The 56,020-nt window shown below is 71.3% G+C and carries 51 protein-coding genes and 3 pseudogenes; 14 read left to right on the forward strand and 40 right to left on the reverse strand.

Annotated features, from left to right (window positions below):
• Positions 1–140 precede the first annotated feature (140 nt).
• The 4 genes from AB0D27_RS24645 to AB0D27_RS24660 form a co-directional block, all read right to left on the reverse strand.
• Entirely contained in the window at positions 141–278 is a 138-nt protein-coding gene (locus AB0D27_RS24645; protein WP_362512568.1) for a hypothetical protein, read from the reverse strand.
• 148 nt (positions 279–426) lie between these two features.
• Positions 427–1,680 carry a cytochrome P450 gene (locus AB0D27_RS24650; RefSeq protein ID WP_362512571.1) on the reverse strand — a complete coding sequence of 418 codons (1,254 nt, stop codon included), beginning with the start codon at positions 1,678–1,680 and terminating at the stop codon, positions 427–429.
• Positions 1,681–2,004: 324 nt separating this feature from the next.
• Positions 2,005–2,670 (reverse strand): SDR family NAD(P)-dependent oxidoreductase, encoded by a 666-nt coding sequence (locus tag AB0D27_RS24655; protein ID WP_362512574.1) that lies wholly within the window; start codon positions 2,668–2,670, stop codon positions 2,005–2,007.
• Positions 2,671–2,768: 98 nt separating this feature from the next.
• A complete protein-coding gene (locus AB0D27_RS24660; protein ID WP_362512576.1) occupies positions 2,769–3,689 on the reverse strand; it encodes a zinc-binding dehydrogenase in 921 nt (306 codons plus the stop codon).
• 110 nt (positions 3,690–3,799) lie between these two features.
• Here AB0D27_RS24660 and AB0D27_RS24665 point away from each other — a divergent pair.
• The 3 genes and pseudogenes from AB0D27_RS24665 to AB0D27_RS24675 form a co-directional block, all read left to right on the forward strand.
• A pseudogene (locus AB0D27_RS24665) lies at positions 3,800–3,961 on the forward strand (SAM-dependent methyltransferase); the annotation flags it as partial.
• Between the two features lie 369 nt (positions 3,962–4,330).
• Positions 4,331–5,470 carry a transcription termination factor Rho gene (gene rho / locus AB0D27_RS24670; RefSeq protein WP_362512579.1) on the forward strand — a complete coding sequence of 380 codons (1,140 nt, stop codon included), beginning with the start codon at positions 4,331–4,333 and terminating at the stop codon, positions 5,468–5,470.
• A gap of 87 nt (positions 5,471–5,557) precedes the next feature.
• A pseudogene (locus AB0D27_RS24675) lies at positions 5,558–6,463 on the forward strand (D-alanyl-D-alanine carboxypeptidase); the annotation flags it as partial.
• Between the two features lie 11 nt (positions 6,464–6,474).
• On the opposite strand, the gene AB0D27_RS24680 reads toward AB0D27_RS24675, so the two are convergent.
• From AB0D27_RS24680 to AB0D27_RS24750, 15 genes are all read right to left on the reverse strand, one after another.
• Positions 6,475–7,854, reverse strand: a complete 1,380-nt coding sequence (locus AB0D27_RS24680) for a glycosyltransferase 87 family protein (protein ID WP_362512581.1) — start codon at positions 7,852–7,854, stop codon at positions 6,475–6,477.
• The gene (gene mptB / locus AB0D27_RS24685; protein WP_362512583.1) at positions 7,851–9,248 is read right to left on the reverse strand and encodes a polyprenol phosphomannose-dependent alpha 1,6 mannosyltransferase MptB; all 1,398 of its coding nucleotides are present in this window, start codon (positions 9,246–9,248) and stop codon (positions 7,851–7,853) included. Before mptB ends, AB0D27_RS24680 begins: the two co-directional genes overlap by 4 nt.
• 227 nt (positions 9,249–9,475) lie before the next feature.
• The gene (locus AB0D27_RS24690; RefSeq protein ID WP_362512586.1) at positions 9,476–10,408 is read right to left on the reverse strand and encodes a glutaminase; all 933 of its coding nucleotides are present in this window, start codon (positions 10,406–10,408) and stop codon (positions 9,476–9,478) included.
• A 34-nt stretch (positions 10,409–10,442) separates the two neighbouring features.
• Positions 10,443–11,858: an aspartate ammonia-lyase gene (gene aspA / locus AB0D27_RS24695; protein WP_362512589.1), complete on the reverse strand. Its 1,416-nt coding sequence runs from the start codon at positions 11,856–11,858 to the stop codon at positions 10,443–10,445.
• Positions 11,859–12,043: 185 nt separating this feature from the next.
• Positions 12,044–13,069, reverse strand: a complete 1,026-nt coding sequence (locus AB0D27_RS24700) for an asparaginase (RefSeq protein WP_362512592.1) — start codon at positions 13,067–13,069, stop codon at positions 12,044–12,046.
• Positions 13,066–14,517 carry an amino acid permease gene (locus AB0D27_RS24705; protein WP_362512595.1) on the reverse strand — a complete coding sequence of 484 codons (1,452 nt, stop codon included), beginning with the start codon at positions 14,515–14,517 and terminating at the stop codon, positions 13,066–13,068. The genes AB0D27_RS24700 and AB0D27_RS24705 overlap by 4 nt, the downstream gene beginning before the upstream one ends.
• On the reverse strand, positions 14,514–15,191 hold the full coding sequence (locus AB0D27_RS24710) for a FadR/GntR family transcriptional regulator (RefSeq protein ID WP_362512718.1): 678 nt from the start codon (positions 15,189–15,191) through the stop codon (positions 14,514–14,516). Before AB0D27_RS24710 ends, AB0D27_RS24705 begins: the two co-directional genes overlap by 4 nt.
• 171 nt (positions 15,192–15,362) lie before the next feature.
• The gene (locus tag AB0D27_RS24715; protein WP_362512597.1) at positions 15,363–16,199 is read right to left on the reverse strand and encodes an undecaprenyl-diphosphate phosphatase; all 837 of its coding nucleotides are present in this window, start codon (positions 16,197–16,199) and stop codon (positions 15,363–15,365) included.
• An 81-nt stretch (positions 16,200–16,280) separates the two neighbouring features.
• Complete coding sequence (gene crcB, locus AB0D27_RS24720; protein WP_362512599.1) at positions 16,281–16,655, reverse strand: fluoride efflux transporter CrcB; 375 nt, start codon at positions 16,653–16,655, stop codon at positions 16,281–16,283.
• Entirely contained in the window at positions 16,652–17,032 is a 381-nt protein-coding gene (locus AB0D27_RS24725; protein ID WP_362512602.1) for a DUF190 domain-containing protein, read from the reverse strand. The genes crcB (AB0D27_RS24720) and AB0D27_RS24725 overlap by 4 nt, the downstream gene beginning before the upstream one ends.
• A complete protein-coding gene (gene crcB, locus AB0D27_RS24730; RefSeq protein WP_362512721.1) occupies positions 17,029–17,454 on the reverse strand; it encodes a fluoride efflux transporter CrcB in 426 nt (141 codons plus the stop codon). Before crcB (AB0D27_RS24730) ends, AB0D27_RS24725 begins: the two co-directional genes overlap by 4 nt.
• A 392-nt stretch (positions 17,455–17,846) precedes the next feature.
• Entirely contained in the window at positions 17,847–18,827 is a 981-nt protein-coding gene (locus AB0D27_RS24735; RefSeq protein ID WP_362512605.1) for an SMP-30/gluconolactonase/LRE family protein, read from the reverse strand.
• Between the two features lie 42 nt (positions 18,828–18,869).
• Positions 18,870–19,157, reverse strand: a complete 288-nt coding sequence (locus AB0D27_RS24740; protein WP_362512724.1) for a helix-turn-helix domain-containing protein — start codon at positions 19,155–19,157, stop codon at positions 18,870–18,872.
• A 146-nt stretch (positions 19,158–19,303) separates the two neighbouring features.
• Positions 19,304–20,872 (reverse strand): arabinogalactan endo-1,4-beta-galactosidase, encoded by a 1,569-nt coding sequence (locus tag AB0D27_RS24745; RefSeq protein ID WP_362512608.1) that lies wholly within the window; start codon positions 20,870–20,872, stop codon positions 19,304–19,306.
• 372 nt (positions 20,873–21,244) lie between these two features.
• On the reverse strand, positions 21,245–23,266 hold the full coding sequence (locus AB0D27_RS24750) for a beta-galactosidase (protein ID WP_362512611.1): 2,022 nt from the start codon (positions 23,264–23,266) through the stop codon (positions 21,245–21,247).
• A gap of 184 nt (positions 23,267–23,450) precedes the next feature.
• On the opposite strand from AB0D27_RS24750, the gene AB0D27_RS24755 reads away from it, so the two are divergent.
• The 6 genes from AB0D27_RS24755 (at position 23,451) to AB0D27_RS24780 (ending at position 28,635) form a co-directional block, all read left to right on the forward strand.
• On the forward strand, positions 23,451–24,764 hold the full coding sequence (locus AB0D27_RS24755) for an extracellular solute-binding protein (RefSeq protein WP_362512614.1): 1,314 nt from the start codon (positions 23,451–23,453) through the stop codon (positions 24,762–24,764).
• Entirely contained in the window at positions 24,761–25,684 is a 924-nt protein-coding gene (locus tag AB0D27_RS24760; RefSeq protein WP_362512616.1) for a sugar ABC transporter permease, read from the forward strand. The genes AB0D27_RS24755 and AB0D27_RS24760 overlap by 4 nt, the downstream gene beginning before the upstream one ends.
• Positions 25,681–26,586 carry a carbohydrate ABC transporter permease gene (locus tag AB0D27_RS24765; protein ID WP_362512619.1) on the forward strand — a complete coding sequence of 302 codons (906 nt, stop codon included), beginning with the start codon at positions 25,681–25,683 and terminating at the stop codon, positions 26,584–26,586. Before AB0D27_RS24760 ends, AB0D27_RS24765 begins: the two co-directional genes overlap by 4 nt.
• Positions 26,583–27,614 (forward strand): LacI family DNA-binding transcriptional regulator, encoded by a 1,032-nt coding sequence (locus tag AB0D27_RS24770; protein ID WP_362512621.1) that lies wholly within the window; start codon positions 26,583–26,585, stop codon positions 27,612–27,614. The genes AB0D27_RS24765 and AB0D27_RS24770 overlap by 4 nt, the downstream gene beginning before the upstream one ends.
• 201 nt (positions 27,615–27,815) lie before the next feature.
• Complete coding sequence (locus AB0D27_RS24775) at positions 27,816–28,169, forward strand: VOC family protein (protein ID WP_362512624.1); 354 nt, start codon at positions 27,816–27,818, stop codon at positions 28,167–28,169.
• A 73-nt stretch (positions 28,170–28,242) separates the two neighbouring features.
• Entirely contained in the window at positions 28,243–28,635 is a 393-nt protein-coding gene (locus AB0D27_RS24780; protein WP_362512627.1) for a MarR family transcriptional regulator, read from the forward strand.
• Between the two features lie 8 nt (positions 28,636–28,643).
• Here the strand turns inward: AB0D27_RS24780 and pqqB are convergent.
• The 4 genes and pseudogenes from pqqB to AB0D27_RS24800 form a co-directional block, all read right to left on the reverse strand.
• A pseudogene (gene pqqB / locus AB0D27_RS24785) lies at positions 28,644–29,471 on the reverse strand (pyrroloquinoline quinone biosynthesis protein PqqB); the annotation flags it as partial.
• Positions 29,472–29,513: 42 nt separating this feature from the next.
• Positions 29,514–30,626 (reverse strand): hypothetical protein, encoded by a 1,113-nt coding sequence (locus tag AB0D27_RS24790; protein ID WP_362512630.1) that lies wholly within the window; start codon positions 30,624–30,626, stop codon positions 29,514–29,516.
• 487 nt (positions 30,627–31,113) lie between these two features.
• Entirely contained in the window at positions 31,114–31,527 is a 414-nt protein-coding gene (locus AB0D27_RS24795) for an SseB family protein (protein WP_362512633.1), read from the reverse strand.
• Positions 31,528–31,630: 103 nt separating this feature from the next.
• Positions 31,631–31,891, reverse strand: a complete 261-nt coding sequence (locus AB0D27_RS24800; RefSeq protein ID WP_362512636.1) for a hypothetical protein — start codon at positions 31,889–31,891, stop codon at positions 31,631–31,633.
• Between the two features lie 10 nt (positions 31,892–31,901).
• Here AB0D27_RS24800 and AB0D27_RS24805 point away from each other — a divergent pair, with 10 nt between their 5' ends.
• Genes AB0D27_RS24805 through AB0D27_RS24815 form a run of 3 tightly spaced genes read left to right on the forward strand, consistent with a single transcriptional unit; the run spans position 31,902 to position 35,321 of the window.
• Positions 31,902–33,122 (forward strand): family 2B encapsulin nanocompartment shell protein, encoded by a 1,221-nt coding sequence (locus AB0D27_RS24805; protein ID WP_362512639.1) that lies wholly within the window; start codon positions 31,902–31,904, stop codon positions 33,120–33,122.
• Positions 33,123–33,127: 5 nt separating this feature from the next.
• Entirely contained in the window at positions 33,128–34,411 is a 1,284-nt protein-coding gene (locus AB0D27_RS24810) for a family 2 encapsulin nanocompartment cargo protein terpene cyclase (protein ID WP_362512641.1), read from the forward strand.
• A gap of 37 nt (positions 34,412–34,448) precedes the next feature.
• A complete protein-coding gene (locus AB0D27_RS24815; protein WP_362512644.1) occupies positions 34,449–35,321 on the forward strand; it encodes a geranyl diphosphate 2-C-methyltransferase in 873 nt (290 codons plus the stop codon).
• 172 nt (positions 35,322–35,493) lie between these two features.
• On the opposite strand, the gene AB0D27_RS24820 is transcribed toward AB0D27_RS24815, so the two are convergent.
• The 5 genes from AB0D27_RS24820 to AB0D27_RS24840 are packed head-to-tail and all read right to left on the reverse strand — an operon-like array spanning position 35,494 to position 40,226.
• The gene (locus AB0D27_RS24820; RefSeq protein WP_362512647.1) at positions 35,494–36,423 is read right to left on the reverse strand and encodes a PfkB family carbohydrate kinase; all 930 of its coding nucleotides are present in this window, start codon (positions 36,421–36,423) and stop codon (positions 35,494–35,496) included.
• Between the two features lie 4 nt (positions 36,424–36,427).
• The gene (locus AB0D27_RS24825; protein ID WP_362512649.1) at positions 36,428–37,435 is read right to left on the reverse strand and encodes an ADP-ribosylglycohydrolase family protein; all 1,008 of its coding nucleotides are present in this window, start codon (positions 37,433–37,435) and stop codon (positions 36,428–36,430) included.
• A gap of 21 nt (positions 37,436–37,456) precedes the next feature.
• The gene (locus tag AB0D27_RS24830; RefSeq protein WP_362512652.1) at positions 37,457–38,164 is read right to left on the reverse strand and encodes a GntR family transcriptional regulator; all 708 of its coding nucleotides are present in this window, start codon (positions 38,162–38,164) and stop codon (positions 37,457–37,459) included.
• The gene (locus tag AB0D27_RS24835) at positions 38,161–38,724 is read right to left on the reverse strand and encodes a cysteine hydrolase (RefSeq protein WP_362512655.1); all 564 of its coding nucleotides are present in this window, start codon (positions 38,722–38,724) and stop codon (positions 38,161–38,163) included. Before AB0D27_RS24835 ends, AB0D27_RS24830 begins: the two co-directional genes overlap by 4 nt.
• The gene (locus tag AB0D27_RS24840) at positions 38,721–40,226 is read right to left on the reverse strand and encodes a cytosine permease (RefSeq protein ID WP_362512658.1); all 1,506 of its coding nucleotides are present in this window, start codon (positions 40,224–40,226) and stop codon (positions 38,721–38,723) included. Before AB0D27_RS24840 ends, AB0D27_RS24835 begins: the two co-directional genes overlap by 4 nt.
• Before the next feature lie 200 nt (positions 40,227–40,426).
• Here AB0D27_RS24840 and AB0D27_RS24845 point away from each other — a divergent pair, with 200 nt between their 5' ends.
• A complete protein-coding gene (locus AB0D27_RS24845) occupies positions 40,427–41,446 on the forward strand; it encodes a permease (RefSeq protein ID WP_362512661.1) in 1,020 nt (339 codons plus the stop codon).
• Positions 41,443–42,183, forward strand: a complete 741-nt coding sequence (locus AB0D27_RS24850; protein ID WP_362512664.1) for a TIGR03943 family protein — start codon at positions 41,443–41,445, stop codon at positions 42,181–42,183. Before AB0D27_RS24845 ends, AB0D27_RS24850 begins: the two co-directional genes overlap by 4 nt.
• Before the next feature lie 10 nt (positions 42,184–42,193).
• On the opposite strand, the gene AB0D27_RS24855 is transcribed toward AB0D27_RS24850, so the two are convergent.
• The 12 genes from AB0D27_RS24855 to AB0D27_RS24910 all read right to left on the reverse strand — a co-directional run bounded on the left by AB0D27_RS24855 (position 42,194) and on the right by AB0D27_RS24910 (position 55,902).
• Positions 42,194–43,126 carry an isocyanide synthase family protein gene (locus AB0D27_RS24855; protein ID WP_362512667.1) on the reverse strand — a complete coding sequence of 311 codons (933 nt, stop codon included), beginning with the start codon at positions 43,124–43,126 and terminating at the stop codon, positions 42,194–42,196.
• A 124-nt stretch (positions 43,127–43,250) separates the two neighbouring features.
• The gene (locus AB0D27_RS24860; protein WP_362512670.1) at positions 43,251–44,510 is read right to left on the reverse strand and encodes a cytochrome P450; all 1,260 of its coding nucleotides are present in this window, start codon (positions 44,508–44,510) and stop codon (positions 43,251–43,253) included.
• An 11-nt stretch (positions 44,511–44,521) separates the two neighbouring features.
• Positions 44,522–46,342: an asparagine synthase (glutamine-hydrolyzing) gene (gene asnB, locus AB0D27_RS24865; protein ID WP_362512673.1), complete on the reverse strand. Its 1,821-nt coding sequence runs from the start codon at positions 46,340–46,342 to the stop codon at positions 44,522–44,524.
• A gap of 19 nt (positions 46,343–46,361) precedes the next feature.
• Entirely contained in the window at positions 46,362–47,771 is a 1,410-nt protein-coding gene (locus AB0D27_RS24870) for an MFS transporter (protein ID WP_362512676.1), read from the reverse strand.
• A gap of 89 nt (positions 47,772–47,860) precedes the next feature.
• Positions 47,861–48,679 carry an ABC transporter ATP-binding protein gene (locus tag AB0D27_RS24875; protein WP_362512679.1) on the reverse strand — a complete coding sequence of 273 codons (819 nt, stop codon included), beginning with the start codon at positions 48,677–48,679 and terminating at the stop codon, positions 47,861–47,863.
• Positions 48,676–49,695, reverse strand: coding sequence for an iron ABC transporter permease (locus tag AB0D27_RS24880; protein ID WP_362512726.1), 1,020 nt, complete (start codon positions 49,693–49,695; stop codon positions 48,676–48,678). The genes AB0D27_RS24875 and AB0D27_RS24880 overlap by 4 nt, the downstream gene beginning before the upstream one ends.
• A 56-nt stretch (positions 49,696–49,751) precedes the next feature.
• Complete coding sequence (locus AB0D27_RS24885; protein ID WP_362512681.1) at positions 49,752–50,819, reverse strand: ABC transporter substrate-binding protein; 1,068 nt, start codon at positions 50,817–50,819, stop codon at positions 49,752–49,754.
• 223 nt (positions 50,820–51,042) lie between these two features.
• On the reverse strand, positions 51,043–51,717 hold the full coding sequence (locus AB0D27_RS24890; RefSeq protein ID WP_362512684.1) for a sigma-70 family RNA polymerase sigma factor: 675 nt from the start codon (positions 51,715–51,717) through the stop codon (positions 51,043–51,045).
• 131 nt (positions 51,718–51,848) lie between these two features.
• Positions 51,849–52,535 (reverse strand): hypothetical protein, encoded by a 687-nt coding sequence (locus tag AB0D27_RS24895; RefSeq protein ID WP_362512685.1) that lies wholly within the window; start codon positions 52,533–52,535, stop codon positions 51,849–51,851.
• Between the two features lie 351 nt (positions 52,536–52,886).
• Positions 52,887–53,405 (reverse strand): copper chaperone PCu(A)C, encoded by a 519-nt coding sequence (locus AB0D27_RS24900; RefSeq protein ID WP_362512688.1) that lies wholly within the window; start codon positions 53,403–53,405, stop codon positions 52,887–52,889.
• Positions 53,402–55,663 (reverse strand): heavy metal translocating P-type ATPase, encoded by a 2,262-nt coding sequence (locus AB0D27_RS24905; protein WP_362512690.1) that lies wholly within the window; start codon positions 55,661–55,663, stop codon positions 53,402–53,404. Before AB0D27_RS24905 ends, AB0D27_RS24900 begins: the two co-directional genes overlap by 4 nt.
• Positions 55,660–55,902, reverse strand: a complete 243-nt coding sequence (locus tag AB0D27_RS24910) for a hypothetical protein (protein ID WP_362512693.1) — start codon at positions 55,900–55,902, stop codon at positions 55,660–55,662. The genes AB0D27_RS24905 and AB0D27_RS24910 overlap by 4 nt, the downstream gene beginning before the upstream one ends.
• Positions 55,903–56,020: the final 118 nt, after the last annotated feature.

The following is a 56,020-nucleotide window of genomic DNA, read 5'->3' on the forward strand; positions in this document are numbered from 1 at the left end:
CCTATCCCCCGCCGGCTGTTTTTTGGGCCCCGGGGGGTGCCGGCGGGGGGGGGGGCGGCGCCCCCCCCCCCCCCCCCCTCGGTTGTCGTGCGTTTATGCGGACGCCGTCTGCACCGCCGATTCGCCGGTGGCCCCGACCGTCACGCGGACGCCGTCTGCACTGCCGATTCGCCGGTGGCCCCGACCGTCACGCGCGCGGTGTTCTTGCGCACCAGCAACAGGGTCACCGCCGCGCCGAGCAGGGAGGCACAGCCGCAGATCACCACGCCGAGGGCCATGCCGTGGCCGAGCGCGGTCTGCGCCGCCGCCCTGGCGCTCCCGTGCCGCCGGTGTGCGGTGGCGGAAGCGTAGGTACGGCGTTTGCCGAGAACAAGAAAAGGGTCGGCTCGGGGCCATCGCGGTGTCGTATGGCTGGTATGCGCGGGCTCAGCCGCGGTCGGCTCCCACACGCACCACAAGCGCCCGCACGCTGTTGCCCACGAAGCTGGAGTGACGAGAGAGTCCGGCTTCGGCCACGGCGAGGTCGAGGTCGGGGAAGCGGGTGAACAGTCGCTCCAGGGCGATGGTGGCCTCCAGGCGCGCCAGCGGGGCGCCGAGGCAGTAGTGGGCGCCGTGACCGAGGGAGAGGTGCCGGGCGGCGCCGGGCCTGCCGTGGCGGGTGATGTCGAAGCGGTCGGCGTCCTGTCCGTGCGCGGCCGGGTCGCGTCCCGCGGCGGAGTATCCGGCGAGCACCGGTGTCCCCTTGGGGATGACGGTGCCGTCGACGGTCAGGTCCCGTACCGGATACCGGAACGGGAAGTAGCTGACGGGCGCGTCCCAGCGCAGCGTCTCCTCGACGACGTCCGCCCAGCTCGCCTCGCCGTTGTGGACCGTCTCCAGCTGGTCCCGGTGTCCGCACAGGGCCCGGACGGCGTTGGTGATGAGGTTCAGCGTGGTCTCGTGCCCGGCGATGATCATCAGCACCAGGGTGCCGATGAGTTCCTCCTGGCTGAGCCGGTCGCCCTCCTCGTCCCGGGCGGCGATCAACGCGCTGGTGAGGTCGTCGCCGGGGCGCTCGGCGCGCGCCTGGGCCACCGCGCCGAGCATCCCCACCAGTTCCCGGTTCGCGGCGACGGCCTTCTCCGGTTCGATGTCCGTGGCGACGACCTGGTTCGACAGGTGGTGGAGCCGGTCGCGGTACCCGGTGTCGACGCCGAGCAGTTCACCGATGACCCCCATCGGCAGCGGCAGCGCGAAGTGCCGGCGCAGATCGGCGACTCCCCCACCGTCCACGGCGGCACCGTGCAGGTCGTCGAGCAGTCCGGCCGTCAACTCCTCGACACGTGGACGCAGTTCCTCCACCCGGCGCGCGGTGAACGCCTTGCTGACCAGTGACCGCAGCCGCCGGTGGTCTCCGCCGTCGGCGGTCGTCATACCCCGCACGGTGGCGAACGTCATCAGCGGCCAGCCCGTGGCTATCCGTCCCTCGCGCAGCGCCGTGAAGTGCCGGGCCCCTTTGGCGACATCGGGATGCGCGAGGAACTCCTTGAGCGCCTCGTGCCCGAGCACCGCCATACCCTCCACCTCACCGGGCAGCACCACCGGTGCGACGGCGCCACGCGCCAGGAGCCGCGCGTTGTCGGCGTGCGGACAGCCGCCCGCGGGGTTCATACGGTGCGGGGTACCGGGCGCGCTGTCCACGGGTTCTCCTTGCTACGAGGCCGAGTTGGCGGTCGTACGACGCTGCTGGGGCCGTATGCCGACCGATTCTGCCTGCTCACAGCACCGCGCGCAGCAGCTCCGCGAAGCCCTTCGGATGGGCCAGGTTGCCGTTGTGGCCGACGGGGAATGCGGGCGGACATCGCTGCGCCGCGCACATGCTGATCGTGATGCTCGACGTGCGCCCCCACCCCGATACGACCCTCGGCGAGGCAGCCTCCCGTGCCGGGCTGCCGCAGCGGCTGTCATCCAAGGTGCTGGGGCGCCCGCGCCAGGCGGGAATCAGTCCCCGTCACCAGGCGGGGATCAACTGTCGAGGTCGTCGGCGAAGTGCCGGAAGCCGTGCCGGGTCCGGTGGATGCTCCACAGGGCTTCCGCGAGCACGGCCGGGTCCTTCCTCGGGTGGCCGGGAAGGATCGCGCCGGGGATGACGAGCTGCCCGACGTGGATGCCGTCGCCGGCGAGCGTGTCGTGCAGCAGGTGGCCGTACGCACTCTCGGCGGCGAAGGCGATCGAGGTGCCGGCCCGGTCGGGGTGCGGCACCGCCGCGGTGCCGCCGTTGACGAGGAGGATGGTGCCCCGGCCGAGCGCACGCATCCCGGGCAGCACCTGCCGCACGGCGGTGACCGGCCCGTAGAGCGAGAACTCGATCGGGCCGACGAGGTCGGCGGGGTCGATCTCCAGGACGGGCCGCATGAAGTCCTTGTGCGGGACCGGGCTGTACTGCAGGACCTCGATCGGGCCCAGCGTCGCGGCCGCGGCGTCCAGAGCCGCTTCGAGGGCCTTCCGGTCGCGTACGTCGGCGGCGAACCCGCGCGCCGTGACGCCCGCGTCGGCGAGGTCGGCGGAGAGGCCGCCCACCCGCTCATGGTTGCGCGAGATGAGCGCGACGTCGAAGCCCTCGCGGCCGAAACGCCGGGCGACGGCGGCGCCGAGTCCGGGGCCCGCGCCGATGATGGCGATGGTGGTCATGGTCTTCACCTCGGGTGACGTGAGCGGTCGACTCAGGGTAGGCGCGCCGCGTTGCTTCCGGACGCCGGGACCCGCCGAACGTGGGGTGAGCGACCCGCTCACCCCACGTCGAGCACCGCCTTGCCCCGCAGCCTCCGGCTCGACAGCGCCTCCACCGCGTCCGCGACCTTGTCCCACGGGCCACGCCAGCCGACGGGCACGCGCAGCCTGCCCGCCACGACCAGGGTGAGCAGTCTGTCCAGCTGGGCCCGGCGGTCGATGAGACCGGTGCCGTTGTAGACGGAGACGAGGGTCTGGGGGATGGGGCTGCCGAGGGTGGAGCCGACGGGGAGGGAAGCCTCACGGCCGGAGGCCCAGCCGACGCTCTGGAGTGTGCCGCCCGGGGCCAACAGGGCGTAGGCATCGACCAGTTGGTCACCGCCGACCGTGTCGATCACGACGTCGACCGGTTCCGTCACTCCGGCGAGTCCGATCGCGACCTCGTGCGCGCCGAGCCCGATGAGCCCCTGGGCGCTCTCCTCGGTACCGGCGACGCCGATGACGTACGCGCCTCCGAGGGCCGCGAGCTGCACGGCGAAGGCGCCGACGCCGCCGGACGCGCCGGTCACCAGGACCCTGCGGCCGAGCAGCGGTCCCGCCTGCTCCAGCGCGCGCAGTGCCGTGCCGGCGGCCACCGGCAGGGTGGCCGCCTCGCCCAGGTCGACGCCGCCGGGCACCACGGCCACATCCGCGACATCCATGGCCCGCAGCGCGCCGAAGCCGCCACCGGCCGCGAAGCCCACCACCCGGCTGCCGACGGCGGGTCCCCCGCCGCCCGCCGCCGCGGTGACGACCACTCCGGCCGCGTCGAACCCGATGACCTCCCCGGGCTCGGCCCGCTGCGCGAAGAACAGCTCGGCCGCGTTGAGCGACGTGTGCCGGACCTCCACCAGAACCTGGGCGGGACCCGCAACAGGATCCGGTGCCTCACCCAGCCGCAGCCTTCCGGGTGCCGTGGGGTCGACGATCAGTGCGCGCATGAGAGGTACCTTCTCTCGTCGTGAGCGACTCGCCTCGCACCCCCAACCTCCGCCGATCCGGAGTTCTTCCCGCCGCTGTCCCGCCCGGCGCGATGGGACGGGCCCCTGCCGGCGTTGAACTGCTGCTGCGACACGACAACTTGGGCGGCGGTCGGGCCGCGCACCGGGACGCGACCTGCACGTACGCCGACGGGCTCGAGGACACCACGGACAGCTTCGGGTGGATGCGTGGAATGGATGAGGTCGTCAACGCGTTGACCGGAGCGGGACTGAGCACCCAGCCTCCGGTACGGCTTCCTGGCGGCCCACTCACCTCACCTCGCACCGCTGAGAACGCCACTGAGAGGCACATCACAGCCGAATCGCCGCTTGTCGTGGTACTCTCCGGTTAGCGCTCGTGCTTCGCCCTTCTCAGGGCGCCGGTGCCAGTTCCTCTCTCCCGCTGTAAGGCCCGTCGATCGACGACCGGCCCAGCAGCTTCTCCGCATCGCCTCTTGACCACGGCCACGGGCTGTTCCCGTCCGTCGTACCCGGGGTGATGTTCCCGCCGCACCGAGGCGCGCCCCTCGTGCCCTCCGCTTCGCGGCCCCTCCCCTTCTTTGCGCATGTCGCACGCACTTCCGTCCGTGAAAGGACCTCCTATGACCACCACACTCGAACGCCCCCCTGTAGAACAGCCGCCCCAGACCCAGACCGTCACCGGTGTCCTCGACATCGACGGCAATGAGAAGGGGCACCTGCGTGCCGAGAGCTGCCGGCCCTCGCCCGCCGACCTTCAGGTCTCCCCCACGCTGATCCGCCGCTACGGCCTGCGCAAGGGAGACACCATCGAAGGCGTCCGCGGCGGGCCCCGCGCGCTCGGCGAGATCGAGCGGATCAACGGCCGCAGCCCCGAAGAGCTGCGCCGACGCCCGCACTTCCGTGACCTCACCCCGCTGCACCCGCGCGATCGACTCCGCCTGGAACACCCGGCGAGCGGTCTGGCCGGGCGCCTCGTCGACCTGGTCTCGCCGGTCGGCAAGGGCCAGCGCGGTCTGATCGTCGCCCCTCCCAAGACCGGCAAGACGGTGCTGCTCCAGCAGATCGCCGCGGCCGTCGCCGGCAACCATCCCGAATGCCACCTGATGGTGGTACTGCTCGACGAGCGCCCGGAAGAAGTGACCGACATGCGGCGCTCGGTGCGAGGCGAGGTCTTCGCCTCGACCTTCGACAAGACGCCCAAGCAGCACATCGCGCTCGCCGAACTCGTCATCGAGCGGGCCAAGCGGCTCGTCGAGATGGGCGAGGACGTCGTGATCCTGCTGGACTCCCTCACCCGGCTGTGCCGGGCGCACAACAACGCGGCGGCCTCCGGTGGCCGCACCCTCAGCGGCGGCGTCGACGCCTCCGCGCTCCAGGGCCCCAAGCGGTTCTTCGGCGCCGCGCGCCTCGTCGAGGAGGGCGGCTCGCTCACCATCCTCGCCACCGCCCTGGTGGAGACCGGCTCCCGTGCCGACGACTTCTTCTTCGAGGAGCTCAAGAGCACCGGCAACATGGAGCTCCGCCTCGACCGTCCCCTGGCATCCCGCCGCGTCTTCCCGGCCGTCGACATCACCCCGTCCGGCACCCGCCGCGAGGAACTCCTTCTGCCCGCCGGTGAGTTGGCGGCCGTGCGCGGCCTGCGGCGCGCCCTGCAGACACGGGACGGCCAGGCCGGCCTGGAGACCCTTCTGGAGCGGATGCGCGCCACCCCGGACAACGCCACCTTCCTGCGCCAGGTCCAGCCGACGCTGCCCGCCTGACCTCTCAGGTGCGGCATCCGGGTGCTCGATGCCGCCGCTCGGGCCCGGCGCCCCGGCGTACGGCGACTCGGTTCCTACGTTTGCGGTATGACCATCGGATTCTCATCCCGTGCCGCCGTTTCTCGCGCCGCGGTCTCGCGCGCCGCCCTCTCCTGCTCCGCCGTCTGCGTCGTCGGCGCGCTGGCCCTCGCGCCGAGTGCGGCCGTCGCCCGGACCGGTACGGACCCGGGAGCGCCGAGGCCCACGGCATCCCAGCCGCCGCCCCTGTACCGGCCCGGGACGCAGGTGCGGCCGAGGGCCGGGGCGCCCGAGGTGCCGACGGACGTGTCCGCGCTGTCGTGGCTGGTGGCCGACTCCCGCACCGGCGCGGTGCTCGCCGCACACGACGCCCACCTCAAGCTGCCGCCCGCCAGCACCCTGAAGACCCTGTTCGCCCTGACGGTGCTCCCCACGCTGCCCGGCGGCATCCGGCACACCGTCAAGGACGCGGAACTGCAGGGCATCGGAGACGGCAGCAGCTTGGTGGGGGTCGCCGAGGGCCACACCTACCAGGTGGCCGACCTGTGGCGAGGTGTCTTCCTGAACTCCGGCAACGACGCCGTGCACGTGCTGGCCGCGATGAACGGAGGCTGGCAGACCACGGCCGCCCGGATGCAGGCCAAGGCCCGCTCCCTCGGCGCACTCGACACCCACGTCATCTCGCCCGACGGCTACGACTCACCCGGGCAGGTCTCATCGGCGTACGACCTGGCCGTCTTCGGGCGGGCCGGGCTGCGCAACCCGGAATTCGCGCGGTACTGCTCCACCGCCGAGGCCACGTTCCCCGGCGACGGCTACGCGTACCAGATCGAGAACACCAACCGGCTGCTGACCGGCGCCGACGGGGTGGCGCCGTACCCGGGCCTGATCGGCGTCAAGAACGGCTACACCTCCCACGCGGGCAACACACTCGTCGCCGCCGCCCGGCGGGGCGGGCGCACTCTCGTCGTCACGGTGATGAACCCTCAGGCAGGCGGCGGGTTCACGGTGTACGAGGAGGCGCGCTCGCTGCTCGACTGGGGCTTCGCCGCGGCCGGACACGTCAATCCCGTGGGGACGCTCCTCGACACGCGTGCCGTCCGGGCGGCTGGCCCCGCTGCCCCGTCCGTCCCGCTCGCCCCGGACGATGCGTCCGGCTGGCCGGAGGCGGCCGGGATCGCGGGCGCGGCCGGCCTGGGCGCCGGGGGCGTGGTCCTGGCCCTGCGGCTCAAGAGCGGGCGAGCGACGCGCGGCTGACCGGCCGGCAGCCACAGCAGCAGCCCGAGGGTGATCCACGTGTACGTGTTGCTGCCGAGGAACCCGTCGAGGCCCGAGGCGTCGTCGAACCACAGCCACACCACGCTGCTGCACAGCACCGCGTACAACGCTCCCGCCACGCGCGGCCAACCCCGGTGCAGCAGCACGGCGAAGGACGGCAGCAGCCAGACGAGATGGTGCACCCATGTGATCGGACTGACGAGGCAGGCGGCGAGCCCGGTCAGGGCGAACGCGGCCGTCCAGTCCTCGTCGGCCAGGGCGCGGGAAGTCCGCCACGCCCACACGCACAGGACCAGCAGACAGGCTGTCGCCCAGGCGGCGCGGTTCGGTTCGCCCGGCGCCGCGAGCCGGGCCAGGACGCCCTGCAACGACTGGTTGGAGACATAGTCGAGTCGGCCGACCCGGGCCGTGTCCCACAGCGCCTCGGTCCAGTAGAAGCGCGAGGCGTCCGGTGCCGCCCAGGCCGCCAGCGCGGTGGCCGCCGCCGCGACGGCCGTCGCGAGCGCGGCGGCACGTCGGCGTCCGGCGAGCAGCAGCAGGCCGATGAAGAGCGCGGGGGTGAGCTTGACCGCCGCGGCCAGACCGATACCGACGCCTGCCCACCGGCCCCGCCCGGTGGACAGCAGCCGGGCGTCGCACAGCACGAGGGCGAGGAGCAGCAGGTTCACCTGGCCGAAGCTGAAGGTGTCGCGGACCGGTTCGAGCAGGGCCAGCAGGCAGCCCGCCACGACGAAGCCGAACCAGCCGTACCGGCGCAGCGCGGGCCCGACCAGGATCCACACCACGGCGGCCAGCGCGGCGAGGTTGAGCAGCAGCCCGGCGACGATGGCGGTGCGCAACCCGACCAGCGCCATCGGCAGCATGCCGAGGGCCGCGAACGGCGGATAGGTGAAGCCGTACGTCGTTCCCGGCACCCGGTAGTCGTAGATCCGGCCTCCGTGGTGGACCCAGGTGTTGACCGTCCCGTAGTAGACGCGCAGGTCGAACCAGTCGCGCAGAAGCGGCACGGTGGCGGTGAACACACCGACGGCGACGGCGAGGCCGAGCACGAAGAGCAGCCGCCAGCGATCGGTGCTCAGTCCTCTCATGCCGCCCGCTCCAGCACCGGTGCCTGCGCCTGCGCCGCCTGGTGAGCCTGCCAGAGCACGACCAGGGCGAGCACACCGCCGGAGACGGCCAGAACCACCTGTTCGGCGTCGGGCGGTGCGCCGCTCGGCAGCACCGCGAGCGCGAGCACCGCGCTGGCGGCCGCGACCCGGCGGCGCACCGAACCGGTGGGCGCCGCAGCGGCGATGAGGAACAGGCCCCACAGCGCGTACCAGGGCCGGACGGCCGGGCCGAACACGGCCACCGCGGCCAGACTCAGACCCAGCGCGTAGATCGGCCCGGGCCGCAGGCGCAGCCAGATGAACAGCACCACGACCACGGTCACCACGAGTCCGGTCGCGTGCCACACGGGCAGCGCGAGCGGCGCGAGTCCACTGCCGAGTTTCTGCAGCAGGACACCGGTGACGCGGCCGAGGACGCTGGTGGGCGACCAGTTGTGCGGCGAGACGGGGGTCTTCAGGGCCGCGATCCAGCCGTATCCCGTACCGGCCACGGTGGTTGCCGCGACCGTCGTGGCGAGGGCGACCCCGGTGGTGGTGAGGGCGCATCTCACCGTCCCCGAGCCGCGTCCGCGCAGCGCGACGACCGCGGGCAGGCCCAGCAGGGCGGGCGCCTTGACCAGTGCGGCGAGGGTGATGAGGACGACGCCCAGGACGTGCCATCTGCCCCGCGCGGCCACCAGTCCGACGCCCAGCAGGCCGAGCATGATGGCGTCGTTGTGCGCACCGGCCACCAGGTGGAGCAGGACGAGGGGGTTGAGCGCGCCCAGCCACAGCGCGGCGGCCGGATCGGCGCCGCTGTGCCGGGCGAGCCGGGGCAGCGCCGCCGCCATCAGGGCGACGCCGAGCAGGGCGACCAGGCGCATGCCGAGTAGGCCAGCCGGTATCTGACCGCGCGTGAGCCCGGAAAGCGCGGAGGCGACCGCGAGGAAGACCGGGCCGTACGGCGTCGTGGTCTGCTGCCACACCGGCGCGACCTCGTCGGCGAGCGGGCCGCCGAGCTGCGCGGGGCCGTGCGCGTACACATCTATGTGCGCGTCCACCATGGCGCCCTGCGCGAGATAGCTGTACACGTCCCGGCTGAACAGCGGTGGCGCCAGCAACAGGGGCGCCGCCCAGACGGCCAGCACGAGCAGCAGAGCGCGTGGAGTCGGCGGTTCTGGTCCCCGTACGACGGTTCCGAGCAGTGCCCAGGCGGCGATCAGCAGGACGACGCCGAAGTAGACGCCGACCAGGCCGAGTACGGCACGCCCGGACTCGGGCGCGAGGAGGTCCCGGGCGGGCAGCGCTCCGGCCGTCTCACCGCCCAGCGCCAGAAATGCGGTACCGGCCAGACCGAGGGCCTGACAGCGGCGGAGATCGACGGGGAAAGCCATGGCCAACACTCGGGAAGCGTGTCAACGCCGGGTGGCCGGCGGGCTACCTCATGCCATCCGGGCGGGAGCCGTTGTGTGACCTCCACGTGGTCGCTCCGCTGGAATCAGCGGTGCTTTGCCGGCTGCGGCTCCGTCGTGGCTGGTCGCGCCCACGCGGCGGAGCCGCACGATGTCGCAGCCCCGCGCCCCTTACGGGGCGCCACCGCATCGGACGTCGGCACGTCACCTCAGAACACCGACAAGCCCGTCAGCGTCGTAAAGCGGTCCAGCGCCGCCACCCCCGCCACCGAGTTGCCCCGCTCGTCCAGGCCCGGGCTCCATACACACAGCGTGCAGCGGCCCGGCACGACCGCGATGATGCCGCCTCCAACGCCGCTCTTGCCGGGCAGGCCCACGCGGTAGGCGAAGTCGCCTGCCGCGTCGTACGTGCCGCAGGTGAGCATCACAGCGTTGACCTGCTTGGCCTGGCTGCGGGTGAGCAGCCGGGAGCCGTCGGCGCGGACGCCGTGCCGGGCGAGGAAGCCGGTGGCAAGGGCGAGGTCGGCGCAGGACGCCTCGATCGAGCACTGCCGGAAGTACTGCTCGAGCAGCACCGGGACGGGGTTGTCGATGTTGCCGTACGACGCCATGAAGTGGCCGAGCGCGGCGTTGCGGTCGCCGTGGGCGGCCTCGGAGGCGGCGACGTCCTTGTCGAAGGTCAGCGAGGGGTTGCCGCTCTCGGCGCGCAGGAAGTCCAGCAGCGTGGTGGCCGCGTCCCCCGTCTGGGTCTGCAGCCGGTCCGTGACGACGAGGGCGCCCGCGTTGATGAACGGGTTGCGTGGGATGCCGTTCTCGTACTCCAGCTGGACGAGGGAGTTGAAGGGGTTGCCGGAGGGCTCGCGGCCGACGTGCTCCCACAGTTCGTCGCCCTCGCGGGCCAGGTCGAGGGCGAGTGTGAAGACCTTGGTGATGGACTGCGTGGAGAAGGGCTGCCGCCAGTCCCCCACGCCGTACACCGTGCCGTCGAGCTCCGCGACGGCCATGCCGAAGCGGCGCGGGTCGCAGGCCGCCAGCGCCGGGATGTAGTCGGCGGGCCGGCCGCGCCCCGGCGTCTGCGCGACCTCGGTGGCGATGCGCTCCAGGACCGGCTGGAAGGTCAGGGAGGGAGACATGATCACCATTGTGCCGCCCGGCCGGTCCTGGTGCTCATCGGGTTCAGACCGCCTGCGGGGTGCCGCTGCCGGCGACCACCTCGGGGCGCAGCAGGGCCGCCAGCCGTTCGGCGGGCAACAGGCCCTTCTCCAGGACGAGTTCGGCGACTCCGCGCCCGGTGGCGAGGGCTTCCTTGGCGATGTCGGTGGCCGCCGTGTACCCGATGTACGGGTTCAGGGCGGTCACCAGGCCGATGGAGTTCTCCACCGCGGCGCGCAGCACCTCCGTGTTGGCGGTGATCCCGGCGACACACCGCTCGGCGAGGGTCAGGCAGGCCGCCCGCAGATGCGTGATGCTCTCGGACAGCGAGTGCAGGATGATCGGCTCGAAGGCGTTCAGCTGGAGCTGTCCGGCCTCCGCGGCCATGGTGATCGCGACGTCGTTGCCGATCACCTCGAAGGCGACCTGGTTGACGACCTCGGGTATCACCGGGTTGACCTTGCCAGGCATGATGCTCGAACCGGCCTGCACCGGCGGCAGGTTGATCTCGTTGAGGCCCGCGCGCGGCCCGGAGGACAGCAGCCGCAGGTCGTTGCAGCTCTTGGACAGCTTGACCGCGATCCGCTTGAGCACGCCCGACATCTGGACGAAGGCACCGCAGTCCTGGGTGGCCTCGACCAGGTTGGCGGCGGTGACCAGCGGCAGCCCGGTGATGTCCGCGAGGTGTCGGCGCACCGACTCGGCGTATCCGGCGGGGGCGTTGAGCCCGGTGCCGATGGCGGTGGCGCCGAGGTTGATCTCGTGGATCAGCTCGACGGCCTCGGCGAGTCGGCTGCGGTCCTCGTCGAGCATGACCGCGAACGTCGAGAACTCCTGCCCGAGGGTCATCGGCACCGCGTCCTGGAGCTGGGTGCGCCCCATCTTCAGTACGTCGCGGAACTCGACGGCCTTGGCGGCGAACGCGTCCTGGAGCACCGCCATCGCCTTGAGCAGCCCGCGCACCGCGAAGACGGTGGCGACCTTCACGGCGGTCGGGTAGACGTCGTTCGTCGACTGGCCGAGGTTGACGTCCTCGTTGGGGTGCAGGTGCGTGTACTCGCCCTTGGCGTGCCCGAGGAGCTCCAACGCCCGGTTGGCGACGACCTCGTTGGCGTTCATGTTCGTCGAGGTGCCGGCGCCGCCCTGGATGACGTCGACGACGAACTGGTCGTGCAGCTTGCCGTCCCGGATCTCCCGGCAGGCCGCCACGATGACCGCCGCCTTGCGGGGCTCGAGCAGACCGAGTTCCTCGTTGGCGCGGGCGGCGGCCTCCTTGACGGCGGCGAGGGCGTCGATCAGATGCGGGTAGGTGGAGATCGGGGTACCCGTGATGGGGAAGTTCTCCGTGGCACGCAGGGTGTGGATGCCCCAGTACACGTCGGCGGGGACGTCGCGGTCTCCGAGCAGGTCGTGTTCGCTGCGGTGGGCTGCGGCGGTCATGGCGGTGCGGGCCAACTTTCAGCAGGCAGTGGGTGATTCAGGCGTACGGGGGGGTGCGTGAGCGCCTGTGTATGAGCCCCGGTTGGCCCCCCGCTCGAACGTAGTTGAGAGTGGAGGAGGAGCTACTGGGGCCTTTCGGCAACGCGGCGCGCGTGCGTGCCGGGCGGCGGGCGCCCGGCCCGGGTTCAGACACAGGCTCCGAGGGGGTCAAGGGCTCGGGTCGGGCGGATGTGACCGACCACCGCGCCGCCGCCGAGGAGCGGCGCACCCGCGAACTCGGTGAGCGCGGCCAGGTCGACCCCGGCGCGGGCCAGGGCAGCGGCGGCCACGGGAATACGCGCCCGGTCGGCCCCGTCGGCGATCTTGACGGCGACAGCCCGGCCGTCCGGCAGCGCCGCGACCTGGACGCCTTCGAAGCCGTCCTTGGTGAGCAGGCCCGGTACGGCCCGCATCAGCGCGGCGACGTCGCGCCCGGATCCCGAGGCCATCTCGGCGTGTTCGCGCATCGCGTCGGCCACCCGCGCCTCGGGGGTGCCGGCGGCGGCGGTGGTGATGCGGGCCGCGGCGCGGGCGAGGCCGTGCAGCGACACGGAGAACAGGGGCGCGCCGCAGCCGTCGACGGTCACCCGGGCGATGGCCTGTCCGGTGAGGTCCTCGACGATCTCGGCGACGGCCTGCTGGAGCGGGTGCGCCGGGTCGAGGTAGTCGTCGAGCGACCAGCCGTTGAGGTGAGCGGTGTACAGCATCGCCGCGTGCTTGCCCGAGCAGTTCTGGGCGAGCCGCGAGGGCAGCCGTCCCTCGCGTACCCAGGCTTCCCGTACGACCGGGTCGAAGGGCAGGTCGGGGACGTTGCGCAGCCGGTCTTCCGGCAGTCCGGCCAGCTCCAGGATCCGCCGGGTCCCGGCGAGGTGCCGCTCTTCGCCGGAGTGGCTTGCCGCGGCGAGCGAGAGCAGTTCGCCGTCCAGCGGGAGACCGGCGCGCAGCATGGCCACGGCCTGGACGGGCTTGAGCGCCGAACGGGGGTAGAAGGCGGCCTCGATGTCGCCGATCTGCAGCTCCACAGTGCCGTCGGGGGCAAGCACGACCACCGAGCCGTAGTGGATGCCTTCGATGACACCGCCGCGTACGAGATGGGCGACGGGGGCGTGCAGCGGTTCACGGATCACCGGGGCCGCGGCGAGCGAACCGCCGTACGTCAGGGACTCGTTCACGCGTCGACCCCGTCGCGTATCCCGGCGACGCGGCGCCGCACTCCGTACCAGCCCACGACCAGCACGGCCACGATCAGCGGCAGACACAGCACGGTCGTGCGGCCCGCGCCCCCGTCGGCGTACATCAGCACGAGCACGGAGGCGAGGAAGACGATGGTCACGATCTCGGTCCACGGCGAGCCGGGCAGGCGGTAACTCGGCCTGGACAGCTCGCCGTTCTGGGTCTTCCGCCAGAACAGCAGGTGACAGAGCATGATCATGCCCCAGGTGGAGAGGATGCCGATCGCCGCGAAGTTCAGCACGATCTCGAACGCGTCGGCGGGCACGACGAAGTTGAGGCCGACGCCGAGGACGCAGATACCGCTGGTCAGCAGGATGCCGCCGTACGGGACCTGGCTGCGGCTCATCACGCCGGTGAACCTCGGGGCCGAGCCGGACATCGCCATGGAGCGCAGGATGCGGCCGGTGGAGTACAGGCCGGAGTTGAGGGACGACATGGCGGCGGTGAGGACGACGAGGTTCATGACGCCGCCCGCGGCCGGGATGCCGATGTTGGACAGCACGGTGACGAAGGGGCTCTGGTCCGCGCTGTACTTGCTCCACGGCAGCAGCATCGACAGCAGGACGACCGAGCCGACGTAGAAGAGCCCGACACGCCACATGATCGAGTTGATCGCCTTCGGCATGATCTTCTCGGGGTTCTCGGTCTCGCCCGCCGCGACACCGACCAGCTCGACGGAGGCGTAGGCGAAGACGACGCCCTGGATGATGAGCAGCATCGGGAGCAGGCCGCTCGGGAAGATGCCCCCGTTGTCGGTGATCAGGGACGGGCCGGGGTTGTGGCCGTCGACCGGGTGCTGGGTGACCAGCAGGAAGATGCCGATGAGCATGAAGACGACGAGCGCGCTGACCTTGATGATCGCGAACCAGAACTCCAGTTCACCAAACAGGCGTACGGATATCAGGTTCACGGTGAGGACGACGGCGAGCGCGATGAGCGCGATCACCCACTGCGGGATGTCGGAGAACATGCCCCAGTAGCGGGTGTACACGGCCACGGCGGTGATGTCGGCGATGCCGGTGGTGGCCCAGTTGAGGAAGTACATCCAGCCCGCGACATACGCGCCCTTCTCGCCCAGGAACTCACGGGCGTACGACACGAAGGCGCCGGACGAGGGCCGGTACAGGACGAGTTCGCCGAGCGCCCGCACGACCAGGAAGGCGAAGAGGCCGCAGACCGCGTAGGCGACGAAGAGGGAGGGCCCGGCGTCGGCGAGGCGGCCGCCGGCGCCGAGGAAGAGACCGGTGCCGATGGCTCCGCCGATGGCGATCATGTTGACGTGCCGGGACTTCAGCGACTTGCTGTAGCCCGCGTCTCCGGCGTCGACATGTCCGGTGGGCCGCACCTCGGTCCGTGTGGTGTCTTTTTGCAGGGATCGCTCGCTCACGCCTGGGGTCCGCCTTCCGCGGGTGAGTCCGTGCGCTCGGGGCGCACGATGGAGGTGAGGGTGGTTTCGACGCGGTCGAGGTGATGCGACATGGCCTCCACCGCGTCGTGCTCGCAGCCGTCGATCAGCGCCTCGACGATGGCGCGGTGCTCGCGGTTGGACTGCTCGCGGCGCCCGCCCAGTTCGTTCAGGAAGGCCGACTGACGGGCCAGCGCGTCCCGGATCTCCTCGATGACCCGGCGGAAGACCGGATTCTGGGAGGCCTCGGCGACGGCGATGTGGAAGATCGTGTCCATCGCGACCCACGCGGTGGTGTCGGTCTCCCGCTCCATCCGGTCCAGGAGATGGGCCAGGTGGTCGAGGTTCTCCGGGGTGCGGCGCAGGGCCGCGTACCCGGCGACCGGGATCTCGACATGGCGGCGCACCTCGAGCAGATCGCTCGCCGCGTAGTCGCCGAAGGTGGGGTCCTGGACCGTGTTGGCGACCACGAAGGTGCCCTTGCCGGTGCGGGACACGGTCAGACCCATGACCTGCAGGGCCCGCAGCGCCTCGCGGAGCACGGGCCGGCTGACTTCGAGGCGGCGGCACAGCTCCGCCTCGGAGGGGAGTTTGTCGCCGATGGCGTACTCGCCGCGCTCGATGGCGCCGCGAAGGTGGGTGAGCACCGCTTCCATGGCGCTGACACGCCGCGGTACCGCTCCACCTGTCTGGCTGTCTGACAGGTTCACGGGGCTGATCCTGCGGGTGGCGAGAGGGCGCTGTCAAGGGGAGCGAATGGAAAAATTCAGGGGGCGTGAAGCCTGTAAATCGGCTTCACGCCCCCAGTGATCAGGTTGTTCGCGTGCTCAGCTGTCGAGGACACCCGTGGTCAGCAGCCCGAACAGCGCGACGCCGATGATGATCCGGTAGATCACGAAGGCGTTGAAGGAGTGCTTGGCGACGAACTTCAGCAGCCAGGCGATGGAGCCGTACGCCACCACGAAGGAGACGACGGTACCCACGGCCAGCGGGGCGGCGCCCACGCCCGTGCCCAGGGCGTCCTTCAGCTCGTACAGACCGGCGCCCGTGAGGGCCGGGATGCCGAGGAAGAAGGAGAGCCGGGTGGCGGCGACACGGTCCAGGTCGAGGATGAGCGCCGTGGACATGGTGGCGCCGGAGCGCGAGAAGCCAGGGAAGAGCAGGGCGAGGATCTGGGAGCTGCCGACCAGCATCGCGTCCTTGAACGAGGTGTCGTCCTCGCCACGCTTGTGCCGGCCCATCTGGTCCGCCGCCCACATCACAGCGCTGCCCACGATCAGTGAGCCGGCCACCACCCACAGCGAGGCGAGCGGCCCCTCGATGAGCGGCTTGGCGGCGAGGCCGACAACCACGATCGGGATGGTCGCGTAGATGACCCACCAGGCGAACTTGTAGTCGTGGTGGTAGCGCTCCTCACGGTTGCGCAGCCCGCGTCCCCAGGCGGAGACGATCCGCACGATGTCCTTGAAGAAGTACACGAGCACGGCGGCGATCGCGCCGACCTGGATGACCGCGGAGAACCCGACAACGGCGTTGTCGTCGACGGGGATGCCCATCAGCCCTTCGGTGATCTTGAGATGGCCGGTCGAGGAGACGGGGAGGAATTCGGTCACCCCCTCGACGGCTCCGAGGACGACGGCCTGACCGACGTTGATGACGCTCATGGGATCCAGTTCTGAGTTGGTCGACAGTGCTGTAGACGGTGCTGGGGGACAGTCTTACCTATGCGCGCAAACTCCCGGCACCTACGTCCACAAAGCTTGCGCGAACGAGACACCGGCGAACGCCGCGCCGAGTCCGGCCGTCACGCTCACGATCGCGTTGGCCGCAGCGTAGAGCCCCGCGCCGGTCTCGGTCAGCCGCAGTGTCTCGTACGAGAACGTCGAGTATGTCGTCAGGGCCCCGCACAGACCGGTGCCGATCAGTAGTTGCAGGTGCCCCGAGGCGTGGCCGGCGGAGGCGGCGCCGGTCAGCAGGCCCAGCACCAGACAGCCCGTGACGTTGACCACCAGGGTGCCCCAGGGGAAGACCGTGTCGTGCCTCAGCTGCACCGCGCGGTCGGTCAGATAGCGCAGGGGCGCGCCGACCGAGGCGCCGATGACCACGAGCAGCCAGTTCACAACGACTTCTCACCCTTCCCGCCCCTGTCCACCGAGGTGTCCCGTCGGCCGACGTACCGGATGACCTCGCATCCGTCGAGGATCACCAGCCCTTCGGTGACCAGTTCGTCGAGCTGCGGGAGAAAGCCGCGTACGCGCTCCTCGGTGTCCACGATCACGACGGCCACCGGAAGGTCCTCGCTGAGCGAGAGCAGCCGGGAGGTGTGGATCATCGAGGAGGCTCCGAAGCCCTCGATGCCCCGGAAGACGCTGGCGCCCGCGAGACCGGCCGCGTGGGCGCGGTGCACGATCTCCGTGTAGAGCGGCTTGTGGTGCCAGATGTCGTTCTCGCCGATGAAGATCGTCACCCGCAGGGCGCTGCCCGTCAGCCTCGTCATCGTTGCCTCCATGCCAGGGCGCGGCGTGCCGCCGTCACCGCGAGCCATACCGCCGCGAGCGCCGCGCACAGGGTCGCGGCGAGGTAGCCGAAGCCGGTGCCGGGATGGCCCGCGTCGACCAGTTTCTGGATGTCGACGGCGTACGTCGAGAAGGTGGTGAACCCGCCCAGCACTCCGGTGCCGAAGAAGGGCCGCACCAGCCGGTGGGCGGCCCACACATCGGTGATGAGGACCATGAACACGCCGATCACGGCGCAGCCGAGGACATTGACCCAGAATGTGGTCCAGGGGAATGAGCCCGTCTGCGCGGGCCACAGTTGCGCGGCTCCGTAGCGGGCGGTGGCGCCGATGGCGCCGCCGAGCGCGACCATCGCGACGACCGGACCCTGGCCGCGCCAGGAGGACGCCTGCCGCCCTGGCATGCGTACAGGCGCGTCGGGGTCGTCGACTCGCTCGGGGTGCGGGACTGTCATGTGCGTACTGCTCCTACTCGCCGGGCCCGGGCAGCACCGGGCGCACGTCATCGCAAGTAGGGACCGTTGGCGGCACGGGTGCCGCGGTTCGGGTACGGCGGGCCCCACCGCCGCGCCGCGACGCAAGATCGCGGCCGGTGAACAGGGTAACGCCGGGGGCACCGGCCGCGCACACGCGGCTCGGTCCGTGGCTACTGGGCAGCTGCTCAGTCCGGTCAGTCCGGCTAGCCCGTTCAGTCCGGCGAGCCCGGCCAGCCCGCTCACTCCGGCGAGCCCGGCCAGTCCGCTCACTCCGGTCAGTCCGGCGGTCCGGCCAGTCCGGTCAGTCCGGCCAATCCCGCTCAGTCCGGGGAAGCGGGCAGCTCGCACACCGCGAGGCCCCTTTCCCACAGGCTGCCCAGGATCAGGCGGCCGTCGGCCTCACAGGCGCTGGTGACCATGCGGAAGCGTGCGCGGCGGCCTTGGAGGTGGTGCAGGATGCGGCCCTCGTCGTCGACCGCGACGACGCCCGTGGTGCCCGGAGGACGGAACGGCGTGCGCACTGCCAGGCGGGCCGCGCCGCGCCGCACGGCGGGACCGCGGCGGTGCAGGAGTTCCAGGGCGGCGACGCGGGGTCCGGCGAGCGCCACCCAGATCGGGCCGCCGGGGGCACGCCAGAGGTTGTCCGGCTGACCCGGCAGATCGTCCACGAAGGTCTCGGCGCGGCCCTGCTTCGGCCCGGCGAGCCAGTACCGGGTCAGGCGCCGCACGCCGGTCTGCGCGACGACGAGGAAGGACTCGTCCGCCGAGGGGGCCAGCCCGTTGGCGAACTGCAGTCCCTCCAGGAGCACTTCGGGTTCCTTCTCCCCCGGTGCCAGGCGCAGCAGGCGGCCGGTTCCGGTGTGCTCGACCAGATCGCCGATCCAGTGCTCCAGGGGGTAACTCCGGCTGGAGACGGTGAAGTAGACGGTGCCGTCCAAGAGCGCGACCACGTTGCTGGCGAAGCGCAGGGGTTCACCGGCCACCGTGTCGGCGAGGACGCCTGCGGTGCCGTCCTCGAGCGCGATGCGCAGCAGTCCGCGACGGGCGTCGCAGACCAGCAGGGCTTCGTCCGGGAGGAGTTCGAGCCCCAGAGGCCTGCCGCCCGTCTCCGCGATGACCTGCACTCGGGTGCGGGCGGGATCGGCGATGCCGTCGACGCGTACGATGCGGCCGTCCTCCAGGCCGGTCAGCACCCGGCCCCGGGCGTCCGCCACCACGTCCTCCGGTCCTCGGCCGCCGAGCGCCACGAAGCGCCGGGGTACGAGGGCGGTGCGGCGGCCGGTGTCTCGCGGGTGAGCCATATGTGCCTCCTGAGGGGGACGCGTACCCTGCGGCCGGTGCGCCTACCAGCCCTTCTCGAAGAAGCGGCTGACCTCGGCGATGCGGTACTCGTCACGCCGATAGAAGGTCCGCCGTCTGATCCTCTTGGCCCGCAGCAGACCGACCCCGGTGAGCAGGTCGAGGTGTGTGCGGGCCACGGCGCGGCTCACGCCGAGCTTGGTGGCGAGGGCCGCCGGGGTGACGCCGTCCTCGACGAGGTCGCCGTGGCGCTGCGGCGGAAAGTGCGCGGCAGGGTCCCGCAGCCACTCCAGGATGTCCATGCGTCGCTCGCTTACGGGAACCCTCAGCATCTCGTCCCCCTCCGTCACGGCGGTCTCCCGCTACTGTCCCGCAGCCCGGGGCGGTACGCACGGCCTTCCACGACGCTGGCCGGAGCCGCACCGCCGCGGGATAAGCCGAAGGGCCCGGCCGCAACGGCGGCCGGGCCCACACGCGCTCAGCGGTGGCTGAACCACGACATGGCCGGAAGCGCCTTGTCGTCGAAGCCGAACAGGGCCTGGTTCTCCCAGCCGTTGCCGGAGCCGGCGTCCGTCGGGTCCCAGCCGTTGCCGGTGACGGCGGTCCAGGTGGCCTCCCAGTAGAAGACACCGAGACCGCGGCCGTTCGGGACGGCCTCCACGATGTTCGCCACGGCGTTCATCCACGCCGTCTGCCCCGCAGTCGTCGCCGGGTAGCCGGAGACCAGTTCGCCGGTGGTGTCGATCTGGTTGACGAGCGAGTCGTCGCTGTCGAGACGGAAGGGGTAGGCCGTCTCGGCGATGAAGACCGGCTTGCTGTAACGGGAGGCGACGTCGTCGAGGGTGGTCTGGGCGGCGGAGAGCGAGCCGTGCCAGTAGCCGTAGTACGACAGGCCGATCACGTCGTAGTTGATGCCGTACGTGGCCGCGTTGTCGAACCACCAGCGGACGGTGGCGTCGTCCCCGGCGTTGGCCAGGTGCAGCGCGACCAGGGTGCTGGAGGAGACCGCCTTCGCGGCGCTGTAGCCGGAGTTGATCAGCCCGGCGAGCTGCGACCAGTTGCCCGTGGACCCCTCGGACCAGAGCAGGCCGCCGTTGATCTCGTTGCCGACCTGCACCATGTCGGCCGTGGTGCCCTGTGCCTTCAGCGCGTTGAGCACGTCGTACGTGTGGTTGTAGACGTCCGTCTTCAACTGGCTGTACGAGTGACCGGCCCAGGCGGCCGGCTTGCTCTGGGCGCCCGGGTCGGCCCAGGTGTCCGAGTAGTGGAAGTCGACGAGGAGCTTCATGCCCTGCGCCTTGATGCGCTTGGCCATCGCGAGCACGCGCGTCTTGTTGTTGTAGCCGTCGGCCGGGTTCACCCAGACCTTGAGACGGGCGTAGTTCATGCCGGAGGACTTGAGAATGGCGAGCGCGTCACCCGTCGTGCCCGAGCTGGTCTTGTAGACGCCGCCGAGAGCCTCGCTCTTGGCGAGGGAGGAGATGTCGGCGCCCTTGATGGCGAGGCCCGTCGAGCCCGAAGTGAAGCTGAGGTCGTCGACGTTGATCCAGTTGCCCGCGTTGGCGTCGGAGTTGATGCTGATCGTGCACTGGTTGTTCGTCACCGCGATGGAGGTGACGATCCGGACCCAGCCGCTGGCGGAGACCGGCAGGTCGGTGCGCTGCTCCGAACTGCCGCAGCTCTTGAGGGCTATGTAGGCCGAGTTCTGGCCGCCGCCGGAGCGCACCCACGCGGTGAGGGTGTAGTTCCCGTTGGTCAGTCCGGAGAGGTACTGGTAGGTCTCCACCTTGTAGGCGGAGGCCGAGTAGTGGGTCAGGCGGTAACTCCCGCTGTGGCCACCGGACTCGGTGAACGAGGCGGCGTTCTGGCCGGCCGCCGAGTACGTCGACCAGCCGGTCGGCGTAGCGGTGCCGGTGCCGTCCGACTCGAAACCGGCGTTCGTGAGGGTGCTCGCCGCCTGCGCCGACTGCGCGGGAAGGGCGATGAGGGCGAGCCCGGCCACGAGCGGTAGCAGCAGGGCCCTGAGTGTGCGTCTGGGATGGAACATCGTCGTCCGTCGTCCCTTCGACGTGATGGGGATGGGGATGCCCCCCGATCGAGCTGGGGGAACCCCTCCGCCCGCGGCTCGTGCGCTCACACGGGCGGAGGGGAGTCGGCTCGCCGTCAAGTTCCCTGAACCGGACGGCAGTTGATCCAACCGGCATCGAGTCATGCGACCCGAGCGCCGGCTGACCGGCCGTCGAGCCGCAGACCCGGACGGCAGTTCGGTCGGCGTCCGAGTCGCGCGACAAGGACGGCGATTCAGCCGCCAAGTCGCACGACTCGCCGGGCAGTGGAGCGATTCAGCCGCCAAGTCGCACGACTCGCCGGGCAGTCGCGCGATTCAGCCACCAAGTCACGTGACTGGCGGGGCAGTGGGTCAGCCGTCCAGTCGTACGACGCGCACCGTCCCGGCGGGTACCGCGAGGCACCCCGCGGCGCGTTCACCCGTCAGGAGTTCGGTGCCGTGCGCATCCAGCGGCACCTTGGCGTCCGAGAAGGTGTGGTTGACGGCGAAGACGTAGGCGCCCGACTCGCCGCTGCGGCGGACCACTTCGACGTCGTGGGGCAGGTCGGCGCGCGGCGCGATGCGCGCGTCGTCGGCCGCCCAGCCGATCAGGGCGTCCAGCCCCTGGGGTCCGAGACGCGTGGACACGTACCAGGCCGAGCCCTCCCCGAGGCGGTGCCGAGTGACGGCCGGGCGGCCCGCGGTGAGGCCGTCGGCGTACGTCCACACGGTCTCTGCGCCGCGCGGCACCACGAACTCGGTCCACACGTCGCCGGTGAGCTCGGAGCCGTCGGGGCCGGTGATGCGCACCAGGTCGCCCTGGAGCAACGGCGAGAACTCCTCGACGGTGAGGCCGAGTACGTCCCGGAGGGCGCCCGGGTAGGCGCCGTCGTGCACGGCGTCGTGCTCGTCGACGATGCCGGAGAAGTACGAGACGACGAGTGTGCCGCCGTTTTCGACGTAGGCCTTGAGGTTGTTCCCGGCGGCCTCGGTCATCAGGTAGAGGGCGGGCACGACGACAAGGGGATACGCCGACAAGTCGGCTTCCGGGTGAGCGAAGTCGACGGTGAGGTGGCGGTCGTAGAGCGCCTCGTAGAAGGCGTCGGCGCGCTCGCGCGGGTCGTGGTCCTCGCTGGGGCGCCACTGGAGGTTCTGCGCCCACCAGGAGTGCCAGTCCCACAGCACGGCGACGTCGGCGACGGTGCGGGTGCCCTTGAGGGACGCCAGCGAGTCGATGCAGGCGCCGAGCTCGACGACCTCGCGCCACACCCGGGAGTCCGTGCCGGCGTGCGGCAGCATCGACGAGTGGAACTTCTCGGCGCCGCGCCGGGACTGCCGCCACTGGAAGAACATGGCGCCGTCGGAGCCGCGCGCCACATGCGCGAGGGAGTTGCGGGCCATCTGGCCCGGGGCCTTGGCGGGGTTGCGGGGCTGCCAGTTGACGCCCGACGTGGAGTGTTCGAGCAGCAGCCAGGGTGCGCCGCCGGCGACCGAGCGGGTGAGGTCGGCGGCCATCGCGAGGTTCACGTGGGTGCGGCGGCCGTCGGTGATCAGGTAGTGGTCGTTGGTGACGAGATCGACCTCGCGGCCCCAGGCCCAGTAGTCGATGGAGTCGCACTGGCTCAGGGCCGTCATGAAGTTGGTGGTGACCGGGATGCCCGGCGCGAGACGGTGCAGGATGTCCCGCTCTGCGATGAAGTTCTCGCGCAGCGTCTCGTCGGCGAACCGCTTGTAGTCGAGCGCCTGGGCCGGGTTGCCGACGGTCGGGGTCACGCGCGGCGGGTTGATCTGGTCGAAGTCCGCGTAGCGCTGCCCCCAGAAGGCGGTGCCCCAGGCCTCGTTGAGCGCGTCGATCGTGCCGTATGTCCGGTTCAGCCAGCGGCGGAAGTGTGCCGCGCAGGACTCGCAGTAGCAGGCCGAGACGGGGACGCCGTACTCGTTGTGGACGTGCCACAGGGCGAGCGCGGGGTGGTCGGCGTAACGGCCGGCGAGCTGGGTGGTGATGTTCGCGGCGGCGGCCCGGTAGTCGGTGTTGCTGTGACAGATGGCGCCGCGTGAGCCGAACTCGTAGCGGGTGCCGTCGGCGGCCACCGGCAGCGCCTCGGGGTGCTCGCGGTAGAACCAGGCGGGCGGCGCCACGGTCGGCGTCCCCAGGTCGGCGCGAATGCCGTTCTCGTGCAGCAGGTCGAGCAGGCGGTCGAGCCAGCCGAACTCGTAGGCGCCCGGAGCCGGTTCGAGCAGCGCCCAGGAGAAGATCCCGACGCTCACCATCGTGACGCCCGCCTCGCGCATCAGCCGGACGTCCTCGTGCCAGACGCTTTCCGGCCACTGCTCGGGGTTGTAGTCCCCACCGAAGGCGAGCCTGGTGAGGCCCCTGGGGGTGGTCTCCGGCATGGATCTCTCCCGTTTAATCGATCATTTGGGAACGTGCACACACAGCGCCAGCGGCGTGAGCCCAACATAACCGCACAGCAACAACCATTGACAAGTGTCCGGGAGGTTTCTCTACTGTGAACGCTCACAGAAGCATGGCAGGTCTTCGCAGCAGGCGAAGACCCAGGTCAGGGGAGAACGATCCATGCCCATCGCGAAGCACAGCCGCCTCGTGGCCACCACCATCGCCGTCGCGCTCGGCGCCACCTCTCTCGCCGCTTGCGGCTCGGAGAAGGCCGACGCCCAGTCCGGACCCGCGTCGCTGACGTACTGGACCTGGACCCCGGGCATGGACAAGGTCGTCGACCTGTGGAACAAGGGGCCGGGGAAGAAGCAGCAGATCACCGTCACGGTGAAGAAGCAGGCGTCGGGCGACACGCTCGTCACCAAGATCCTCACCGCGCACAAGGCGAAGAAGGCCCCGGACCTGGTCCAGGCCGAGTACCAGGCGCTGCCGACGCTGGTCAGCAATGACGCGCTCGCGGACATAGCGGGTGAATCCAAGGAGGCGAAAAAGAAGTTCGCCGCCGGTGTCTGGCAGCAGACGACGCTCGGGACGGACTCGGTCTACGCGATCCCGCAGGACATCGGCCCGATGATGTTCTACTACCGGGAGGACCTCTTCAAGAAGTACGGCCTGACGGTCCCGACGACCTGGGAACAGTTCGCCGAGACCGCACGCGCGCTGAAGAATAAGGCGCCGGACAAAGACCTCACCACCTTCTCCGCCAACGACTCCGGCCTCTTCGCCGGTCTCGCCCAGCAGGCGGGCGCCAAGTGGTGGACCACCTCGGGCGACAAGTGGAAGGTCGGGATCGACGACGCGGCCACGCAGAAGGTCGCCGACTTCTGGGGCGGCCTCGTCAAGGAGGGCGCGATCGACAACCAGCCGATGTACACGCCGTCCTGGAACAAGGCGCTGGACACCGGCAAGCAGATCGCCTGGGTGAGCGCGGTCTGGGCGCCCGGCACCCTCACCACGGCGGCCCCCGACACCAAGGGCAAGTGGGCGATGGCCCCGCTGCCGCAGTGGTCGAACAGCGAAGACGTGACCGGCAGCTGGGGCGGTTCCTCGACGGCCGTCACCACGGACTCCAAGAACAAGGCGGCCGCCGCGAAGTTCGCCGCCTGGCTCAACACGGACCCGGAGGCGGTCGCCGCGCTGGCGAAGGAGAGCGGCATCTACCCGGCCTCCACCAGCGCTCAGCTCAGTGACGCGTTCATGCAGCCGCCGGCCTTCTTCTCCAACCAGCCGGACTTCTACACGAAGGCCTCGGTGATCGCCAAGACCACCGCGCCGTCCGCGTGGGGCCCGAACGTGAACGTCGCCTACACGTCCTTCAAGGACGCCTTCGGTGCCGCCGCCAAGAACAAGTCGGACTTCACCGCCGCCCTGAAGACCATGCAGGACGACACCGTCGCCGACCTCAAGAAGCAGGGCTTCGGGGTCGCTCAGTGACAACGGCACGTCGGAAGTCGTACGGGGTCAAGGGGGCCCCGTACGCTTTCCTCTTCCCCGCGACGATCCTCTTCGCCCTCTTCTTCGCGCTGCCCATCGGCTACGCGCTCTGGCTGAGCCTGCACAAGGTGCAGGTCAAGGGCCTGGGCCTGGGCGCCGGTGCCCGCAAGGAAGTGTGGGCGGGCCTGGAGAACTACACCGACGCGCTCAGCGACAACGAGCTGCTCGCCGGCGCGCTGCGCGTGGTGGGCTACGGCGCCATCGTGGTCCCGGTCATGCTCGGCCTGGCCCTGCTGTTCGCGCTGATGCTCGACACGGACAAGGTGCGCCTCGCCCCTTTCACCCGGCTCGCGATCTTCCTGCCGTACGCCATTCCCGGCGTCGTCGCCGCGCTGCTGTGGGGCTTCCTGTACCTCCCGGACGTCAGCCCCTTCTACTTCGTCCTGGACAAACTGGGGATGCCGCAGCCGAACCTGCTGGACGGGGGCCCGCTGTACCTCGCCCTGTCCAACATCGCGGTCTGGGGCGGCACCGGCTTCAACATGATCGTCATCTACACCTCGCTGCAGGCCATCCCTGCCGAGGTGTACGAGGCAGCCAAGCTGGACGGCGCCACGCCCCTGCAGACCGCCCTGAAGATCAAGATCCCGATGGTGGCCCCCTCGCTGGTGCTCACCTTCTTCTTCTCGATCATCGCGACGCTCCAGGTGTTCAGCGAGCCGACCACCCTCAAGCCCCTCACCAACTCCGTCTCCACCACCTGGAGTCCGCTGATGAAGGTGTACCAGGACGCCTTCGGCAAGGGCGACATCTACTCGGCCGCCGCCGAGGCCGCGCTCATCGCGCTCGTCACTCTTGTCCTGTCCTTCGGCTTCCTGCGCGCCGCGAACTCCCGTAACAAGCAGGAGCAAGCACGATGAGTTCTCTTGCCATACGAAAGGCCGCGCCGAGCGCGGGTACGACCCCCGGGACGGCTCAGGGTCCGCCGCTGCGCGGCCGGATCGCCCTGGTGCCGACCCTGACGCTGCTGCTCGGCGCCCTCTACTGCCTGCTGCCCGTCGCCTGGGTGGTCATCGCCGCCACCAAGTCGGGCCGCGAGCTCTTCTCGACGTTCACGTTCCTGCCCGGCAGCGGCTTCACCCAGAACGTGAAGGACCTCAACGCCTACCGCGACGGCATCTACTGGAAGTGGATGGGCAACTCCGCCCTCTACGCCGGTCTCGGCGCCCTTCTGTCGACGGCCGTCTCGGCGCTGAGCGGCTACGCACTGGCGCTCTACCGCTTCCGCGGCCGCGAGACCGTCTTCAGCATCCTGATGGCGGGCGTGCTGATGCCGCCGGTGATCCTCGCGATCCCCCAGTACCTGCTGCTGGCGAAGGCGGACCTGACGGACTTGTACGCGTCCGTCCTCCTCCCCCTCGTCCTCTCCCCGTACGGCGTCTACCTCGCCCGGATCTACGCCTCCGCGGCCGTGCCCGGTGATGTGGTCGAGGCCGGGCGGATGGACGGCGCGAGCGAGTGGCGGATCTTCACCCGGATCGCGCTGCCGATGATGGTGCCCGGCCTGGTGACGGTGTTCCTGTTCCAGTTCGTCGCCGTGTGGAACAACTTCCTGCTGCCGTACATCATGCTCAGTGACGACGAGAAGTTCCCGATCACCCTTGGCCTGTTCACTCTTCTCGAACAGGGCGCCGGCATCCCGGCGTTGTACACGCTGGTGATCACCGGCGCGCTGCTCGCGATCATTCCGCTGATCGCTCTGTTCCTGGTCATCCAGCGTTTTTGGAGCCTCGATCTGCTGTCGGGAGCCGTAAAGTCGTGACCATGACCAACGCGGGGGGCCGGCGCAAACCGCCGACGATTCATGACGTCGCTCGTGAGGCGGGCGTGTCACGGGGCACGGTCTCGCGGGTGCTCAACGGCGGGCACTACGTCAGCCCCACGGCACAGGAGGCGGTCAACGCCGCCATCCGCAGGACGGGTTACGTCGTGAACCGGCACGCCCGCTCGCTGATCACCGGACGTTCGGACTCCATCGGCTTCCTGCTGACCGAGCCTCAGGAGCGGTTCTTCGAGGACCCCAACTTCAATGTTCTGCTCCGCGGCTGCACACAGGCGCTGGCCGCGCACGACGTTCCCCTCCTGCTGATGCTCGCCGGCACGCAGGACGAACGGCGGCGCATCACGCGGTACATCACTGCGGGCCATGTCGACGGAGTGCTGCTGGTCTCCAGCCATTTTGGCGATCCGGTCGCCGAGGAGCTGCGCGAGGCGGGCGTGCCGCTGGTCGCCTGCGGCAAGCCCATCGGGCTCGGATCCAAGGTCAGTTACGTCGCCGCCGACGACCGGGACGGCGCCCGGGACATGGTCAAGCACCTGCTCTCCCTCGGCCGCCGCCGGATCGGCATGGTCACCGGACCGCTCGACACCCCCGGCGGTGTCGAACGCCTCGCGGGCTACCGGGAGGTGCTCGCCGAGGCGGGCATCGAGGCCGACGACCGGCTCGTCGCCTCGGGTGATTACAGCAGGGCCAGCGGGGAGGCGGGCGCGGAGCAGCTTCTCGCCCGGGTCCCGGACCTGGACGCCGTGTTCGTCGCCTCCGACCTGATGGCACAGGGCGTGCTGACCGCCCTGCACCGGGCCGGCCGCCGGGTTCCCGAGGACGTGGCGGTCGGCGGCTTCGACGACTCCCCCGCCGCCCTCGCGTCCACCCCCGCCCTCACCACGATCCGCCAGCCGTGGGACCGCATCAGCGCCGAGATGGTGCGGGTGCTGCTCGCCCAGATAGGGGGCGAGGATCCGGCGGCGGTGATCCTTCCGACGGAGCTGGTGCGGCGCGAGTCCACCTGATGGATTCGGGTGCGGTGGCCGCGGCCACGTCCGCCGGCAGCGGCCACCGCACTCGTGAACATCCCGGTGCGTGCTTCCCGACCGGTCAGGATTCGAGAAGCCAGCCGGTGCTCCCGCGCCTTAGCGTGAGAGCGCCGACGAGAAAGCCGTCGGTGTGACAAGCAAGGCCCACGCACGGACACGCACCACGAGGGAGTCGCCATGACCGCCGGCCTCAAGACCATCATCTACCCCGTCAAGGACCTCACGCAGGCAAAGGCCCTGTTCAGCGCCCTGCTGGGCGTGGACCCCTACGCGGATGAGCCGTACTACGTGGGCTTCAAGGACGCGGGCCAGGATGTCGGCCTGGACCCGAACGGGCACTCCAAGGGGATGACCGGGCCCGTCCCCTACTGGCACGTCTCCGACATCAGGGCCACCCTGTCGGGCCTGCTCGGCGCCGGTGCCGAGCCGCTGCAGGACGTCCAGGACGTGGGCGGCGGCAAGCTGATCGCCTCGGTCAAGGACGCGGACGGCAACCTGATCGGACTGATCCAGGATCCCGCGGCCGAGTGACGCCGTAGCCCAGTGGATGCAGCTGCACTAGTTGCATGCTCAATGACTGCCGGATCTCTGTTACCGTTCAGTTATGGCAGCGAAAACGTCCGGTGGCCGCCTGGAGGACCAGTGGCGGGACATCCTCTCGGTGCACGCGCACACCATGTGCGAGATCGACCGCGCGCTGCATCCGCACGGCCTCGGGGCCAGTGACTTCGAGGTGCTGGACATCCTGGCCTCGGAGACGGCCGCGGAGCCGGGCGAGCAGTGCCGGGTGCAGAACATCGCGGGCCGGGTCCATCTGAGCCAGAGCGCCCTGTCCCGCCTCATCGGCCGGCTGGAGAAGGACGGCCTGGTGGAACGCACTGTCTGCCAGGAGGACCGACGCGGAGTGTGGGTCGCGCTCACCCCGAAGGGACGCGACCTGCACGCCGAGGTACTCCCCTTGCAACGCGCCGTGCTGACCCGCATGCTGAACGGCTGAGACCCCCGCTAGAGGACGAACTCCGCGCCGTCCGGCAGCACCTCGATCCCCACCTCCGTCACCCGCGCGCGGGCGTCCGAGGCCGGGTCGAGCAGTGGGTTGGTGTTGTTCAGATGGGTGTAGATCCGGCGCGGGCCGGGATGACGGGCCAGGGCGGCCAGGCTGCCGTGCGCGCCGGAGACGGGCAGATGCCCCATGCCGGCCTGTCCGGCGGGCGCCCGCACGGCCGCGCCCATCTCGCCGGCCGCGTAGAAGGTGCCGTCGAGAAGCACGCACGTCGCGGTGGCGAGCAGCTCGTCCAGCAGCGGTGTCCAGCCCGCCAGACATGGCGCGTAGACGAGCACTCCCCCGGTGGCCAGATCCTCGATCCGGTACGCCGTCACCCGGCGGGCGTCCGCGACGGGCCCGGCGAGGTACTTCGGGGCCTTGGAGCCGACCGGGTGCGCACTGACGACCAGACCGCCGGCCAGCACGAATCCGCCCTCGGTCAGGCTGTCCGCCCACTGCCACGGGGCGTACCGGTCGAGCATGGCGCGCAGCGGGGACAGCGTGGCCAGGACGGGGGGCGCGGCGTAGACCTTGAGTTCCGCGCCGCCGCGCAGCACGGTCACTCCCGTGACATGGTCGGCCTCGGCGTCGGTGAGGAGCACGCCACGCACCGGTGTGTCCCTGGGGCCTGGCCCGGGCGCGAGCGCGGGGGTACTGATGAGCTGCGTGCGGATGTCGGGTGAGGCGTTGAGCAGCCACCAGTCGCGGGAGTTTCCGCTGACGGCGACGCACTCCTGCGTCCGCGCGGGCAGTGTGCCGCCGCGGGCCGCCAGGCACAGCGCGCAGGCACAGTTCCACTGCGCGGGATCTTCCCGCCCGTGGGGTCCTGACTACCCGGCGGCAGGGGGCAGTTCCGGACTACCTTCGCCCGGGCGCCGGTCCGCCGGGCGCGCCGGCGGAACGGGTCTCGCGGGGAAGTCTCGGGCTCCGGTCCACAGCGCGGGCACCGCGTCGCCGCGTCGGCACAGCTCGTACGCGATCGCCTCGTAGTTGACCCGCCAGCCGTGGAAGTGCGGCCATGCCTGCTTCGCCGTCCGCTCGGCGGGGAAGCCCGCCTCCTCGACCATCGACACGGCCGCGTCGAACTCCGAGAAGGACAGCTGAATCGGCGCGTCGGGTCTGGGATCCGTCTCGAACTCGAAGCGCAGGACGCGGGCGATGTCCCGCAGCGCGGTGAAGCCCGCGCGGAGCATCAGGCGCGCCTCGGGCGGGGCGCTGCTCGGCGTGAGCGCCAGTTGCATGGCCGCCGCGTCCATGACGGCGATGAGCCCGACGATCCAGCTGCGGTACGGCCGCGGCGAGCGGAAGGCCAGCAGGATCGGGTACGTGGAGTGGCTCTCGCCGATGTCCGAGGCGAGCCGCTCCCATGCGCGGTACAGCACGGGCAGCGCGGTCTCGGTGTCGACCAGCCACTGCCGGGCCAGGATCTCCGGGCCCCAGGCGGGTTCGCCCGCGCGCGACTGGAGGAGGGTGACCTCGAGTTCACGGCGGTTGTAGGCGGCGTACAGCGTGGGCAGATAGGCGATCTGCAGGGCGATCACCACCGGTCCGGTGGCCGCCGCCACGAAGTCCACGACCGACAGGTTCAGCCGGTCGCCGCTGGCGAAGCCGAGCGTGAACAGGCTGGAGCCGGCCTCCCGCATCGACTGCGTCCAGGACAGCGAGGACAGGGCCTGCAGCAGCAGCCCGAAGCCGACCAGCGCGCCGCCGAGCCAGCTCATGAGCATGCCGAACAGCATGAGCGGGGCCAGCCAGGTCTGGGCGCGGTCCTGGGCCAGGTAGCCGCCGCCCGGTGCGGCGAGGCGCAGTAGCAGGCGCAGGGAGCGCCACCATCGGATCACCAGCGCGGAGTAGAGCCCGCGGGGCACCACGAGGGTGCGCAGAATGCTGGCGAGGACCAGCGCCAGGAGCAGTCCGCCGGCCACGCCGGAGATCCATTTCATGGGGACATTGTCACGCCCGTGCGCGCGGTTCCTCAGGTCGAGGGCGTCGCGCCGGGACGCGGCGGATCCCGTGCGGCCTCGCACGCGGCCGTGACGATCACCGGATCCCCCTCGGGCCGGGAGGGCGCGGTCATCGGGATCGGGCCGACCAGCGGCAGCGTGCCGGGTCAGGGGCAGGCCGCCGACCCGGTGCCGTGTTCCGTGCCCTCCGGCGATCGGCCGGACTGCCGCGGGAGTCCGGCACACGCCCACCGGTCCACCGATCCACCGGCCGGCGACGTCGTACCGCGGACCGGACTTTCCTGCCGCCCGAGGTGCGGTGCGAGTGCTTCGCGGGCGAAGGCGCGACGAAGCCGCCCGCATCGGGGTCTACCGCGGCGCGGGCGTCACCGCTGCCCACGAGGTCGCCGCGCCGGCCGTCGTCGGTGACGGCGCGGCACTCGGGGATCCTCAGTCGCGGCAAGAGCCTCTGAGGGCCGATTTGTCCTCAGGGCCGGGCCAGCAAGGTGCGTACTCCCTCGGAGGTGAGGGTCAGGCCGTGCGGTGAGCTGGCGTCGATCGTGAGGGCCAGGTCGCCGGAGGGCCACTGGGAGGCGAGCGCGCCGAGCGGTACCAGCCGGTAGCGGGAGACGAACGGCAGCAGCCCGGCCATCTCCACCTCGGAGGTGAACACGGGCACGACCTGTTCCCCGCCCGGCTGCTCCAGGACGGGCAGCGCGACGGCCGTCGGGTCGGCGGCGTCATCCTCGTCCGCGTCGTCCGGCACGGGGACGAGCACCTCGCTGTGGGCCAGCGTGTCCAGCGCCACCGTGTCCTCGGTGTTCTCGGCGAGGGTGTTCAGGGCCTCCTGGGCCGGTGTGGTGGCCGTGGGCAGGGGGTGGTCGTTCGAGGGTGTGTCCATGGCGGGTCCCGGGGTAGTGGCGGACGGGCCCGGGACAAGATCCGCCCCGGGCACAACGTCCGTCGCGTACCCACCTCGGGCCGGGGCATTCCTGCCGCCGCGCTCAGGGCAGCAGCGGGATGTCGTCCGACGGCAGGCCGAGGCGGTCGCGGCCCACACGCCGGTGCAGCGGCTCGGCCATGGTGGGGCCGACATGGGTCCAGTACGTGGCCGCGTCACGGAAGTAGTGCTGCATCCGCTCCCCGTCGCGCGCGTACCGCGAGCCCGCCGTGCGGAAGAGGATGCCCTGCGGGACGTCCCAGGCCGCGGTGAGGGGCAGGGCCCAGCCGGTGGAGGGGCAGCCGCGCGCGATCTCGGTGACCACGCGGTAGAACGTGGGCAGGCCGAACTCGTATCGGGTCTCCTTCGTGAAGACCGGCGCGAAGGTCGAGGTCGTCCCGGCCGAGCTGGGTGAACTGCCGCTGCTGCGCGGCTTCGCCGACTGCGACGCGCTCGGCGCGCTCGCGGAGAAGTTCGTGCAGAAGGAGTACGAGCCGGGCCAGGTCATCGTGCAGGCGGGCCGCAAGGCCGACCATGTGTACCTGATCGCGCACGGCAAGGTGGAGAAGATCGGCGAGGGGCCGTACGGCGAGGAGTCGGTGCACGGTCTGATGGCCGACGGGGACACCTTCGGTGGCCAGGTGCTCGCCGGGCCGGGGAGGAAGTGGGACTTCACCGCGCGGGCCGCGACCGCCACCACGGTCCTCGCGCTGCCGCTCACCGCCTACAAGGCGGTCGCCGACCGACACGAGGGCCTGCGCACGCATGTGCAGCAGATCAGCTCAAACGGACACCAGAAGACGAACAAGTCCGGCGAGGCCGAGATCGCGCTCAGCTCGGGGCACGTCGGCGAGGCCGTCCTCCAGGGCACCTTCGCGGACTACGAGATGCAGCCGCCCGAGTACGAGCTGAGCGTGGCCCAGACGGTGTTGCGCGTGCACAGCCGGGTCGCCGACCTCTACAACGAGCCGATGAACCAGACGCAGCAGCAGTTGCGGCTGACCATCGAGGCGCTGCGCGAGCGCCAGGAGTACGAGCTGGTCAACAACCAGGACTTCGGGCTGCTCAACAACGCCGACTTCGACCAGCGGATCTCCACCTACTCGGGCCCGCCGACCCCCGACGACCTGGACGAGCTGCTGAGCATGCGGCGCGGCACCCGCTGTATGTTCGCCCACCCGCGCGCGATCGCCGCGTTCGGCCGGGAGTGCAACAAGCGGGGCATCTACTTCGGCGGGATCGAGCTGAACGGCCATCACCTGCCCGCGTGGCGCGGGGTTCCGCTGCTGCCGTGCGGCAAGATCCCGGTCAGCAAGGCCAACACGTCGTCGATCATCGCGATGCGCACGGGTGAGGACGACCAGGGTGTGATCGGCCTGTACCAGACCGGGATCCCGGACGAGGTCGAGCCCGGCCTGAACGTACGGTTCATGGGCATCGACGAGAAGGCGATCATCTCCTACCTGGTCAGCACGTACTATTCCGCGGCGGTGCTCGTGCCGGACGCCCTCGGCATCCTGGAGAACGTCGAGGTCGCCCGGACGAACGGGAGCTGACGGCGGTGTCGTTGATCTCCCGGGTCACCGCGCCTTCGGCCGCCCATGACGTGGCCGGGCTGGTACGGGCGCTGCTGTCGTCGGGCATGTCGGCGCCGGCGCGGCTGCCCGTCCCCGCGAAGGCGGCACGCGGGCCACGGCTGCCGGCCGCTCCGACCGGGTGGGGCACGTCCGCGGCGCGAATCCCTGCCCTGGCGGATGCCGCGCAGTCCATCTCGTCGCCTTCGCCCGCCGCGGTGCGCCCTGCGACCCTCCCCTCGGGACCGACGGGGCTGGGCACCTCGGCCATCCGGCTGCGGACCCCGGAGCCACGCCGGGAACCCGCGCCGGCGGCGGACCCCGCCCCGAACCTGCACTGCCCACCCGCCGTCCGCGACGACCGCGCCCTCGGCGAGAGCGTCACCGAAGGCCTGGTCGCGTGGGCCGAGGAGACCGGGATCTACCCCGGCCAGCTCGACAAGATCCGTAAGGCCGACTTCGGCCGGCTGATCATGCTCGCCCACCCGGAGTCGGACGACCCCGACCGGCTGCTGGCGGCGGCGAAGTGCGCGCTCGCGGAGTGGTCCGTCGACGACCACTACGTGGACGGAGAAGTCGAGGAGGCCCGGCCCGAACTGCTCGGGCAGCGCCTCGCGATCGCCCACTCCGTGATCGACCAGGCGCACCTCCCCCTGGCCTACGCGCCGCAGCTGGAGGAGGTCGTCCAGGCGGACCCCGTCATGCGCGCCCTCCGCTCCAGCCTCGACAACCTCGCCCGGTACGCCACCACCGCGCAGGTGCGCCGGCTCCGCCACGAGCTGGCGATCATGTTCGTCGCGTACAACCAGGAAGGCGTGTGGCATACGACCGAACAGACCCCGCCGGTCTGGGAGTTCCTGATGCACGGGCACGAGAACAGCTTCGTGCCGTGCATGGTGCTGGTCGACGCGGTCGCCGGATACGAGCTGTCGCAGGGCGAGTTCGCCGATCCCCGGGTGCGCCGCGCCTTCACCATGGCGGGCTCGGCGAGCGTGATCGTCAACGACCTCTACTCCATGGGCAAGGAGGACCCCACGGACTTCAGCCTGCCCCGGCTGATCGCCTCCGAGGACCAGTGCTCCCTTCAGGAGGCGGTCGACCGCACCGTCGAGATCCACAACGAACTCATGCACACCTTCGAGGCCGAGGCCGCCGCCCTCGCCGCCGCCGGCTCCCCCGAGCTGCGCCGCTTCCTGGCCGGCATCTGGGCATGGCTCGGCGGCAGCCGGGCATGGCACGCGGGCAGCGCCGGCTACTCCGCCGCCGCCTGACACCCCTCCCCCACTCCTGCAAGGAGGCTGCTGCACCATGCCCGTCACCGACATGGAAATGATCGCCATGGACAAGGTCCTGCGCACCGAATACCAGAAGTCCGTCGCCGACTACTGGAACGCGGAGAAGAACGCGGTCAACCTCCGGCTCGGCGAGGTCGACGACCTCTACCACCACCACCACTACGGCATCGGCGACTACGACCCGTCCGTTCTGGAGGGCCCGGCCGAGACCCGCGAGCAGCGCATGATCGAGGAGATGCACCGCCTGGAGACCGCGCAGGCGGACGTGCTCCTCGACCACCTCGGTCCGGTTTCCCCCGAGGACCATCTGCTCGACGCGGGCTCGGGCCGCGGCGGCACCAGCATCATGGCCAACGCCCGCTTCGGCTGCTCCGTGGACGGCGTCAGCATCTCGAAGCAGCAGGTCGCCTTCGCCAACGAACAGGCCGCGCGGCGCAAGGTGTCCGACAGGGTCCGGTTCCACTTCCGCAACATGCTGGACACGGGCTTCGAGACCGGTTCGCGCCGCGGCATCTGGACGAACGAGACCACGATGTACGTGGATCTCCTCGAGCTCTACGGGGAGTTCTCCCGGCTCCTCGAGCCCGGCGGCCGGTATGTGTGCATCACCGGCTGCTCGAACGATGTCAAGGGCATGCGCTCCAAGGCCGTCAGCAAGATCGACGAGCACTACACGTGCAACATCCACCCCCGCAGCGAGTACTTCAAGGCGATGGCCGCGAACAACCTCGTCCCCATCAACGTCGTCGACCTGACCGCGGCGACGATCCCGTACTGGGAGTTGCGGGCCAAGTCCTCGGTGACCACCGGCATCGAGGAGGCGTTCCTGACCGCGTACAAGGAGGGCAGTTTCCACTATCTGCTGATCGCGGCCGACCGGATCTGACAACGCTGGTGGTCCCCGGCTCGTCCGGGCCTGGGACCACCGGTACATCGAAGGACATGGAGCGAAAACGGACCAGTAGTGGTGACCGGCGCCCACACGGGCCGGGCGCCGGCGCCTGGCTTGGGCGCATGCCGATGCAACCCTGGTTCAACGATGCCCTCATGTGCTTCGACTACCGGGGCGCGGGGCGCGACTGACGGAGGAAGGCGTCGAGCGCGTCGGCCCCCGGAGCGGTGGCGGGACCGGCCACGGTGACGGCCATCGCGGCCGCCGCGTTGGCGCGGCGCGCTGCGGCGGCCGGGGCCAGACCGTGCGCGAGCGCGGCCATGAACACTCCCGTGTGCGCGTCGCCCGCACCATTGAGGTCGACCGGCCGGACGGCGAATCCAGGGATCACGTCGAGCGTGCCGTCGTGGTGCAGGAGACAGCCGTCGGGGCCCGTACGGACCAGGGCGGAGCCGCGCTTGAGACGGGAACGCAGGGCGCCCGCCGCGGCGGCCGGGTCGTCGATTTTGGTGTGCAGCGCGGCCTCTCGGGCATTGCAGCTCCACCAGTCGGCGCGCGCCATGAGCAGCTGCAGGGCGTCCGCCGGGATGTCACGCACCAGCGGTCCCGGGTCCACGATCAGGGTCACGGCCGGGTCGAGTTGGGGCACCCACGCGGTGAGGGCGGCGCGATTGGCCTCGTACAACAGGCCGTAACCGGAGAGGTAGACCAAGTCCTCGCGTTCTGGCCGGAGTTGGGCCAGGTCCGTCGGGCGCAGTGTCGCCTCGGCGCCAGGGCTCGTCACGAAGGTGCGCTCGCCCTCGGCGTCCACCAGGCAGACCACGAAGCCGGTGTCGCGTTCGGGGCGCGGGGCGAGCAGCACGTCGATGCCCTCCTCGCGCAGCGCGGCCCGCGCCCGGTCGCCGAAGGGGCCACTGCCGTGAGCGCCCGCGTAGGTCACCGGCAGGCCCTGGCGGGCGGCGGCGGCCATGACATTGAAGCCGCCGCCCGGTGCGCTGCGGCTACCCGTGGCGACGACGTCACCGCCCCTCTCGGGCAGCGCGGGCACGGTGAGGACCAGGTCCATCATCACGTTGCCCAGGTGCAGAAGCCGCACGCGATCACTGCCGCTCGCGCAGCGTGAGCAGCGCCGTGGCCGTCGCGTCGAGGTCGAGCTTGTTGACCCGGTCCAGGGTGGCCCGCGCATCGGCGGGGAAGGCCCGCACTCCGTGGCAGGCGCCCCCGATCGCGCCCGCCATCGCGGCGATGGTGTCGCAGTCACCGCCGACGGAGGCGGCGAGCAACACCGCCTGCCAGGGATCATTCTGACAGGCCGTCAGTACCGCGAACGCGGCCGGTACGGATTCCTGGGTCGCCAGGCTGGTGCCCACCAACCCGTAGACCCGCTCGCACACGTCCGCCACCGGCAGCCCTCGTACCAGCCCGGTGGCCCACAGGATCCGCTCGGCCACGTCGGCGGCCGCGACCCAGTGTCCCCGTCCGGCCCCGAGGCGGGCCGCGCCGACCGCCGCTTCCACCGCCTGCGGAACCGACGCTCCGTCGAGTCCCGCACTGACCGCCGCCGCGACGGCTGCCGCGCCCGCGAGCGCGACCCCCGTGTTGTGGGTCAGCCTGCTGGCCTCCACCACCCGGTCCACCAGGACGACCGGGTCCGCCGAGGGCACGGCGATGCCCACGGGCGCGATCCGCATCGCCGCGCCGTTGGTGGTGCCGTGGCGGCCGACCTCGTCCACCGGCGTCCCCGCGAGAACCAGTTCCACCGCCCGTGTGGTGGACGGGCCGAGCAGATCGAGCGAGCCGCGGGCTCGCATGTCGTCCTCCCAGGCCACCAGGCGCCGGGCCAGCTCCGCCGCGTCGACGGATCCGTCGCCGTCCAGCAGCAACCGGGCCAGCAGCAGGGCCTGTTCGGTGTCGTCGGTGATCGCACCGGCGGGCATCCCGGCGGCCAGGGGGTGGTCCGGCGCGGCGGCCTGGAACCCGGTCAGGACCGGCCCGTACCGGGCGATGATCTGCGGGCGGGACAGCATCTGCGTCGGCATGCCGAGGGCGTCGCCGAGCGCGAGCCCGTAGAGGGCTCCGGTGGCGCGGCTGTGGACGGTAGGGCTCATGGGTGCCTTCGGGTGGTGGGGTCAGCCGAACTCGAGGGACAGCTGGAAGTGCTCGGGGTCGAGCAGGCTGACGACATGTTCGACGAAGGAGCCGTCGGCCGCGCGGCTCGTGCGCCGCGTGTCGAGGAACCAGTCGCCCGGCGTCCGGCGCAGCACCTCCGCCTCCAGCGCGTCGATCCGCCGCCCGGCCAAGCGCTGCTCGCCGTGGTCGGGGCGCAGTCCGGCCCGCCGCAACACCTCGGTGAGCGAGAGGTCGCCGAGACCATTGCCCGGCAGGTCCCGCACACCGGGAACGGACGGCAGAAAGCTGCGTTCGTACGAGATCACGGAGCCGTCCGCGACGAGTTCGCGCGTCCGCTCGACCCGTATGAACCTCGGTGTCACCAGGGCGAGTTGATGGGCCAGTTCCTGGTCGTGGACCTCTTCGACAGCGAGGGTCCGCACCCGTGTGTCGATGCCCTGGACGGCCAGGGCGTGGGCCCAGCCGAACCGGTCGTCCAGTGGGCGGCCGTCGAAGAGGACGTAGGAGCCCTTGCCCGTGCGGGTGGCGATCAGACCCGCCTCGTTCAGCTCCGCGAGCGCGGCCCGCACCGTGGTGCGGCTGACGCCGAAGCGCTGGGCCAGGGCGTGTTCGCCCGGCAACTGCTCCCCCGTCGAGCGGTGTCCGTCACGGATCTCCTTGGCGAGCACCTCGGTGATCCGCTGGTGTTTGAGCGGGACGGCGGTCATTGCGTGCTCCCGGCGAGCACGTCGTCCACGGTGACGACGCGGATCAACGGCCGGTACAGGTCCATCACCTGGAGGGCCTTGATGTGCGAGTCGTCGTCGACACCCGCGCAGGCGTCGGCCGCCACCAGCACCTCGACTCCCGCGTCCGCGGCGGCAAGGGCGGTGGACAGCACACAGCAGTCCGTGCTGACTCCGGCCAGCACCAGCCGCCCTTCGGCGCCGACTCGCTCGGCCAGCTCCGGCGTCCACTTGCCGAAAGTGGTGGCGTCCACCAAGTGCCCAGCGGACGCCGCGAACTCGTCCGTCAGCTCCCACAGCCGGTCCCCCGGCGGCCTCCGCGCGAAGGGCCACTGGTCGTAGTGCGCGCGCCAGGAGCCGACGGGGTTTTCGGGCGCGAGGAAGCGGGTGAAGGTGACGCGGTCTTCGAAGGCCGGCAGCAGTCGCCGTACGCCGTCGGCCGCCTCGCCGAAGCGAGGGGTGGCCCAGGGACTGTCGGGCTCCGCGAAGACGCGCTGCATGTCGATGACGGCGAGCCGGCCCTTGGATGCCTCTGTGCTCATGTGCTGAGCATCTCCTCACTCGCCGTCGGGCTCGGGGCCTGCTCCTCCTGGGTCCGCACCCGGCCGCGGTCCAGACCCAGCGTGCCGAGGAAGCCGATGGCGAGCGCCAGCAGGACGCCCAGGTTGGCGTAGGCCCAGTCGCCCGTCTTGCCGCCGAGTCCGAAGGGGCCGAGCAGATAGCCCTGCCACTCCAGCCAGCTCGCGGCCGAGTTGGTGACCAGGCCCCAGCCGAGCGCGGTGGCCAGCAGGGTGAGCAGCAGCGGCTGGAGCGGGACGTCGCCGTACCGGCCACGCCTACGGAACAGATCAACTTCGTCGTAGTCGCGTCGGCGCATCGCCAGGTCGGCGAGCATCACCCCGCACCAGGCGGCCACGGGGACGCCCAGTGTGGTGAGGAAGCCGATGAACTGGCCCAGGAAGTTGTCGGTGAAGAAGACGATGTAGACGGAGCCGGCGATCATCAGGGCGCCGTCGACGAGCGCCGCCAGATAGCGGGGCACGCGCAGACCGGCGGACAGCAGCGCCAGTCCGGACGAGTAGATGTCCAGGACCGCGCCGCCGACCAGTCCCAGCACGGCGACCACCGCGAAGGGGACCAGGAACCAGGTGGGCAGGATGGTGGTCAGCGCGCCGATCGGGTCGATGGCGACGGCCTTGCTGAGGTCGCCGGAGGAACCCGCGAGAAGTAGTCCGAAGACCAGGAGCAGCAGTGGCGCCACCGAGGCGCCGAAGGTGGTCCAGCCGATCACGCCCCGGCTGGAGGAGGAGCGCGGCAGATAGCGCGAGTAGTCGGCGGCGGCGTTGACCCAGCCGAGCCCGAAGCCGGTCATCATGAAGACCAGCGCGCCGATGAACTCCTGCGCGGAACCCGCGGGTACCGCGCTGACGGTGTGCCAGTGGATGTGGTCGGCGACCAGCGCGATGTAGACGACCGTGAGGACACCGGTGACCACGGTGATCACCGTCTGCAGGCGCATGATCAGGTCGAAGCCCATCACCCCGCCGATCACGGTCAGCGCGCCGACCAGGATCAGGGCGATCACCTTGGTCTCGGTGCCGCCGCCCCAGCCGAGCCGGTCGAAGACCGTCGCCGTGGCCATGGTCGCGAGCGCCGTGAGCACGGTCTCCCAGCCGACGGTCAGCATCCACGAGATCACTGAGGGCAGCCGGTTGCCCCGTACGCCGTACGCCGCCCTGCTGAGCACCATCGTCGGCGCGGAGCCCCGCTTGCCCGCGACCGCGATGAAGCCGCAGAGCAGGAAGGAGAAGACGATGCCGATCACTCCGGCGGCCAGCGCCTGCCAGAAGGAGATGCCGAAGCCGAGCGCGAAGGCGCCGTAACTGAGGCCCAGGATCGAGACATTGGCCCCGAACCAGGGCCAGAACAGCGTGCTCGGGGTGCCCTTGCGCTCGGTGTGGCCGATCACGTCGAGCCCGTGCGTCTCCACCTGGAGCTGCCGGCCCGCGGGTCTGTTGTCGAGGGGAACCGGGGAATCTGCCATCGTCGACCTACCTGTCCAGACGTGTTCAGTGGAGGCTAGGTCGGCCCGCCCCGGACCGTCAAGGGAGGCGGGCGAACGGGACGCGGGTCCGCGGAGGCCGAGATTCCCCCGAGCCACGATGAGAAGCTGGGCTCGAACCGGCGTACTGAAGGTCGAGGGGACCAGCCGCCGAGCCCTTCCCTACCGGAGGTACCTCACCCGTGACCATCACCAAGTCAGCTCCGCCCCCGGTCGACCGGCGCGACGCGGACGACCGGCAGGGGCGGCGGGGCTGGCAGTTCAACTCGCCGCTCGTCCTGACGATGCTGCTGCTCCTGGTGGTCGCGCTGCAGGGGCCGGTCCGACGGGCGTTGTCCGCGCCGGTGATGCAGAGCTGGATGACCGTGTTCGTCGCGGTGGTGATCCAGGCCCTGCCCTTCCTCGTCCTCGGGGTGCTGCTGTCGGCGGTCATCGCGGTGTTCGTCCCGCCGTCCTTCTTCGCCCGCGCGCTCCCGAACCGGCCCGCGCTCGCGGTACCGGTCGCCGGGATCGCCGGGGCGATCCTGCCCGGCTGCGAGTGCGCGTCCGTGCCAGTGGCCGGGGCGCTGGTGCGCCGGGGTGTCACGCCCGCCGCGGCGCTGGCGTTTCTGCTGTCCGCGCCGGCGATCAACCCGATCGTGCTGACCGCCACCGCCGTCGCGTTCCCCCGTGATCCGGAGATGGTCCTCGCCCGGTTCGTGGCGAGCCTGCTCGTGGCGTGCGTGATGGGGTGGCTGTGGCAACGCCTCGGCCGCACCGACTGGCTGCGTCCACCGGCTCGCCCCGCCCACGACGGGCTGGGCAAGGGCGCCGCGTTCTGGGGCTCCGTACGGCATGACGTGATGCACGCGGGAGGATTCCTGGTCGTCGGCGCGATGGCCGCGGCCACGCTCAAGGCCGTCGTTCCGGCGAGTTGGCTGCAGGCCGCGGCCGGCAACCCCGTCGTGTCGGTCCTCGCTCTGGCGATTCTCGCCGTGCTGTTGTCGATCTGCTCGGAGGCCGACGCGTTCGTGGTCGCGTCGCTGTCCCAGTTCTCGCTGACCGCACGGCTGGCGTTCCTCGTCGTCGGGCCGATGATCGACCTGAAGCTGTTCGCCATGCAGGTCGGCACCTTCGGCCGCGGATTCGCGCTGCGGTTCGCCCCCGCCACCTTCGCCCTCGCGATCCTCATGTCGGTCCTGGTCGGGGCGGTGCTGCTGTGAACCGGCAGGCGCAGGCAGCCGTACTCTTCCTCGTCGGCGCGGCGGTGCTGCACGCGGGCGCCACCGATCTCTATCTGCGGTACGTCAAGGCCGGGTTGCGGCCCCTGCTTCTCGGGGCGGGCGTCGTGCTGATCGTCGCGGCCTTGGCCACGGTCTGGTACGAGGTTCGCGGGCACCGGCACGCCGAGGCAGAAGCCCAGGGGGCCGGTCACGAACACGGGCACGCCCACCGTGAACCGCGTATCTCCTGGCTCCTCGTCCTCCCCCTGCTCGCCCTCATCCTGGTCGCCCCGCCCGCCCTGGGCTCCTACAGCGCCATGCGCACGGGTACGGCTCTGCAGGCGCCCTTCGGTTACGCCGCTCTGCCCGCCGGTAACCCACTCCCGCTCAGCCTGGTCGACTACGCCGGCCGGGCGGCGTACGACCACGGGCGCTCTCTCGGCGACCGGCGGATCAAGATCACCGGTTTCGTCGCCCTCGACCGCGGCGGCACGCCGTATCTGGTGCGCATGGCCCTCAACTGCTGCGCCGCCGACGCCCAGCCCGTCAAGATCGGGCTGACCGGGCACATCCCGCCCGTCCTCCAGCCCGACACATGGCTCGAGGTCACCGGCACCTACACCGGTAAGCGCACCAAGGATCCCGTCAACGGCGGCATCATCCCGTTCTTCGACGTCAGCGGGGCACGGCCCGTCCCGACACCGCACGATCCGTACGACGAGAGCTGGAACAACTGAGCGCGCGCACTCAGCCCTGCTCGAAGTGGCTGGGCCGCCCGTACCGGTGGACCAGGCGGCCCAGCTGTGCGGCTCGGGCGTGAGGCATGAGGGTCCACGTGCCGTCGGCGCGGTGGAGGGCCGCCGAGTGCCACGGGGTGGTCCAGGCGTCGGGGGCGTCGAGGAGGCGGATGCCGAACTTGGCGGCGCCGGCGGGCTGGGGGTGGATGGACAGGCGTACGGCGCGGGGGTGGTGGTCGGCGATCAGGTCGCCCCAGGCACGGCTGCGCTGGATGACGCCGTACGCGCGCTGTCGGCACTCCCGTTGCAGAGCGGACCGGGTGCCGGTGAAGCCGGCGGTGTCCTCGACGAGGAAACGGGTGATGCCTCGGTACAGGGCGAGGGGGTGGCCGCCCGCGTGGACCTCGGTGCGCAGGGCGTCCACGGTGGGGGCGTAGTGGTCGTGGATATGGGTGCGTTTGGTGGCGTGCGGGAGATCGCCGAGTACGTCGCGCAGGTCGAAGACGGAGAGCCGGTCCAGGCCCAACACACCGATGATTCCGCGCAGTTCGTCGGCGTAAGCGTCTATGTGGGTGTCGGACACATGGATGAGGTCGCCGAAGACGTGGCCGTCGGAGCAGATGACGATGCGGGCGCCGGGCGGATGGATCCGCTCGATGTCGATGCAGAGGGAGTTCAGAAAGCGAAGGGAGAGGCGCTCTCCCTGGTCGGGGAGGTGGCCGAGGACCTTGGCGGGGTTGGGGGACTTGCAGGGGAAGCCGGGGAGGGTGAACACGATGGGCGTGGCTTCCCGGACGAAGTCGGCGATCTGGCGGAGCTGGTGCGGGAACGCCTCCGCCGGCGCGGGAGACGGACCGGTCGTGCGGTGGTGCGTCAGCAGCAGGTTCAGGATCGAGGCGCTGATGGCCGTGGGACTGCTCTCCAGTGCGGTGCCGGGCAGCATGTCGCTCCTTCGTGAGGGCATGTCGGCATGGCGCCCTGGCGGAGGGCCGGGCGCCGTCAGGCGGGCGGGTGGGTGTCGGCCGGGGCCGGATCGGACAGCGGCTGCCGATCCGGTCAGCCGGGCGTCAGAGGCGGCGGTCGTAACCGACGGGCAGATGGTTGGTGCCGCGGCCGAGCACGGACGGGATCCACTCGATGTCCTCGTCCGCGATGGCGAGGCGCAGGCCGGGCAGGCGTGCGAGCAGCGTGCCCAGGGCGACCTGGAGTTCGGCGCGGGCGAGGGCGGCGCCGGGGCAGAAGTGGATGCCGTGGCCGAAGGCGAGATGCGGGTTCGGCATGCGGTCGAGGTCGAGGGTGTCGGGGTCCTCGAAGCGGCGCGGGTCGCGGTTGGCGGCGCACAGGGAGACGATCACGGAGTCGCCGGCCGGGATCTCGGTGCCGTACAGATCGCTGTCTTCGGCGAAGAAGCGCCAGGTGGTGAGTTCGAAGGCGCTGTCGTAGCGCAGGAGTTCCTCGACCGCGCGGGGCAGGAGGTCGGGTTGGTCACGGAGCCGGGTGAGTTGGTCGGGGTGGCGGAGCAGGGCGATCAGGGCGGTGGTGATCTGGTTGGTGACCGGCTCCTGTCCCGCGACGAGGAGCTGGAAGATCATGGAGTCCAGCTCTTCCTGGGTCAGTTCGCGGCGGTCGCGGGCCACGACCAGACGGCTGAGCAGGTCGTCGTCCCCGTGTTCGCGCTTGTGGGCGACGACCTCGGCTATGTAGCTCTGCAGGCCGTGCAGACGGTTCTCGTAGAGGGGCCGGGCCGGGTCGGTGGGGCCGACCGGCTGGACGACTTTGCCCCAGTCGCGGTCGAAGCGGCCCGCCAGGTCGGCCGGGAGGCCGATGGTCTCGGCGAGGGCCTGGAAGGGGAAGTGGGCGGCGAAGCCGGAGACCAGATCGGTGGGGCCTGCGTGGGGCAGGGTGTCGACGAGAGCGTCGGCCAGTTCCTGGAAACGGGGCCGCAACGCGTCGACGCGGCGCGGTGCGAACGCGTCCGAGACGAAGCGGCGCATGCGGGTGTGCTGGGGCGGGTCCTGATGGAGGAGATGGACCTGGAGCTGGGAGTGCTGGGGTTCGGGCATGATCGAGGCGCGGGCCCGCCAGCGGTCGTTGCCCCGGTCGTGGTTCTTGCCCAGCCGGTCGTCGTTCAGGGCGGAGTGGGCCGCTTTGTAGCCGGTGACGAGCCAGGCCTGAACGCCGCTGGGAAAGAGGACCCGGTGGACCGGGCCGCCGTCGCGCATCTGCTCGTACAGCGGGTAGGGGTTGCTCTTGTACGGGCAGCCCATCAGCGGAACCGGGTCGGGCAAGGCGGCCTTCGCGGCGGGCAGGGGCTCCTGAACGGTCATGGAAGCGCTCCTCAGAGGGCGAGTTCGGGCTGGTGGTGCTCCAGCCACAGGGCGAGGTCGACGACGCGTTCGAGGCGGAGCCGGTGGCCCCACTCCAGTTGGTCGGGCGGCGTGTCGAGGCAGGGCTTGACGCGGGTCTCGTCGGCGAGGTCGCGGACCCGGCCGCCGTACGCGTCGAGCGCGTCGCGGGCCATGTTCTGCAGGCCGCGGTTGTAGTCGGGGTGGTGGGTGGCCGGGTAGTGGTTCTTGGGGCGGTGCAGTACGGAGTCGGGGGCGAGAGTGGCGCCCGCGGCACGCAGCAGACTCTTCTCCCGGCCGTCGAAGCTCTTCAGCGCCCACGGGATGCTGAAGGCGTACTCGACGAGGCGGTGGTCGCAGTAGGGGACGCGGACCTCCAGGCCCTGCGCCATGCTCAACCGGTCCTTGCGGTGCAGGAGTTGGCGCAGCCAGCGGGTCAGGGACAGGTGCTGCATCTCGCGTTGCCGGTGTTCGGTGGGAGTCTCGTCGTCGAGGTGCGGTACGGCGGCGAGCGCGTCGCGGTAGGTGTCGTCGCGGAACTCGCCGATGCGCAGGCCGAGTTCGGGGTTCAGCGGCATGGCGGCCTCGTCGCCGGTGACCAGCAGCCAGGGGAAGGTGGCGGCGGCGAGCGCCTTGGGATGGTGGAACCAGGGGTAGCCGCCGAAGACCTCGTCCGCCGCCTCGCCGGACAGGGCGACGGTGGAGTGCCGCCGTATCTCGCCGAAGAGCAGGTACAGCGAGGTGTCCATGTCGCCGACGCCGATCGGCGAGTCGCGGGCCACGACCACCGCTCGGCGGTGTTCGGGGTCGAGCAGCGCGAGCGGGTCCAGGACGACCGTGCTGTGGTCGGTGCCGATGAACGCGCCCGCCTCGATGGCATACGGGGTGTCGTGGCCGGTGCGCAGCACATCCCCGGTGAACCGCTCGGCCTGGTCGCTGTAGTCGACGGCGTACGACCGGATGCGGGCGTCGGGGCCTTCGCGCAGCCGGAGTTCGTCGGCGAGCAGGGCGGTCAGGACGGTGGAGTCGATGCCGCCGGACAGCAGGCTGCACAGCGGTACGTCCGCTTCGAGCTGGCCACGGGCTGCCGTGCTGACGAGGTCGTGGACACGTGCGATCGTGGTGTCCCGGTCGTCGTCATGGGCGGTGGCCTCCAGCTGCCAGTAACGGCGTTCGCGGATGCCGCCGCGGTCCATGACGAGCTGGCCGCCTGGTTCGACCTCCCGTACCCCGGACCACACGGTCGGCCCGGTGTTGAACAGCAGGCTGTACGCCTCCCGCAGCCCCTCGGCGTCCACCCGGGGCCGTATCTCGGGGTGGACGAAGAGGGCTTTGGGCTCGGAGGCGAAGGCCAGGCCGCCGTCGACGGCCGCCCAGAACAGCGGCTTGACGCCGAGCCGGTCGCGGACCAGCAGCAGCCGCTGCTCACGTTCGTCCCAGACGGCGAAGGCGAACATGCCGTCCAGGTGCTCGGCCAGCCGCTCACCCCATTCGGCGTACGCGCGCAGCACCACCTCGGTGTCGCTGCGGGTGCGGAACGCATGCCCCAACTGCCCCAGGCGGGCGCGGAGTTCGTGATGGTTGTAGATCTCGCCGCTGTAGCTGAGCACGGCGGCCGGGTCGGCCATGGGCTGGACGCCGCCCGCGATGTCGATGACGGCGAGGCGCCGATGGCCGATGGCCGCGTGCCGACCGAGCCAGAAGCCTCCCGCGTCGGGACCGCGCGCGGTGAGGGTGGCGGTCATGGCCTCGATGACTGGGGCCTGGGTGCGGGCGTCGCTGTGGAAGGACGCCCAGCCGGTGATTCCGCACATGTCGGGCACGACTCCTGGGTCAGGGGTGGGCGGCTGACGCCGCGTCGGTGGTCTTCTCGGGGAGCGGCACGGGGCCACGCGCGGGCAGGGCAAGCAGAGGTACGGCGAGACAGGCGGCCGTGGCGGCGAGCGCGAGTCCGGCCCGTACGCCGCCCTCCGCTCCCGCCACTCCCCAGGCCGCGGTGGCCAGCGCCGGGCCGAGCGTGAAGCCGAGGCCCCGGGCGAGCTGCACGGCGGACCCGACGGTGGCGGTCTGTCCCGGTGGGGCGGCGCCCATGACGAGGGCCTGCGTCGGGCCGCCGTTCAGCCCCATGCCGATTCCGGCCACCGCGAGCCGCCAGGCAACGTCGGGCGGTGCCCAGCCGTCGCCGAGCGGCACCAGGAGCAGCAGGCCGGCGGCGGTGAGCGCGGCGCCCGTGACCGCGACGGTTCGGGCCCCGTACCGGTCGGCGAGACGTCCGCCGACCGGTCCGGCCAGGCCCATGCCGAGCGGGAAGGCGAGCACGGTCAGGCCGGTCGTGGTGGCGCTGACGCCGTCGTCGCGCTGGAGGTGCAGGGCGACGACGTAGTGCGTCGCGGCGAATCCGGCCGCCAGCGCCAGGACGGCGCCGTGCGCCCGGTACAGCCCTGACGCCCGCAGCACGCCGGTGACCGGACGGCCGCCGGGCCCGCGCAGCCACCACCACAGCGGTGGTACGGCGGCCACCGCGAGCAGCAGCCACGAGGCGTCGTCGGACGCCAGGGTCAGAGCCAGCAGCAGCACCGTCACTCCGGTGGCCACCAGCAGCGCATCGGCCATCGACCGCTGGTCGGGCCCGCGCAGCCGGCCGTCCTTGGGCATCGCCCGCCAGGCGAGGGCGAGCGCCAGAAGACAGACCGGAATCTTGACGAGGAACACCGCCCGCCATCCCAGATGGTCCAGCAACAGTCCACCGACCGCGGGACCGGTCACCGCGCCGAGTGGCCCGAGTGTCGCCGGCACGCTCATCGCCCGGCCGCGCAGCTCGGGTCGTACGGACCGGATCGCCAGCACGGGCATCAGCACGAACAGCACGGCGCCGAAGGCCCCTTGGACGAACCGGGCGGCGATCAGCCAAGCCGCCCAGGGGGAGACGGCGGCAGCGGCGCTGCACAGCGCGAATCCGCCGGTCGCGCTCAGCAGCGCGGCCCGCATGCCTGTCCTGTCCAGCCACCGGCCTACCGGCAACAGCAGTGCGACGACAGGGAGTTGGTAGCCCAGCACGGCCCACTGGGCCGTGGCCGCCGACACACGAAGACCCCGGGAGATGTCCGCCAGCGCCACGTTCACGATGTTCATGTCGAGCATCGCCACGAACGACAGCGCGCCCGCCACGGCCACCAGGAGCCAGCGGTCCTCGGCCGCGGATATGTGACCGGGCCGTTCCTCGCCGGAACCGTGGTCCGTCACCTTCCGCCCCTCCCCCTCGCGAGTGGGCTGCCGGACAGCAGCCTCGTCCCACAAGTCGGCGCGGGGCGGGGGTGAGTTCCCGCTCGTGCTCAAGATCCGGAACTCGCGGCGGCCGTGTCCTCCTCCACCGTCCCGTCCGCCGGTGCCCGGTGGTCGAAGGCGATCAGCGGATCACCGGTCAGCGGGTGGTCCACCACGGCCGCGCGCACGCCGAACACCTCCGCCAGCAGGGCGGGGGTGAGGACCTCGCGCGGCGGCCCCGAGGCGGCCACGGTGCCGTCGTGCAGGACGTGCAGCCGGTCGCAGACGGAGGCGGCGGCGTTGAGATCGTGCAGCGACACCAGGGTCGTACGTCTCCCGGCTCGGAGCAGGGCGAGAAGCTCCACCTGATGGCGTACGTCGAGATGGTTGGTCGGCTCGTCGAGGACCAGGACGTCCGGGTTCTGCGCGAAGGCACGGGCCAGCAGGACGCGTTGGCGTTCGCCGCCGGACAGCTCGGTGAAGCGGCGTCCGGTGTGGCTCGCCATGCCGGCGTCCGCGAGGGCCTGGGCGATGATCTCCCGGTCGGTGGCGTCCTCTCCGGCGAACGCCCGCTTGTAGGGGGTGCGGCCCATCGCGACGACCTCGCGCACGGTCAGCTCGAAGTCGCCGCCGCGCTCCTGCGGCAGGGCGGCGACATGGCGCGCCGTCTGTACCGGAGTGAGGTCGCGCAGGTCGGTGCCGGACAGCAGTACCCGCCCGGCCGAGGGCCGCAGATGCCGGTACACCGCACGGAGCAGCGTGGACTTGCCGCTGCCGTTCGGCCCGACCAGGCCCGTGATCTCGCCCTCGGCAGCGAACAGACGCGCACCCGCCAGGACCGTACGGCCGGTGTACGCGACGTGCAGATCCTCGATGTCGATCCTCAACTGCCGCTCCCCAGCCGTCGGTCCAGCAGATACAGCAGCGCGGGAGCGCCGATCAACGAGGTGACCACGCCGACCGGAAGCTCCTGCGTGTCCATGGCCGTACGGCACACGATGTCGACGACGACCAGCAGGAGTGCGCCGAACAGCGCGGAGACGGGAAGGAGGCGTCGGTGGTCGCCGCCCACCACCAATCGGCAGGCGTGCGGCACCATCAGGCCGACGAAGGCGATGGCGCCGGAGACGGCGACCAGGACGCCGGTGAGCACGCTCGTCACCAGGAACAGCTCCCTGCGCAGTCGTACGACGTCGATGCCGAGCCCGGCGGCCGTCTCGTCGCCCATCAGCAGGGCGTTGAGCCCTCGGGCGCGGGCCTGGAGCAGGAGGAGTGCGGCCGGGACCGTCAGCGCCGGGACGGCGAGCAGCGGCCAGTTCGCGCCGCTCAGGCTGCCCATGAGCCAGAAGAGCACGCTGTGGGTCTGCTGCTCGTCCCCGGCCTGGAGCACGAGATAGCTGGTGAAGCCGGACAGGAACTGGCCGATCGCCACTCCGGCCAGGACGAGGCGCAAGGGTGCGAATCCCCCTCCGCGCCGGGCCACCGCCCACACCAGGGCAAAGGTCAGCAGGGCCCCGGCGAACGCCGCTCCGGACAGGCCGAGTCCGAGCGTTCCGCCCGCACCCGCGCCGAGCGCGATCGCGGCGACCGCGCCGAGGGAGGCCCCGTTGGAGATGCCCAGCAGGTACGGGTCGGCGAGCGGGTTGCGCACGAGCGCCTGCACCGCCGTGCCCACCACGCCGAGTCCGGCGCCGACGAGCGCGGCGAGCAGGGCGCGCGGGACGCGCAGTTGCCAGACGATCAGGTCGTTCGTGCCTGGCCGTGCCGCTTGTCCCGACAGTCTCCGCCACACCACGCCCCACACCTCGGCGGGCGGGATGGACGTCGAGCCCCAGGACACCGCCGCGGTGAGGGCCGCGAGGAGCGCCACGCCGAGGATCACCGTCAGCGGCCCGGCGGACAGGGTTCGCGCGTCGGTGCTCTCCCGGCGACGCGACGCGGACAGTGCAGGGAACACCGTCAGCCGACCTTGCCGGGGTAGAGGGTCTTGGCGATCTGCTGGACCGTGTCGGCGTTGGTGACGCCCGCGATGGTGGTCTGTTCGGAGCCGATGCGCAGGAAGTGGCCGTCCTTGACTGCCTTCAGGCCTTTGGTCGCCGCGTTGGTCCTCAGCCACTTCTCGGCCCCGTCGAACGCCTTCTTGTTCGCGGCCTCGCTGCCCCGGTTGCGTACGCCCAGCTGGATCCAGTCCGGGTTCTTGGAGATCACGTCCTCCCAGCCGACCTGCTGGTAGTCACCGTCGCAGTCGGCGAAGGCGTTGCGGGCCCCGGCCAGGGTGATGACGGCGTTGGCGACTTGCCGGTTGCACACGACCGAGGGCTGCTTGGTGCCGGCGTCGTAGTCGAAGAAGAAGTACGTGGGCCGCTTGCTCCGCGCCGTGCCGCCGACGGCTGTCTGGACGGCGTCCACCTTCTTCTTCATGCCCGCGACGAGTTCCTTCGCCTTCGCGCCGGTGCCGGTGACCGCGCCGAGCGAGGTGATGTCGTCCTCGACGGCGGACAGGTCGGGCACCGGGCTCTTGAGCGTCGATGCGCAGGCGGTGGACTTCAGGTAGATGTGCTTGATGCCGGCCGCCTTGTACTCGGCTTCGGTCGGCGCGTCCCCCGCCGCGCCGCCCATGCCGCCCATCGACGCGAAGGTGTCGAGGTACAGGTCGGCGCCGGAGCCGAGGAGCTTCTCCTTGGGGATCACCGCCCGACCGAGGACCGTGACCTTCTGGGCCCGCGCGTCCAGGGCTGCGGGCAGGGTGCCCTTGCCGGGCGGGAAGCCGGTGCCGATCACCTCGTCCCCGGCGCCCAGGCGCAACAGCAGCTCCAGACTGGAGGCGTTGCTGGTGACGATCTTCTTCGGGGCGGCGGCGAAGGTGGTCTTGGCACCCGCGCAGTCAGTGACGGTCACGGGGTAACCGTCCGAGACGGACTTCGCGGCCGTGTCGCCGCTCGCGGAATCCTTCGCCCCTCCGCCGCAGCCCGCCGCGAGCAGGCCCAGCACCGCGGCCGTCGTACCGCACCACACGCGAGAACGCATCGAAACTCTCCAGGATCCACTCGGTGCACGGGCGGACCTCTGCCGCCCGCTCCAGTAGTCGGCGCGAACGTCGGGTGAGTTCCCGGGAATTGGGGCGCGCGCGGTCGGCGGGACCCCGGGAGGATCACCGCGGCGCCTCCGACCGCGCGGGCAGCCTGCCCTGGGGTTAAGCCGAAGGGGTGTCGGTGTCCCCCGCGTTCGGCGGACACCGACACCCCTTCCGTCAGGCCGCGAGCGCGGCCCGAGCGGCGACCGTCGACCGCGAACCGCAGGCCGTTCCCGCCGCTGGGTCAACCGGGCCGGCTGCGTCGGCTTCGGCGAGCAGAGCGATGAGTGTCGCCCGGGCCCGCGCCACACGGGAGCGGACCGTCCCGATGGGACAGTCGCTGATCTCGGCGGCCTCCGCGTAGGGCAGCCCCATCAACTGGGTGAGGACGAACGCCTCGCGGCGCTCGTCGGGCAGCGCGGCGAGCAGGTCCAGGAGCGCTATGCCGTCGTCGAAGCCGGGCACGTCGCGCGGCTGGGCGAGCTCCACCGCCAGCTGCCAGTCCCGGGTGTCGCTCACTCGTGGCCGGGCGGCGGCGTGCCGGAAGCTGTCGATCACCGCACGGCGGGCGATGGACATCAGCCAGGCGCGGGCCGAGGAACGTCCCTCGAACCGGTGCAGGCTGCCGAGCGCCCGCAGGAACGTGTCCTGGGCCAGGTCGTCGGCGGCCTGTGGGTCCGCGCTGAGGTGGGCGACGTAGCGCAGGACGTCGCGGTGCAGGGCGCCGACGAAACGCGAGACGGCGTCCGGGTCGCCGCCGCGGGCGGCCAGCGCCCAAGCGGTGATCGACTCGTCGATCGATGGCGTCTTCTCGCTTGTGTCACGCGAGGTGGGCGGGGCAGAAGTGATCACCAGGTGTCCTTCTCGGGTCATCCGGATCCGGACCGGCGCGACGGCGCGAGGGTCCGGTGTGGGGTACGGCCGTACGCGGAGGTACGGGCGAAGCCCGAGGCACACACAGGCGCCTCGGGGAGCCGGCTGTCTCAGACGACAGCGGCCCGGGCCGGAGGACCCCGAGAGGTGATCGCATGAACGAGAAGGAGTCGGCGCGGTGCCCGCTCCGAGCGGGTGCGCCGTACCCGGATGCGGGGGCGGTGCTCGGGCGTGGGCAGGGCCAGCATCATCCGCAGCGGCGCGGCCAGCCAACCGGCCACGGCCCGCAGGATGCGGAACACGGCGCGCTCACCGTGGGCGAGCCACAACCCGCACAGCAGCGCTGCCAGGAGGTGGGCGGCGAGCATGCCGAACGACGAGGTGCCGCTCATGTCATGGCCCAGGTGACTCGCGCCGCCCATGTGCCCCATGTCCATGGAGTCCATGGACATGGCGCTCATGTCGTGGCCCGTGGTGTCCATGTCCATGGACACCATCGGCATGGCGGCCCCGCCGACCGTGCTTGAGGCCGCCGGGGAGGCGGCCGCCTGGGCGAGCTCGAAGGCCGAGTGGAGGACGGTCTGCGCGACGACCACCACGGTCACGATCAGGGGCAGTCCGCGCTCCCGGCCGGCCAGACACCAGCCCGCGGCGCCGGTCACCGCGACCGAGGCGCCCAGAACCCACCAGGGCACCGAACTGCCGGACATCATCACGTGGCCCAGGGCGGCGAGCAGCACACAGACGGCCGCGAACACCGCGGCCCGTACCGTGCGAGAACACCACCCAGCAGTCATGACGGCCCTCATCCTTGCATCCGAGGTTTGATCGTCATGGAGGGGTACGGAAATCGGCGGGGCGACCGACTCAATCCGGCACCTGTGATCCAGAGCACGGAATGGCGCGGGAACTCCTCGCGGGTCCGGCCCGACTTCTGAAGGGGACGGGGACTCCCTCACCGCTTCAGTGGTCGTCGTCCCCGGCGCTCCCGGACTCCGCGAGATGCTCGATGTGGAGTTCGGCGAGCTTCCTGGGCCAGCGACCTCGGCGGGAGCTCCGGTGCCGAACCACATTCCCGGGAAGTCGGCCCGAGTGAGACGCATCGCTGCGTGTGCGCTCGCGGAAGGCACCGCCTACCGTCGTACGGTTCACAGCCCGTTCCCGCTCGGGTGGACCACGACCGCCAGCACCCTGATCCGCCCGCCGCGCTGGAAGTGCAGCGTGAACGGCACGAGGTCGCCGGCGGCCCACCCCGCCTGCGCCCGCATCGTGACGTCCAAGCCGTGCGGGGACATGGTCAGGCTGCCGCGGGCCGGGACGGTGGCCGCGTCGACCGGTTCCCGGTACGCCGCCCCGTCTCCGGTCGTACGGTGACGGCTGAGCGCGATGTCGCCTCCGAGGGCGGACGAGGTGACCCGCACCAACTTGTCCTCCGCGCCGCCGGAGTTGGAGATCCGGAAGAACGCGGCGGTCTCCTGGGTGTCCCCGTACGGGAGGAAGACGCGCCCGGACGTGGCCTCTATCCGGGCCGGACTGCCCGCGCTGCCCGAGCCGGTCCAGGTGGTCAGGGCGCCGAGAGCGACACCGCACGCGGCGACGGGCGCGAGCGCGGCGAGCAGCGTGTCGGTGAGCCGGCGGCGGGACGGCCGCCAGACATGTGCGGTCATCGTGTATGCCCCCGGACAGGCGACGGCTGCCAGGCCCGCAGCCGCAGGCTGTTGCCGACGACGAGGACCGAACTCACCGACATCGCCGCCGCGGCCACCATCGGACTGAGCAGCCCCACCATGGCGAGCGGCACGGTCACGACGTTGTAGCCGAAGGCCCACAGAAGGTTCGCGCGGATCGTGCCCAGGGTGCGCCGGGCGAGCCGCACCGCGTCCCCCAGGGCTTCGATGTCGCCGCGCACCAGCGTCACATCGGCGGCCCCGATGGCCGCGTCCGTCCCCGTGCCCATGGCGATGCCGAGGTCGGCACCGGCCAGCGCGGCCGCGTCGTTCACGCCGTCCCCCACGAACGCGACCCGGCGGCCTTCCTCCTTCAACTCCCGTACGAGGTCGGCCTTGTCCTCGGGAGTGCGGCGGGCGTGCACCTCCTCGATCCCGAGGGCGGCCGCGACGGCCCGGGCCGGCGCCTCCCGGTCCCCGGTGGCCAGCACCGCTCGCACACCCAGGCGCCGCAGCCCGTCCACCGCGCGGTAACTCCCGGGACGTACGACGTCGCCGACCTCGATCAGCGCCTCGGCCACGCCGTCCACCCGGACCAGTACAGGCGTGTGCGCGGCGGCCTCCGCCACCGCGAGAGCGTCCGCCACGGCTGCGGGCAACTCGTCCTCGGGTGCGAGGACTTCGACCAGACGGCCGTCGACACGGCCGCGGACTCCCCGGCCCGCCGCAGCGCTGAAGTCGCTCACCTCCGGCCACGGCCGCTGCTCTGGCAGAGACCGTCGCGCGTACGAGACGATCGCTCGCCCCAGCGGATGCTCCGAGCCCCGCTCCACCGCACCGGCCAGCCGCAGTACCTTCTCGCGCCCCAGCCCGCCCGGCAGCGTCGTGATCCGGCCGACGGTCATGTGGCCGGAGGTGAGGGTGCCGGTCTTGTCCAGGACGACCGTGTCGATGTGCCGCAACGCCTCCAACGCCTGCGGCCCTTTGACCAGCACGCCCAGTTGGGCACCGCGGCCGGTGGCGGCCATCAGCGCGGTCGGCGTCGCCAGGCCCAGGGCGCACGGGCAGGCGACGACCAGCACCGCCACACACGCCGTGACCGCCGCCTGCGGATCGGCCGCGGCACCGAGCCAGAACCCGAGCACCGTGACGGCGAGCGCCAGCACCACGGGCACGAACACCCCGGCCACCGCATCAGCCAGCCGCTGTGCCCGCGCCTTTGCGGCCTGGGCCTCGGTCACCAGCCGGGTGATGCGCGCGAGTTGCGTGTCGGCGCCGACAGCTGTGGCGCGTACGAGCAGCAGCCCGCCGGCATTGACCGCACCGCCCACCACCGCCGAGCCGGGTCCGACCTCGACGGGCTCACTCTCACCGGTGACCAGGGACACGTCCACGGCTGAACCGCCTTCCACGACCTGGCCATCGGTGGCGACCCGCTCACCGGGCCGCACGACGAAGACCTGCCCGACGGCCAACTCCTCGACGGGGACGAGTCTTTCGACCCCGCCCTCAAGCACCGACACCTCCTTGTCCGCGAGTTGGGCCAGCGACCGCAGCGCCGCGCCGGTGCCGTGCCGGGCCCGCGCCTCCAGGAACCGCCCCGCCAGCACGAACAGCGGCACGCCGACGGCCGCCTCCAGATAGACGTGCGCCGGACCGCCCTCCGCGGAGGGCAGCAGACTGAACGGCATCCGCATCCCGGGCTCGCCCGCGCCCCCGAGGAAGAGCGCGTACGCCGACCAGGAGAAGGACGCCACCACGCCCAGCGAGACCAAGGTGTCCATGGTCGCCGTCGAGTGCCGCAGCCCGCGCAGCGCCCGCCCATGGAACGGCCAGGCACTCCACACGGCGACCGGAGCGGCCAGCATGAAGCACAGCCACTGCCAGTCGCGGAACTGCAGGGCGGGCGCCATCGACAGCAGGAGCACCGGTAGGGCGAGCAGCGCGGTGACGACGAGCCGTTCACGCTCGCCGCGCCCGGCCTCGGAGTCCCTTTCCTCCTCGCGGTCTCGCCCTCGGGGCGGTTCAGGAAGGGCGGCCGTGTACCCGGCCTGCTCGACACTGGCGACGAGCTCATCAGGGCGGATATGCGGGGGATGGCTGACGCGAGCCCGCCCGGTGGCCAGATTGACCGTCGCGGTGACACCCTCCAGCTTGCCGAGCCGCTTCTCGACCCGCCGTACGCAGGCCGCGCACGTCATGCCGCCGACGGCGAGGTCGGTGGTCACCGGATGACCGGTCGCCGGTCGCGCGCTCATCCGGCGCCTCCCCCGTGCATGTCCTCCATCCCGCCGCCTCCTGAGCCGTCGCTCCCGCTGCCGCCGCCGCTCGTGCCGTGGATGCCGGGCGCGACCGGTCCGGCGGCGGACCCGACGGCGTACGACACCGCGAAAATCAGCACGAGGAGCAGAAGGAAGCCGCAGAGGGCAGGCGGCGGGGTCAGCTTCCGCAGCGTCATACGCGCGCCGGGGGGAGGTTGTTGAGGCTCCGCTGCCATCACCCGTTCTCCTGAATCGCCTCGGACGGCGCGAGTCGGTTCGAGCCGCACCGGTTCAGGAGTCGGTTCCGCGCGGGAGCGGGTTCCGGAGCTGGTGTGTGGCCCGCGTCACGCGGGA

This window comes from Streptomyces sp. NPDC048415, assembly GCF_040651675.1.
Classification (GTDB): Bacteria; Actinomycetota; Actinomycetes; order Streptomycetales; family Streptomycetaceae; genus Streptomyces.

Excerpts from the sequence above, each read along its gene's own strand:
- AB0D27_RS24645 (WP_362512568.1), bottom strand. The coding sequence starts at position 278 with ATGGCCCTCGGCGTGGTGATCTGCGGCTGTGCCTCCCTGCTCGGCGCG.
- AB0D27_RS24655 (WP_362512574.1), bottom strand. The coding sequence starts at position 2,670 with ATGACCACCATCGCCATCATCGGCGCGGGCCCCGGACTCGGCGCCGCC.
- AB0D27_RS24660 (WP_362512576.1), bottom strand. The coding sequence starts at position 3,689 with ATGCGCGCACTGATCGTCGACCCCACGGCACCCGGAAGGCTGCGGCTG.
- rho (WP_362512579.1), top strand. The coding sequence starts at position 4,331 with ATGACCACCACACTCGAACGCCCCCCTGTAGAACAGCCGCCCCAGACC.
- AB0D27_RS24680 (WP_362512581.1), bottom strand. The coding sequence starts at position 7,854 with ATGAGAGGACTGAGCACCGATCGCTGGCGGCTGCTCTTCGTGCTCGGC.
- mptB (WP_362512583.1), bottom strand. The coding sequence starts at position 9,248 with ATGGCTTTCCCCGTCGATCTCCGCCGCTGTCAGGCCCTCGGTCTGGCC.
- AB0D27_RS24690 (WP_362512586.1), bottom strand. The coding sequence starts at position 10,408 with ATGGTGATCATGTCTCCCTCCCTGACCTTCCAGCCGGTCCTGGAGCGC.
- aspA (WP_362512589.1), bottom strand. The coding sequence starts at position 11,858 with ATGACCGCCGCAGCCCACCGCAGCGAACACGACCTGCTCGGAGACCGC.
- AB0D27_RS24710 (WP_362512718.1), bottom strand. The coding sequence starts at position 15,191 with ATGGAAGCGGTGCTCACCCACCTTCGCGGCGCCATCGAGCGCGGCGAG.
- AB0D27_RS24715 (WP_362512597.1), bottom strand. The coding sequence starts at position 16,199 with ATGAGCGTCATCAACGTCGGTCAGGCCGTCGTCCTCGGAGCCGTCGAG.
- AB0D27_RS24725 (WP_362512602.1), bottom strand. The coding sequence starts at position 17,032 with ATGACGAGGCTGACGGGCAGCGCCCTGCGGGTGACGATCTTCATCGGC.
- crcB (WP_362512721.1), bottom strand. The coding sequence starts at position 17,454 with ATGCCAGGGCGGCAGGCGTCCTCCTGGCGCGGCCAGGGTCCGGTCGTC.
- AB0D27_RS24735 (WP_362512605.1), bottom strand. The coding sequence starts at position 18,827 with ATGGCTCACCCGCGAGACACCGGCCGCCGCACCGCCCTCGTACCCCGG.
- AB0D27_RS24740 (WP_362512724.1), bottom strand. The coding sequence starts at position 19,157 with ATGCTGAGGGTTCCCGTAAGCGAGCGACGCATGGACATCCTGGAGTGG.
- AB0D27_RS24745 (WP_362512608.1), bottom strand. The coding sequence starts at position 20,872 with ATGTTCCATCCCAGACGCACACTCAGGGCCCTGCTGCTACCGCTCGTG.
- AB0D27_RS24750 (WP_362512611.1), bottom strand. The coding sequence starts at position 23,266 with ATGCCGGAGACCACCCCCAGGGGCCTCACCAGGCTCGCCTTCGGTGGG.
- AB0D27_RS24755 (WP_362512614.1), top strand. The coding sequence starts at position 23,451 with ATGCCCATCGCGAAGCACAGCCGCCTCGTGGCCACCACCATCGCCGTC.
- AB0D27_RS24765 (WP_362512619.1), top strand. The coding sequence starts at position 25,681 with ATGAGTTCTCTTGCCATACGAAAGGCCGCGCCGAGCGCGGGTACGACC.
- AB0D27_RS24775 (WP_362512624.1), top strand. The coding sequence starts at position 27,816 with ATGACCGCCGGCCTCAAGACCATCATCTACCCCGTCAAGGACCTCACG.
- AB0D27_RS24780 (WP_362512627.1), top strand. The coding sequence starts at position 28,243 with ATGGCAGCGAAAACGTCCGGTGGCCGCCTGGAGGACCAGTGGCGGGAC.
- AB0D27_RS24790 (WP_362512630.1), bottom strand. The coding sequence starts at position 30,626 with ATGAAATGGATCTCCGGCGTGGCCGGCGGACTGCTCCTGGCGCTGGTC.
- AB0D27_RS24795 (WP_362512633.1), bottom strand. The coding sequence starts at position 31,527 with ATGGACACACCCTCGAACGACCACCCCCTGCCCACGGCCACCACACCG.
- AB0D27_RS24815 (WP_362512644.1), top strand. The coding sequence starts at position 34,449 with ATGCCCGTCACCGACATGGAAATGATCGCCATGGACAAGGTCCTGCGC.
- AB0D27_RS24825 (WP_362512649.1), bottom strand. The coding sequence starts at position 37,435 with ATGAGCCCTACCGTCCACAGCCGCGCCACCGGAGCCCTCTACGGGCTC.
- AB0D27_RS24830 (WP_362512652.1), bottom strand. The coding sequence starts at position 38,164 with ATGACCGCCGTCCCGCTCAAACACCAGCGGATCACCGAGGTGCTCGCC.
- AB0D27_RS24835 (WP_362512655.1), bottom strand. The coding sequence starts at position 38,724 with ATGAGCACAGAGGCATCCAAGGGCCGGCTCGCCGTCATCGACATGCAG.
- AB0D27_RS24840 (WP_362512658.1), bottom strand. The coding sequence starts at position 40,226 with ATGGCAGATTCCCCGGTTCCCCTCGACAACAGACCCGCGGGCCGGCAG.
- AB0D27_RS24855 (WP_362512667.1), bottom strand. The coding sequence starts at position 43,126 with ATGCTGCCCGGCACCGCACTGGAGAGCAGTCCCACGGCCATCAGCGCC.
- AB0D27_RS24860 (WP_362512670.1), bottom strand. The coding sequence starts at position 44,510 with ATGACCGTTCAGGAGCCCCTGCCCGCCGCGAAGGCCGCCTTGCCCGAC.
- asnB (WP_362512673.1), bottom strand. The coding sequence starts at position 46,342 with ATGTGCGGAATCACCGGCTGGGCGTCCTTCCACAGCGACGCCCGCACC.
- AB0D27_RS24885 (WP_362512681.1), bottom strand. The coding sequence starts at position 50,819 with ATGCGTTCTCGCGTGTGGTGCGGTACGACGGCCGCGGTGCTGGGCCTG.
- AB0D27_RS24895 (WP_362512685.1), bottom strand. The coding sequence starts at position 52,535 with ATGACTGCTGGGTGGTGTTCTCGCACGGTACGGGCCGCGGTGTTCGCG.
- AB0D27_RS24900 (WP_362512688.1), bottom strand. The coding sequence starts at position 53,405 with ATGACCGCACATGTCTGGCGGCCGTCCCGCCGCCGGCTCACCGACACG.
- AB0D27_RS24905 (WP_362512690.1), bottom strand. The coding sequence starts at position 55,663 with ATGAGCGCGCGACCGGCGACCGGTCATCCGGTGACCACCGACCTCGCC.
- AB0D27_RS24910 (WP_362512693.1), bottom strand. The coding sequence starts at position 55,902 with ATGGCAGCGGAGCCTCAACAACCTCCCCCCGGCGCGCGTATGACGCTG.